This is a genomic window from Paenibacillus pasadenensis (genome assembly GCF_002864175.1).
GTDB lineage: Bacteria > Bacillota > Bacilli > Paenibacillales > Paenibacillaceae > Paenibacillus_O > Paenibacillus_O pasadenensis.
The window spans coordinates 1-57,671 of sequence record NZ_NFEZ01000002.1 but is presented as its reverse complement, the minus strand read 5'-3'; the positions used below and the strand labels follow the sequence as shown (position 1 = coordinate 57,671).

Sequence of the window (57,671 nt, the reverse complement as noted above, 5' to 3'; positions counted from 1 at the left end):
CCTGGCGGATCGCCTCGGCCCGCGCGAGGCGGGCGGTGCAGCCGCGCAGCGCCTCATGCACGGCCGAGCGCGCCTCCGGCTCGCGGCCGAGGGCGGGACTGGCCGAGAGCAGCTGCAGCAGCTGCTGAACGAGCACGCCGCTTTGCGCGGCGGCCGCCTCCAGCAGCTCGGCCGGATCGCCAGCCGCTCCTGCGGCTGGCGGCTCGGAGCGGGGCTCCAGCAGCCGGTCCGCTTCCGCGGCGTCCGCTCCAGCAGCGGCTGCCATTGCTGCAGCACGCCGGCATAAGCCGGCTCCAGCTCGGCGGCCAGCACAATCTGCTCCAGCCGATCCGCCTCTTCTTGCTTCCATTGCTTGATCTCTTCCAGCAGCCTCGCCTGCGCGAGGTCGGACGGCGCTTCGGTCATGGCGAACCCTCCTTTTCGTGGTCGGACCGGCGAGGCGAAGGTCGATTCGCGGCTGCCGGCGGACGCATGGCTCTCGCTTAGGTGTATTCGATCGACCGGCGGGGATATGAGCGGCAGGCGAAAAAAACCGCTCCGCTGCGCCGAGGCGGCGGCATCCGGCGCCCGTGTCCGGCCGGATCGAGCTTGCGAGGAAGAGGTTGGAGCCCTTCCCGTTCATGAAAAGCACGAAGCCGCCCCTGCGAGAGGAGCGGCTTCGTGCTTTTGGATATTTTCAAGTGTCGCGCCAATCAGGAATTCCGCTCAAGCGTCCAGACGGCCTTCCTGCTCCAGCGACTGGTTGACCTGGCTGAGGAACAGCGCGGCGCGCTGGATGTACTCCTTGGGATGCTGGCGGAACAGCAGCTCATGCTGGCCGCCGTTCACGATCCATTCGCGCGACAGCGGATTCGTCTGCCGGGATGCGATCGTCTCCGCATACTGGTAGGAGGCCTTGGCGTCCATCGTGCCGTGGATCATGTAGATCGGAATGGAGTAGTTCGTGCTCATGACCTGCTCGGCGGGAATCTTGTTGAAGTCGACGCCGGTCCAGAGCGGCAGCAGCTTCTCGATGAGCGGCAGCGACAGGCGCGGCAGGTCGATGATGTTGCGCACATTGTCGAACAGCGTGTCGGGGCTGGCCACGAAGGTGCTGTCGAGGATCATCGCATCGATCGCATCCGTCTGCAGGGCGGCCTGCAGCGCCGTGCCGGCGCCCATGCTGAAGCCCCAGACGACGACTTCCTTGGAGCCGTTCGCGCGGACGTAGTCGACGGCGGCGAGCAGCTGCTGAGACTCCTCCCAGCCGCCGGTCGCCGGAGCGCGGTACTGCTGGGAGGCATAGCCGTAATCGAACATCAGGACGTTATAGTTCAGCCGGTGGAGCAGGCTGGCGAGGTCGTACATCGGCACCCACGTCTCCTCGCGGTTCGCGCCGTAGCCGTGGCTCAGCACGATCGTCCGCTCGGACTCGCTCTGGATCGAGCGGCCGGGGGAGGAGGGGATGTACCAGCCGCTTACGGTCGTGCGTCCGCTGAGGCTCGGGAAGGTCACGTCTTCATAAGCGAGGCCTTTGGCCTCCATCGGATTGGAATGGACCGGGGCGACATAGGGATACGCGACCATCCATGCGATATAGCCGTGGAAGGCGACAATCAGCAGCAGCAGCAGGGCGGCGCCGGCCGACACGGCGGCTACGAGCGCATTGCGGCGCGTGTCGCGGCGAGGAAGCACGGAAGAGAGGGACGGGTCCAGCTGCAGCGGCGAGTTCAGCGGCGTATGCAGGGCAGAGCTGCTCATTTCGTCTTCCCCTCCCTTGTTTTGTAAGCGTTCTAGATCCTATGTACTACTACTGTATGCGTCTATTGTCCGGGCTGTCAATTCATGTCGAGCAATTGTTAAGCACTTGTAATGTTGCCGTAAAATGAAGCCGTTTCTTTACGAGATAAAGGAAACGAGTTATACTAGGAGAATCTTAGTTTCACTGAATGAAACCGAATCGGGGTAGACGGACTCCGCTTTCTCCCCTATAATGATAATGATTCTCAATGAGAACGGAGGAGCGTCATGGCCTTCTCCGCCCCGGAAAGAAAGCAGGTGAGCGCATGGAACCGTCCCGCAGCGGCAAGGCCGAGGATGGAAAATCGAATGTAAGGGCCGTCGAGAGGGCGCTGGATATCCTGCTCTGCTTTACGACGGAGAGCGACCTGCCGATGACCGAGATCGCGGAGCGGGTCGGGCTGCACAAGAGCACCGTGCACCGGATGCTGGCGACGCTGGAGGACAAGGGCTTCCTCGAGCGCGACCGCAGCTCCGAGCGCTACCGGCTCGGCATGCGCATCTGGGAGCTGTCGGCGCATCGGTCGCGGTCGGGCGACCCGGCGGTCATCTGCCTGCCGGAGATGGAGAGGCTGCGCGACACGCTCGGGGAGACGGTGAGCCTGTACGTGCGGGACGGCAGCGAGCGGATCCGCATCCAGGCCGTGCAGAGCAACCAGGCGATCCGGCGCGTGGCGCCGGTCGGCGTGCGGCTGCCGCTGTACGTCGGAGCCTCGAGCAAGGTGCTCATCGCTTTTGCCGAGCCGGCGCTGGCGGCGCAGATGATGTCCTTGGAGGCGCTGCCGCAAGGAATCGACCCGCAGTCGTTCCGCGAGCAGCTGGAGGAGATCCGTCGGCTCGGCTACGCGACGAGCATGGAGGAGCGCGAGCCGGGAGCGGCGGCGCTGTCGGCTCCGGTGTTCGACCGCAGCGGTCGGCTGGCGGCGGCGCTGTCCGTATCGGGACCGGCCGCGCGCTTCACGCCGGCCATCATACGCGAGCAGTCGGCGCTCGTCGTCCAGTCGGCGACCCGCATGGGCGCGATGCTGCCGGGCTGAGCGCCCTCGATTATGGCGTCTGCACAGGGATGCGGCGCCGATTCGTTTCCTATTACCCGCAGAGGCGGCCTGTGAAGGCGCCGGGCTCTGCGGGTTTTTTGGCGCGGGAGCTTGGAGTGCCTTGGTTCGGCGAGTTGGAGGCGTCGAAGCTTCATGCCAATTATTATTCATGGACTAAAATAAACGTTGACATAAGAAGTCAACCTCGCTAGTATACTATAGCATAGTAAATCACTAGGATATGAAGGGGATGGACTCATTGCCTGAAAACAACAACCTCGTGCATGCGTTCCAGACGAACTGGATCAGCCTGCTTGTCTCCCTCATCGTCATCGGACTGCTCGTCTGGCTGGCGCGGCGCCGCGTCGGTTTCGGCTATCGGGTGCTGCTCGCGCTCGGCATCGGCCTCGTCGTCGGCGTGACGCTGAACTCCTTGGAGATCGACGCCACGAGCATCAGCACGCTCGGCTCCATTTACGTCAACCTCATCAAAATGCTCGTCATCCCGCTCGTCGCCGTGCTGGTCGTCTCCAGCATCTCGTCGATCTCGAGCCTCGGGCAGCTGCGCAAGATCGGCACCAAGACGATCCTGCTCTTCATCGGCACGACCGGCGTGGCAGCGCTGATCGGCCTGCTCGTGGCGCTGGCGTTCAACCCGGGCTCGGGCATCGCCCAGGAGACGCCGGAAGGATTCGAGGCGCGGACGATTCCGACGTTCTCCGAGGTCATCCTGAACCTCGTGCCGTCCAACCCGATCGGCGACATGGCCGACGCCAAGGTTGTGCCGGTGCTGATCTTCGCGATCTTCATCGCCGTCGCCATCGTGCAGCTCAGCTCGCGCAAGCCGGAGGCGGCCGAGCCGGTGCGCCAAGTCATCGAATCGCTCAAGCAGGTCATGAACCAGGTGACCAAGTACATCATCCGCCTGACGCCATACGGCGTGTATGCGCTGATCGGCTCGATGGCCGCGCGCTACGGCTTCGATACGCTCAAGCCGCTCATCAGCCTCATTCTCGCGACGTATGTCGCGCTGCTGCTGCACTTCATCCTGACGTTCGGCTCGCTCGTCACGTTCTGGGCGAAGCTCAATCCGTTCAAGTTCCTGCGCAAGATCTACCCGACGATCGCCGTCGCCTTCACGACGCGCAGCAGCTACGCGACGCTGCCGGTCAACCTGGAGGTCATCACCAAGCGGCTGCGCGTGTCGCCGCGCATCGCCAGCTTCGTCGCGCCGCTCGGCGCGACGATGAACATGAACGGCTGCGGCGGCGTCTGGCCGGCGGTCGTGGCGATCTTCGTCGCCGAGGTGTACGGAGTGCCGCTCGGCATCTCCGACTACATCCTGATCGTTCTCGTCAGCACGATCTCCTCGATCGGCGTCGCCGGCGTGCCGGGACCGGCGTCGATCTCGACGACGGTCGTCCTGACCGCGCTCGGCCTGCCGCTGGAAGGGCTCGGCCTCGTGCTCGCGATCGACGCCGTCGTCGACATGGGCCGCACGGCGGTCAACGCGACCGGCACGACCGTGTCGTCGCTGCTCGTCGCCGTGTCGGAGGACGAGTTCGACCGCGAGAGCTACAACCGCGACGAGGAAGAGGAGCTGGAGCTGAGCCACGCGTAAAGCAGGGCGCAGCGGAATGAACGGGACGAAGCGGAGCCGGCTCCGCTTCGTCCCTGTTTTCAACTCGATGAACGCAGCGAAGCCCCCGAGGGACATGGCCCTTCGGGGGCTTCCTGCATGAGCGGATCATGCGGCAGGGATCATCGAGTTGCCTGGATTACATCGAGTGCTGGATATGGATGTCGGAAGATTCGATGAGGTAGTGCCTTCTCCAGAAGGCGGTGGCGGGAAAGGGCATCGCTTCTCTGGAGCCGGGCTCCAGAGCCTTGCGCAAAAGACGGTCCCGATGATCGCTGATCCACTCGGCGTCATAATAGAGCACCGACATGACCTCGTCGCTCGGAACGCCGACGAACGATTGGAACCAGCCGCTCCAGCTCTGCCAGTCGGCGGGAGCCTCGGAGTAGGACATCGTGACGACGGCACGGTGCAGGCTTGAGCCTGCATAAAGATGAAGCGCGACCAGATAGTCGCCGCTGCCGCCTGCAAGCATCGCCGTGGTGCGGCTGATGAACAGGTCGATGCGGCGGATGCGGCGGTCGGGAGCGAGCGGCTCCTCGACCAGAAGAGCAGCGTGGCGGGCGTCGTGCCCCGCCTCCTCGATGACCTCGGACGCATCCAGTACGACCGGAAGCGGCAGCGAGGCGGAGCAGGCGATTTCCTGCTCGGCGCAACAGGCGGCGGAGCGGTGGACGGCTCGCAGCCGTCTCGGCTCCGGACCGCCGGTGAAGCGTTCCTGCAAAGACATGGTCGAACCTCTCCTTTGGTTGCTTACGGGGTTAGCTGACGGATTCGGGCCAAGAGAGTAGCCCTACCAGGCGCAGTCCGCGGCGGCTTCGGCAGCCGCGCGTCGGGTGCGCGCCGGATTCACCCCGGCAGGCGCGACAAGGCGCCTGCGGTTGGTTCCCCCGCTTCCACTTTCGTGGAATTCAGCAGAATAGAAATGTGCTGAACTTTATCATACTTCAGGCCGGCCTGTCTTGTAAAAGGCTATATTTAGCGAAAATTCGATGAAATGCTGTCGGGAACTCGTCCATGCGGACCCATCGTCGCTCTAAAGCGCTCTCATGGAAAAGGATCATAATCCGGAGCGCATCCGTCATAGGATGGAAATTAAGATGGAGAAATAGCGCTTCGGAGAGGATGGGGAAGGATGGCGCGGATCAAGGTGGGAAAAAGGCCTCCGCAAGCCGATGCCGGCGGGGAGGAGCGACGGAGCGAGCCGCCCGCAGGCTGGCGCGGCGCCGTGCAGCAATATGTGCAGGCCTGCAACCAGGCCGAGGTGGAGCTGCGCGACAGCGCGCTCGCCGGAATCATGACGGACGCGGACCATCGGCTGCGCCTGCTGCACCGGCTCCAGCGGCAGCGCGAGCGGGCCGAGGAGCGGGATCTGCTCACCTCCCAATGCGAGACGCGGGCCGCGCTGGTCAAGGTCAACGAATCCGGCGCGGAGGTGTCGGTCGTGCTCCAGCTGCATCTGAAGCGGCATGTCCAGCACAAAGGCCGCCAGTATACGGAGGAGCGGATCGAGCGCGAGCGGATATGGCTCGCACCGGCCGGCGCGGACGGGAGCTGGCGGCTGACGCGGGTCGAGCCGCTCGTCGGCGAGCGGCGGCCGCGCTACGGCCATGCCGCGGCGGACAGCGCGCTCGCCGAGCACCGCTCCTACGGCAACGGCGGCGGCAGCGGCATCCAGCCGCCCGGCGCGCCGCGTCCTTTCCTTAACTATGGCGTCGTTCCGCGCATCAACACCCGCTCCCGCGCCTCCCGCTACCGGCGCGAGCTGGTCGCAGCCTACGCGGACCAGTGGTGGAACGAGCCGAATCCCGCTTACGAGGAATTCGAGGTCAACTGCACCAATTATGTGTCGCAGTGCGTCTTTGCAGGGGAAGCGCCGATGAACTATACTGGGAAAAGGGAATCCGGCTGGTGGTACAAGGGACGGACGGGCGGCCAGGAGCAGTGGAGCTACAGCTGGGCCGTGTCCAACGCGTTCCAGCTCTACTTGAGCTTTCCGCGCTCGTCAGGCATGCGGGCGACGCCGGTGGAGAGCGCGGCGGAGCTGGAGCTCGGCGACGTGATCACCTACGACTGGAACGGCGACGGCCGCTTCCAGCACACGACGGTCGTGACGGCGTTCGACGGGGACGGCATGCCGCTCGTCAACGCCAATACGGTGCCGAGCCGCCACCGCTACTGGGATTACAAGGATTCGTACGCGTGGACGGAGCAGACCCGCTACCGGTTCTATCATTTGAGCGACAGCATGTAGCACGGCCAGGATGCCGGCAGCCGGTCCGCATGGGCGGACCCGGCTGTTGGCATCCTAATTTCTAGAGGGTACCGGAGGGCTAACATCATGGGAGAGAAGATTCGCGTCGGACTGGTCTACGGAGGCAAGTCGGGAGAGCATGAGGTGTCGCTGCAGACGGCGCTGGCGGTCATGGGGGCGTTCGATTTCGGCAAATACGAGATTCAGCCCTTCTACATCACCAAAACGGGCGAATGGCGCTCGGCAGGCGTGCTGCTCGCGGCTCCGGACAGCGTGGAGCAGCTGAAGCTGGAAGGCGGCGACAGCAGCCTGGCGCTCGCGCCGGTATTCCGCGGCCTGGCCCCTGCGCCGGCCGGCGAGTCGGCGCTGCAGGCGGCGGCCGCCGCCGCGGCCGCGCCGGAGAAGGCGGTCGACGTCATCTTCCCGCTGCTGCACGGCACCTTCGGCGAGGACGGCACGATCCAGGGGCTGCTCGAGATGGCAAACATCCCGTACGTCGGCGCGGGCGTGCTCGCCTCGGCGGTCGGCATGGACAAAATCACGATGAAAAAAGTGTTCGCCCATGAAGGGCTGCCGCAGTGCATCTACCGCAGCTTCAACCGCACGCAGTGGGAGAAGGACCATACGTTCTTCGTCATGGAGATCGAGGTCGCGCTCGGCTATCCGTGCTTCGTCAAGCCGGCGAACCTCGGCAGCAGCGTCGGCATCTCCAAGGCGAAAAACCGCGAGGAGCTGATCGCCGCCGTCGAGCTGGCGCTGCGCTACGACCGCAAGGTCGTCGTCGAGGAGTTCGTCGACGCGCGCGAGATCGAGGTCAGCGTGCTCGGCAACGACGAGCCGCGGGCATCCGTGCCCGGCGAGGTCATCAGCGGCGCGGACTTCTACGACTACAACGCCAAGTACGTCGACGGCACGAGCATCATGCAGATTCCGGCCGACCTGCCGGCCGAGACGGCCGAGGCGGTGCGCGAGATGGCGATCCGCGCCTATCTGGCGATCGACGGCTCGGGCCTGTCGCGCGTCGACTTCTTCCTCCGGAGGAGCGACGGCCAGCTGCTCATCAACGAGGTCAACACGATGCCGGGCTTCACGCCGTACAGCATGTACCCGCTCATGTGGAAGGAATCCGGCATGCCGTACCGCGAGCTGCTCGACACGCTGATCGAGCTGGCGCTGGCGCGCCACGCCGACAAGCAGAAGATCCACTACGGCGGCTGAGCCGCCTGAAGCGTGCTTTCCCCAGGCAGAGCCCTGCTCTGGGGAGGCGCTTTTTTACATAAAGAGGAGGGACAAGCGATGGGCTTCGCCACCGAGTTCAATTCCGTCTGCAAATTCAAGTCCGAGCAGGAGCTGTACGAGCTGCTGGAATACGGCAAGGGCAAGATGGTCAAGAGCGGCTTCCGCGTCTTTCCGACCGGCCAGAAGGTGATCGCGTACACGCCGGACAACCGCGCGATCGCGATCGTGCGCATCCTCGCCTCCATCGCGGAGATCAACTTCCAGGGCCAGGAGGTCACCCAGGTCGAGATGGAGCTGGTGCGCAAGCTGACCGAGGAAGAGTCGCGCGTCCAGACGGACCTCGCGCATGAGATGTTCTTCGGAGAGCGGGGATGATCGTCCGCTTCGGCTTTGTCGCGATGAGCCTGCTGCTGGAGAACGCCTCCCCGTCGCGCACGATGACCTACACGAACTTCGCCAAGCTGGGCGACCGGGAGGCCGGCCTCGCCAGGCTGGAGCGCATCGCCGAAGACAACCTGCGCAGCACGCTGCGCATCCTGAACAACAACCGCTATTCGGACATCCACCTGTACCGGTTCTCCTCCAAGCTCATCCCGCTCGCCACGCATGAAGCGCTGAGCGACTGGGACCCGTATCCGGCGCTTGCTCCGGCGTTCGCCGACATCGGCGCGTTCGTGCGGAAGCACGGCATGCGCGTCAGCTTCCATCCCGACCACTTCTGCGTGTTCAGCACGCCGCGGCCGGAGGTGCTGCGCAGCTCGATCCGCGACATGGAGCATCATGTCCGCATGCTGGAGGCGATGGGGCTGGACGAGCGGGCCAAATGCAACATCCACGTCGGCGGCGCCTACGGCGACAAGGCCGTGTCGGGAGAGCGCTTCGTCCGCCAGTTCGGCGAGCTCGGGTCCGCCCTGCGCGGGCGCGTCACGCTCGAGAATGACGACAAGACGTTCACCGCGCGCGAGACGCTGGACATCGCCGAGCAGACGGGCAATCCGGTCGTGCTGGACATCCATCACCACTGGGTGAACGACGGCGGCGAGACGCCGGAGTCGCTGCATGGCGAGCTGTGGCCGCGCATCGCCGCGACGTGGCGCCGGGAGCAGGAGCGGCTCGGCCTGGGCGGCGGGCCGGAGGGGCTGCCGCCCAAGATCCACGCCTCCAGCCCGAAAAGCCTCCGCGATCCGCGCGGCCATGCCGACGGCGTGGAGCCGGGGCCGCTGCTCGCCTTCCTGCGGAGCGTAAACGGCTCGGTGCCGCATATCGACTGCATGCTCGAGGCCAAGGCCAAGGACCAGGCGCTCGCCTGGCTGATGGAGGAGATGCGCAAGCTGGAGGCGGCCGGACAAGGCGTCCGCGTCGTGGACGGCTCGACGATCGAGCTGTAGCGTTTTTTAGAGGATAGAAATGGGGAATCGCAACGCATGCTTGAATGGATCCTGATCTTGCTTACAGGCGTCGTCGCCTCGATCTTCGGCAGCATCGTCGGTCTCGGCGGCGGCATCATCATCGTGCCGGTGCTGCTGCTGCTCGGCCCGCAGCTGACCGGCGCGCCGATCCCGGAGGCGACCGCCGTCGGCACGTCGCTGGCGGTGCTCATCGTGACGGCGCTTGCCTCCTCGCGCACCTATGCCAAGCAGCGCAAGGTGGACTTCCGCAGCGCCTGGTTGCTGTTCATCACGAGCGGCCCGGGCGCGATGGCCGGCTCGGCGCTGACGTCGCAGTTCCACGGCCCGGCGTTCCAGCTCAGCTTCGGCATCTTCATGCTGCTGATGGCGCTGCTGCTCATCCTGCGCGACCGCATCAAGCCGTCCGCGCGCCAGTGGCCGGTGACGGTGCGCATGACCGACGGCGCGGGCATCGAGCATGTCTACGGCTACAGCCTGCCGCTGCTGCTCGGCATCGGACTGCTCGTCGGCATCGTCTCCGGCCTGTTCGGCATCGGCGGCGGCTCGCTGTTCGTGCCGGTCATGGTGCTGCTGTTCGCCTTTCCGCCGCATGTGGCGACGGCGACGTCGATGTTCGTCATCTTCCTGTCGTCGATCAGCGGCAGCGTCGTGCACGGCGCGATGGGCGAGATCGACTGGCTGCTCGTGGCGGCGCTCGCGCCGGGCGCCTGGCTCGGCGGCAAGGCCGGCGCCTGGATCGCCAGCCGCATGAGCGGCAAGGCGATCCTGTGGCTGCTGCGGGCGACGCTGCTCGTGCTGGCCGCGCGGCTCATCTGGCAGGGAGCTTCCCAGCTGTAGCGGAGAGCTTCGCGGGAAGCCGGGAAGTCGCTTGAATCCGAATACGGATGCCGTTCGTATACCGAGGAGGCATCCGTATTTTGCATTCGGACATTGGAAAGGCTTACATTTAGAGAAAAGGAAACGGGGGAGAAGCATGAACGAACCGATCGTAGGCAGCAAGAGCTTCGCGGCGGTGGCGATCAACTGCGCGTCCAAGGCGGGGGAATGGATCCAGTCCAAGCTGGGCGCCTACCAGACGCTCAAGGAGAAGCAGTCGCCCCATGATCTCGTCACCGAGGTCGACCGCGGCTCGGAGAAGCTGATCCGCAGCCTGATCATGATGAACTTTCCGGACCATTCCTTCCTTGGCGAGGAAGGGGTAGAGCCCGGTCCGGCCGCCTCCGCGCAGGCGCTGGAGGACGTGCGCGACGCCGAATATCTGTGGATCGTCGATCCGGTCGACGGCACGACCAACTTCGTGCACGGCTTCCCGTTCTTCACGGTGTCGATCGCGCTGGCGCGACGCGGGGAAGTGATCCTCGGCGTCGTGTACGATCCTTCGGCGGACGAGCTGTTCATCGCGGAAAAAGGCAAAGGGGCATACGTCCACGGCAAGCGCATGAGCGTGTCGGGCGAGGAGACGCTGCGGACGAGCCTGCTGGCGACCGGCTTTCCGGCGGAGCATCGCGAGGCGCTGCCGCGCAACCTGGCGCAGCTGCAGCGCCTCGCGCCGCAAGTCCGCAACATCCGCTCGGGCGGCTCCGCCGCCCTGCATCTGGCCTACGTGGCGGCCGGCAGGCTGAGCGGCTTCTGGGAGGTCGGCCTCAGCAGCTGGGACATCGCCGCGGGCGCGCTGCTCGTGCAGGAAGCGGGGGGCCGCATCGGCGATCAGGACGGCACGCCGTACCATCTGGGCGTGCGCGACGTGCTCGCGACGAACGGCCGCATCCACGGGGAGCTGCAGGCGGAGCTGGCTTTTCTTGCCTCGGATTGACGGAGGACCGCCGGGGAGGCGAGGAGGCGGGCAGCAAGCGGAAGCGGACCGCTATCCGGATCCGGGGATGAGGGAAGCCGCAGGGGCGGTTCGGCTATAGCCGTTTTGCGCATGGCGCTTCGGGGCAAAATAAGCTAAACTAGGCGATAGGAATCATCAATCGGACAAGCATGGAGGGATACACATGACCGAACGCAACGAAGCGGCCGAAGTCCAAGCGGACGGAGCGGCGGCGGAAGCCGAAGAGGCGCAGCCGAAGAAGATGTCGCTGGCCGAGGCGGCCAAGCTGAAGCTGCAGCAGAAGAAGCAGTCCCAAGCCGTCGGCAAGCAAGGCCAGGGCGGCGCCCAGGGCGGGGCGAAGGAGCTGCGCAGCCAGCTGAACAAGAAGCCGAACAACCAGCGGCGCCGGATGGGCGTCTAAAGCGGATGAACCAGCCTTACGAGAGCGACAAGGCGGAGCGCCTGAGGCGCAACGCGGCCGCGCTGCTCCAGAAGATCAAGCCGGACGCCAAGTACGGCGACCGCGTGCCGCCCGGCCAGACGGTGACCGATCGGTTCCCGATCCTTCACGAAGGGGCGGTTCCGGTCTACGACATGTCGACCTGGGACTTGCGCGTGACCGGAGCGGTCCGCGAGGAGCGGCGCTTCTCGTTCGCCGAGCTCGAAGCGCTGCCGCGCGTGAGCGTCATGCGCGACATCCACTGTGTCACCCGCTGGTCCAAGATGGATACGGTGTGGGAGGGCATCCTGTTCCGCGACTTTCTCCAGCAGCTCGGCATCGAGCCGATGCCGGAGGCGAAGCATGTGATGGTGTACGGCGACTACGACTACGAGACGAACGTGCCGCTCGCCGACCTGATGGGCGACGACATCCTGCTCGCCTTCCGCTTCGGCGGAGAACCGCTGACGGACAAGCATGGCGGTCCGCTGCGCCTGGTCGTGCCGCATCTGTACTTCTGGAAGAGCGCCAAGTGGCTGCGCGGCTTCGAGTTCATGGGCCCGGCTTCTGGGAGCGCAACGGCTTCCACAACGAGGCCGATCCGTTCCGCGAGCAGCGCTACTCCGAAGAAGGCTTCGAGCTGCCCGAGGACGAATGGGTCCACAAGGACTACGATTGAGCGGGACGGACCTTTCGTCCGCCCGCTGCCAGACTTCGACCTTTCCGGCCGGATCGCCTGGACATGCATGCTGACCGCCTCGCATTCGCGAGGCGGTTTTTTCATGCTTAAAAGTATTTGACACTGATATAGTTAAAGGAGTATAAATATATTATTGATTTAACAAAAGGAGGCGCGCGAGTGAAAGAGGAGGCCAAGCGATTTCACGCCGCCGTGCAAGCCTTCATCCAGACGATGGAGATGTCCATGCCGGAGCTGCTCAAGGAATGCGGCATGACGCGGACGCAGCTGTTCGCGCTGCATCTGGTCAAGGTCAAGGGACCGTGCAAGCTGGCGCTGATCGCCGACAAGCTGGAGGTCAAGCCGAGCGCCGTCACCGTCATGATGGATCGGCTGGAGTCGGGCGGATGGGTAAGGCGAAAACCGGACACCGTAGATCGGAGAGCTGTTTTTGTGGAGATCACGGACGAGGGCAGGAAGGCGCTGGAGAAGTTTCAGCAGCTGAGGGAAAAGCTGATCGAGCGGAGGCTCGTCAAGCTGACCGTGGAGGAGCAGCGCACGCTCTCCGGCCTGATGGAGAAGCTGGCCGAGGACGTGCCGGCGGAGGGCCAGAGCGCGGCGGAAGCTTGAGGCGGCGCCAAGGCGCGGCCGAATGGCGGACAAAGAAAAGAAACGAGGAGAACGAGAGACATCATGGAACATTTAACGCATAAACGAAAGCTGTCGATCATGATCGCCGTCATGGCGGCCATGTTCTTCGCGGCCATCAACCAGACGATCACGAGCACGGCGATGCCGCGCATCATCGCGATTCTGGACGGCATGGAGTACTACACCTGGACGATCAACATCTACCTGCTGACCTCGACGATCGCCACGATTCTCGTCGGCAAGCTGTCCGACATGTTCGGACGCAAGCCGTTCATCCTGGCGGGCATCCTGCTGTTCATCATCGGGGCGTTCCTGACGGGCACGTCCAGCGACGTCTATCAGTTCATCACGTACCGCGGCATCCAGGGCATCGGCGCCGGCATCATCCAGTCGACGGCGTTCATGGCGGTCGGAGACTTGTTCTCTCCGCGCGAGCGCTCCAAGTGGATGGGCCTCATGACCGCCGTCTTCGGCTTCTCGAGCGTGCTCGGCCCGACGCTCGGCGGCTATCTCGTCGACCATCTCGACTGGCACTGGCTGTTCTGGATCTTCCTGCCGCTCGGCGTCGTCGCGTTCGCGATGATCTGGGTGCTCTTCCCGAAAATCGAGCGCGTCAAAGGGGAGAAGATCGATCTTCTCGGCTCGTTGTTCCTGACGACGACGATCGTGCCGCTGCTGCTCGGATTCTCCCTGGCCGGCCCGAATCATGCGTGGGGCTCGCCTGAGATTCTGGGACTGTTCGCAGCCGCGCTGGTGTCCGGCTTCATCTTCGTGATGGTCGAGCGCTACGCCAAGAGCCCGATCCTGCCGCTGCATCTGTTCAAGAACGGCATCGTCACCGTCTCGAACCTCATCGGCTTCCTGATGAACTTCGGCATGATGGGCGCGCTTATCTACCTGACGTTCTTCGTCCAGGGCGTGCTTGGCATCTCCGCCACGTACTCCGGGTACGTCACGATGCCGATGTCGATCTTCATGGTCGTGACGAGCGCGCTCATCGGACAGCGCATCTCCAAAAGCGGCAAGTACAAGCGCTACGCTCTGATCGGCGTGCCGATCATGATTCTCGGCATGGGCATCATGGTCCTCATGAACAGCGTCGGCATGGCCGTGCTGAGCATGTGCATCTTCGGCATCGGCATCGGCATGGGCATGCCGGTATTCTCGCTGGCCACCCAGAACGCAGTGGCGCATACCGAGCTCGGCGTCGTCACGGCGTCCTCGCAGCTGTTCCGCAACCTGGGCGGCACGATCGGCATCGCCGTCATGGGCACGGTCATGTCCAATACGCTGACCAAAAACCTCAAGGATACGCTGACCTCGCCGAACATGCCGGACCTGAGCCAGCTCGATCCGACCGTCGCGCAGCAGCTGACCGGGTTCGCCAACCCGAACTTGCTCATGAACAAGCCGCTCATCGACGAGACGGCAGCCGGCCTGCCGGAGCAGGCGCGGACGCTGTTCCTGCAGCTGATCGAGCAGTTCCGCGGCGCGCTCGGCGACACGCTGGCGCTCGTCTTCCTCGTCGGCACGCTCGTGCTCTGCGTCTCGCTCGTGCTCGTGTTCTTCCTGCGGGAGATTCCGCTGCGCACGACGAACCAGACCGCTCCGGCTCCGGCCGAAGGCGAGAGCGCCGGCGCGGCGGCAGGCAAGCTGCAGAGCGAGAGCTGATCGCCTGCAAGGAGATGAAGAAGAGCCTTTTCGGTCCCCGACCGGAAAGGCTCTGTTTTTTTGGCTGAAGCCGTTGTGGTAAGCTGAAGGAAGGAAAGGCATTATGTGGACGAGGTGATCGGCGTGGCGCAAGAGGCGGCAAGCTTCGATTTCGGCATCATCAAGATGTATTACCATATCTCCCCGGAGGGGGCGGACGAGCCTCTGTTCGAGATGGACGCGGACCGCTTCTTCGACGCGGAGTCGCTCGGCGGGGCGCTGGATCTCGGAGGCGCGACCGTGCAGGCGACGAGCCGGGCGCTGCCCGCTTCGTTCGTCGGGACGACGATCGGCAAGCTGCTGCTGACGCAGGCTTATCTGTATGCGATGTACGAGTCGATCCTCGACCTGTCGCCGGAGCGGCTGGCGTTCCAGGTCGAGGCGCATGACGATCATGCGCATCTCGGCTTCCGCATCAAGGAGCTGCTGCCTCAGCCGGTTCCGGCCGAACGGGCGGAGGAGCTGCTGGCGGCGGCGTGGACGGACTATGTGCGGTCGTTCGTCAGGCCGGCGGTCGAGGCCGTGGCGGAGGCGTCGGGGTTGAAGGCCGCGGCGATCTGGCAGCAGTACGGCGCCATGAGCGAGTACATGAAGGAGTTCGCCGGCACGATGCCGCTGCCCGAGCCGGTGCGGGAGCGCATGGCGCTTGCCTTCCGCGTGCTCGCCGAGGGCATCCCGGCGGAGGCGTTCGGCACGAGGCGCAACCCGTTCGTCCATAAGGCGCGGTATTGCGACAATCCGTACCCGACCGGCGGCGACAAGCTCATGATGCAGTCGTCCTGCTGCCTGTACGACCAGCGCGAGGGCGGCCAGAAGTGCTACACCTGCCCGATGCTGACGCCCGAGCAGCGCGCGGAGCGGCGGGTGCAGGTGCAGGCGGAGCTGGCGGGTTAGACGGCGGGATACGCAGGAGCGGCATGACGTGCCGGCAAACGATTCCGGTCCCGCCCGGCTCAAGCTTCGACAGAAGCGGAATGGCCGGGAGCAGTTCCTGTAGCCAGGCCAGGCTCCTTGGAGGACTGGAACTGATTTTCGCTCTTGGCGATGACGACGGTCGCCACCGAGTTGCCGATCAGGTTCGTGATGGCGCGGGCCTCCGACATGAAGCGGTCGACGCCGATAAGCAGCGCGATGCCCTCGAGCGGAATCGGATGGCCGGGCAGAGCGGCCAGCGTAGCCGCAAGCGTGATGAAGCCGGAGCCGGTCACGCCTGCCGCTCCTTTGGAAGTGAGCATGAGCACGCCGAGGAAGGTCAGAATCTGGAGGAGCGTCAGCTCGATGCCATAAGCCTGGGCGATGAACAGCGCCGCCATCGAGAGGTAGATGCTGGTGCCGTCCAGATTGAAGGAGTAGCCGGTAGGAACGACGAGCCCGACGACGGGCTTGGAGCAGCCGTAGGTCTCCATCTTGTTCATCAGGCGAGGCAGCGCGGACTCGGAGGAGGAGGTGCCGAGCACGAGCAGGATCTCCTCCTTGATGTGGCGGATCAGGCCGAAGATGCTGAACTTGTAGTAGCGGGCGATCAGGCCGAGTATGACGATGATGAACAGGAACATGGTCATGTACGTCGCGACCATCATTTTCCCCAGCGACAGCAGGGAGCCGAGACCGAATTTGCCGATCGTATAGGCCATCGCTCCGCCTGCCGCATACGGAGAGAATCTCATGATGATGCCGACGATTTTGAAGAAGATCTCGTTCAGCTTCTCAAAAAACTCGGTCACCGGACGGCCTTTCTCGCCGATCATGGAAAGCGCGAGGCCGAACAGGACGGAAAAGAACAGCACCGGCAGCATCTGTCCGCTCGCCATGGCAGCGATCGCGTTGTCGGGAATGATGCCGAGCAGGAAGTCTTTGAAGCCATGCGAGGTTTCGGAAGCCTGCTGCGCGTAGCCGGCTACCGCATCGGACTTGCTGTCGACGCCGGAGGTGTCGATGCCGTCGCCGGGACGGATCAGGAAGGCGACAGCGATGCCGATCGCCATGGCGAAGGTGGTGACGAGCTCGAAGTAAAGCAGCGCTTTGCCGCCGATGCGGCCGATCTTTTTCATGCTGCCCATGCCGGCGAAGCCGATGACGATCGTGAAGAACACGATCGGAGTGATGACCATTTTGATCAGCTTGATGAAGACGTCGGCGAGCACCTTGAGCGAAGCCCCGAAGCTCGGGAAGAAATACCCGATGGCGATGCCGATCACGATGGCGGTCAGCACCTGGACCGTCAGGTTTCTGAAGTTGATTTTCATCGGAATCCCTCTTTCTGGTCTGGTCGATGGTCAGGCTTGATGGCGGTCCTTAGATCGGAGTCGGAGACGAAGCCCTCGGCTTGGAGGGAGTTTCCTTGCGGGCGACGCCGGAGGCGTACGCCGCTTCGATGACCGCCTCGCGCACCCTCTCCACGACCAGGTGGTTGAACACGCTCGGAATGATATACTGCTCGTTCAGCTCCTCGTCCGTCACGACGGAAGCGATCGCTTTGGCGGCAGCGAGCTTCATCTCCTCCGTGACGCGGGAGGCGCGGCAGTCGAGGATGCCGCGGAAGATGCCCGGGAAGCAGAGCACGTTGTTGATCTGGTTCGGATAGTCGGAGCGGCCTGTCGCCATGACGCGGACGTAAGGCGCGGCTTCCTCCGGCAGAATTTCAGGAGTCGGGTTCGCCATCGCGAAGACGATCGGGTCGACGGCCATTTTTTTCAAATCCTCGGCCTTCAGCACGCCGGGACCGGAGACGCCGATGAAGATGTCCGCGTCCTCGATTACGTCGGAGAGGCTGCCCTCGAGCCGGAAAGGATTGGAGTTGTCGGCATACCACTGCCAGAATTCGTTGGCGTAGCTCTTGCCGGGGACGAGGGCGCCCTCGCGATCTACGCCGATGATGTTGGTCACGCCTGCGGCCATGAGCATCTTGGAGCAGGCCGTGCCGGCGGCGCCGATGCCGCATACGACGATCTTGCACGACTCCAGCGTCTTGCCGGTAAGCTTGACGGCATTGAGCAAGCCGGCCAGCAGCACGACGGCGGTGCCGTGCTGGTCGTCGTGGAAGACGGGAATATCGAGCTCCTCCGCCAGCCGCCGTTCGATCTCGAAGCAGCGCGGAGCGGAGATGTCCTCCAGATTGATGCCGCCGAAGGTCGGGGACAGCGCTTTGACGATTGCGATAATTTCTTCGGTGTCCTGCGTGTTCAGGCAGATCGGGAACGCATCCACCCCGGCGAACTGCTTGAACAGGACGGCCTTGCCTTCCATGACCGGCATCGCGGCCTGCGGTCCGATATTGCCGAGGCCAAGCACGGCCGAGCCGTCGGAGACGACGGCGATCGTGTTGCGCTTGATGGTCAGCGTATGGGCTCGCGACGGCTTTTCATGAATGGCCATGCACACTCTTGCCACTCCGGGCGTATAGACGCGGGACAGATCGTCCCGATTTTTGATCGGCGTCTTGGGCGTCGTCTCGATCTTGCCTCCGATATGGAGGAGGAACGTCTGGTCGGATACCTGCAGCACGCGGACGCCCGGCAGCCGGCCGACGGCCGCTGCGATCCGGTCGGCATGACTCCGTTCGTACACGTTGACGGTCAGGTCGCGCACAGTGGAGGCGGCGTCCGACCGGGTGACGTCGATTGCGACGATATCGCCCCCGGTATCGCCGATGACGGTAGCGATCTGGGCGAACGAAGCGGTGGAGCGGCTGAGCTCCAGCCGGAGTATGATCGGCGTGGAAGCTCCTGCGGGGATGGACATAGGACGGCACATCCTTTTCATGGATATAAGATAAGGGTAAGGTTTAGGGGGGGCGGGTCTGTCTTCCATGATATCGCTTTCAATTGAAAGCGCTAGCATGCGGTCATAATGGTTGTTTTGGTCTTTATGGTCATGGGGGAGCAGGTCGTCCGAGGGGAGCCGATCGCTCTGCCGGAAAGCAAAAAACCGCAGCCGGGGCGGCTGCGGTTCTCGATGAGGCATGTAGCTCAGCTTTTGTCCAGAGAATAAAGGTTGACCGGCCTGCCGAGGCCGTATTGCAGCTGAAGGCGGAGCTGGCCGCTCTTGGCCAGATGCTCCAAATACCGTCTGGCGGTAACGCGGGCGATGCCGACATTCTCGGCGACGCTCTCAGCCGATACGGCTTCCTCCTGCAGCGCGAGATAACGCAGGATATGCTCCAGCGTAGCGGCCTGCAATCCCTTCGGCAGACTGCCTCCGTTGTCGGAGGCAGGCGCGGAGGCTGACGCGGAGAGGGGACCGTGCAGGAAGCGGTCCAGCTCGCCCTGATCCAGCTGGCCGCCGTCGGCGAGCTGCCTGCTGCGCTGGCGCCAGCGCAGCAGGGCTTCCCGCACGCGCTCCGCCTTGAACGGCTTCATGATGTAGTCATCCGCGCCGCCTTGCACCATCGAGCGGATCGTGTCCCGGTCGTTGGCGGCGCTGATGACGATGACGCCGGCGGCATGGCCTTCGCTGCGCAGCTGCCGGAGCGTCTGGATTCCGTCGAGGCCCGGCATGTAAATATCGAGAATGACGAGGTCCGGGTTCATCTGGCGGATCAGCTCCATGCCTTCCCGTCCGCTGGATGCGGTGCCGGTGACATGGAAGCCCTCTACCGATTCCACGAACTGCCGGTTCACCTCGCGCACCATGGGATCGTCTTCGATCAGGACGACCTTAATCCTCTTCATGCTCGCTTCTTCCTTTCTTCGGCCGACTCTCCTCTGTCATCGGAAAGCTCAGCGTGATGGACGCGCCGGCGCCAGGCGCGGATTCGACCCGGATCGTTCCGCCGCCTTTCTCCGCGATGCCGGCGATGAGGAACATGCCGATGCCCCTTCCGTCTCCGGGCTTGGTGCTGAAGCCGCGCTCGAACATGCGCTGGCGGACGAGCTCGTCCATGCCGCAGCCGTTGTCCTCCACCAGCATCGAGAGCTGCTCGTCGTCTTGCTCGAGGCTGACGAGCACCCGCCGGGGCTCCGGAGCGGACGCCAGCGAATCGAAGGCGTTTTCGATCAGGTTGCCGAGCAGGACGACGAAGTCATGATGGTCGAGATGCTTGGGAAACCGCTGCAGCCGGCTGTGCGGATCGATCCTCACGTCGATGCCGAGCTCACGGCCCCGGCTGATCTTGCCGAGCAGCAAGCCCGTCAGGCTGTCATGGAAAAAACGGGTGCCGAGAAACCGGTTCAGCTGCTCGCGTTCGTCCGACATGCGGAACAGGTAATCAAGAGCTTTTTCGCCTTGTCCAAGCTGGATCAGCCCGCCGATCGTGTGCAGGCGGTTCATATATTCATGGTTTTGGACCCTTACCGTTTCTACGAGCGCTTTGACCCCGGTCAGCTCCTCCGCCATCCGGGCGACCTCGGTCCGGTCCTGGAAGATGGCGACGGCACCGACGGTATGCCCCTGCACGCGGATCGGCACGCGGTTGCTGACGATATGCTGGCCGCCGATGAAGATTTCCTGCTGGTAGACCGGAGCATCCAGCTCTAGAATCTCGGGCAGCCGGGTATCGGGGAGAACGTCGCGGATCGGCCGTCCGACCACGTCGCCTCCGATATGGAAAATCTGTCGGGCCCGTTCGTTGAACACGGCAATCCGCTCGTCGTTATGGATGGCGATGACGCCTTCATGCATCGCGTGGAACGTCGCATCCCGCTCCATCAGCAGCCGCGCGATTTCCAGCGGCTCCATATCGAACATCTCTTTTTTGATTTGCCTCGCGAGCGCCCATGAGCCGGCCAGGCCGACGAGCAGCGACAGCAGCAGGACAGTGGAGATTTGCCCGGCGAAGGGCAGGATGACCTCCCTCGGCGAGGGGAGGACCCGGCCGACCAGAACCGTGCCGATCTGCACATGCATGCTGTCCATGACCGGGACGAAGGCGCGCAGCGCGGTGCCGAGCTCGCCCTTTGCCTTGGAGACATAGCTGTGCTCGGCGAATGCCGGTCCTTCGTCGGTTCCTCTGGAAAAGGTGCCCACCCGGTCCGGAACCGGATGCGACAGCCGCTTATGCTGCATGTCCAAGACGACCACATAGGTGGCGTCATGGATGATGCCGATTTTTTCGGCGGCCTCCCGCAGCTTGGGCTGCAGGGCCGCATCCTCCAGGCCGGCGACGATTACCGGAAGGCTGGCCGCCGTCTTGGCGGTGACGAGCAGCCGCCTGCCGAGCTCCTTCTCCTGCAGGTGGAGAATGCTGCCGACTGCGACGCCGCCGCCGGCAGCAAGCGCGAACAGCACGACGCCAAAGGAGAGCAGGGCGATTTTCCAATTGATTTTAAGCTGCTTCAGCATGGTCGGGCCTGTCTCCTTGCGTTGGAATAAGAGCGGCGCCTCTTTTTCCTCATCATACACCAGAGCTTGAAGCATGCAAACCGGAGGGGAATTCGGCCAAGGGCTTCTGCAAAAGAGGGCGGATAGGGTAAGATGATGTCCAAACAGGCTAGGACGGGGGGCTCGTGTCGGAATGGGGAAATGGCGATTCAAGCTATGGGGCGGAGGGCTGCTGCTGGCTGCTGCCGCCGTGCTGACGGTCTTCTGGCTTGGGGGATACAAGCTGCCCGGCCCGCTGCCGGTGGACGACGAACAGACGGGCTTCAGCGGCAGGCATGTCATCAAGTTCAGCTATGTCGTCGCGGAGAACACGCCGAAGGGGCTCGCCGCGCAGCGGTTCGCGGACCTGGTGGAGGAGAAGTCCGGAGGCAAGGTGCAGGTGCAGCTGTTTCCGAACGGAACGCTGTACACGGAGCCGGACGAGCAGGCCGCGCTGGCGCGCGGGGATGTGCAGATGATCGCTCCGGCCTTCTCCAACCTGTCGACCCGCATGCCGGAGTGGAGCGTCATGGACCTGCCCTTCGCCTTCCCCACGGAAAAGGCGGTGGAGGAGGCGTTCGGCGGCGAAGTCGGCTCGATGCTGTTCAAGCGGCTGGAGAGCCGAGGGATGATCGGACTCGCCTTCTGGGGCAACGGATTCAAGCAGATGACCGCGAGCGACCGGCCTCTGGAGCATCCGCAGGATTTCCGCGGCCTGAAATTCCGCATCCTTCCTAGCCCGATCATCGACGCGCAGTTCCGGTCTTTGGGAGCGGTTACGGCGGATATTCCGTTCAACAGCGTGTACAAGGCTTTCGAAAGCGGGACGGTCGACGGCGGGGAGAACACGATCACGAATATTTACAGCAAGAAGTTCTATCAGGTGCAAAACTATATGACGGTCAGCAATCATGCGTACCTCGGGTACGCCGTGGTGATGAACCTCTCGTTCTGGGAAAGCCTGCCGTCGGATGTGCAGGGCATCATCCAAGAGGCGATGCGGGAGACGACCGGGTGGGCCAACGAGAGTGCGCGGGAAATGAGCCGCAAGGAGCTGGCGGAAATGAGGAGCGGCCGCCTGATGAGCATCATCGACCTGGGAGAGGCGGAGCGACGCGAGTGGATGGACTTGTGGGAGCCGCTGTACGGACAGGCGGAGAAGCTCGCGGGGCGCGAGCTGATGGACGCGGTCCGGCGGCTGCGGAGCAAGTATGAGAGCCAAGGCGGGGAGTGACGGGGGAAGAGGCCCGTGGTTCGGCGACCGGCATCAGCGGAGTTCTGTGTTAACCGATGCCCCCAGGCGAGACCTGCGTAGTCTGCTTCTTCGCGTTGTCATATTGGTTGTTTCGGTTTACGCTCCCCGCTGGGGAGCGTATTTATTTTGGAATTTTGGAACTTTGGAATTTCAAGTGAGCTTTGTTTCAATTCACACGCTTCCCAGTGGGGAGCGACGGATGTCAGTCTTTTTCATGGGTATCCTCCTTGAGTAGTTTCAATCCCCCCTCCCCAGCGGGGAGCGACCACTACGAGGCCATGCAGTGGGAGAGCACCGCGCAGTTTCAATCCACGCTCCCCAGCGGGGAGCGACGGATGACGCCATGAGCATCCGGCTGACGTGGACGGTTTCAATCCACGCTCCCCAGCGGGGAGCGACGGCTCATGTGCACACCCAAACGTAAAGGGGGTCTGTTTCAATCCACGCTCCCCAGCGGGGAGCGACAAAAATCCTAGAGTTAAAATAAAAGTCAAATAATAGTTTCAATCCACGCTCCCCCCAGCGGGGAGCGACCGGCGCCACGCCCGTCGACGGATCAAGCCAAATGGTTCAATCCACGCTCCCCAGCGGGGAGCGACGATCGTTACCGGGCTGCTTGCGCTGTACGAGGTCTGGTTTCAATCCACGCTCCCCAGCGGGGAGCGACAGCTTCTGGCTCTCATGGACAAAACGACATGGATGTTTCAATCCACGCTCCCCAGCGGGGAGCGACAACAGCACGAGCGGCAAATGCAGCTGCAAAGTCAGTTTCAATCCACGCTCCCCAGCGGGGAGCGACAGGGACAGGTCGAGAGGGCGATCAACCTGATCGAGTTTCAATCCACGCTCCCCAGCGGGGAGCGACGCGTCGGCGTGCTACTCTGAAATCACTTTCGGCAAGTTTCAATCCACGCTCCCCAGCGGGGAGCGACAGCGTCAGGACGCTGTCCAGGCCGTTCGCTTCGCGGTTTCAATCCACGCTCCCCAGCGGGGAGCGACGGGGCGGACTTCTCGGACGACTTCCTCGATACGCTGTTTCAATCCACGCTCCCCAGCGGGGAGCGACGGCCATGATCTATAATGTCTATGGTTTTGATGGCGTTTCAATCCACGCTCCCCAGCGGGGAGCGACGCATATAACTCTATTTTCAGGAGGTAATTATCCAAGTTTCAATCCACGCTCCCCAGCGGGGAGCGACCTTGGCCTCCATGGTTTTATCGGGCGCACGCCTGGTTTCAATCCACGCTCCCCAGCGGGGAGCGACCGTTCCGGTACACATAGTACCCGCTCACCCCGTCCGTTTCAATCCACGCTCCCCAGCGGGGAGCGACAGCAAAAAATAACGCTTCCATACCCCTTGGGGTATAAACTAGCCAGTTCCTATACTGATTAGACATAGGAAAGATCTTGACAATCATTAATTAAGGTGAAATGGCATTCATTTCGACAATTTTCGAGGTGCGAATCCCCCAGGGATTCCATGGGAGCTTGGCATTCGCACTCCCGCTCTTGTCCTCATCATAAGCAATGATTCCGATCGAGCCAAGCTTTTTCTGCAAGATCATATTTCAATAAATGCCCTATAGGGGAGGGATAAAGAAAAATTGGGAAAATAAAAGATAAAAGGAGGATTGTGTGTGATTATGTTGAAGTATACGACTAGAATAGGTTATTAGTATTGGGTCTAAAGTCCTTTAAGGAGGTGCGGTAATGAGAGATCAAGAAAATAGTCCTATTCCCGAGTACATCGCCCATATTCGGAAGTCGGACGGCCGCCGCGAGAGCGTGCACGACCATCTCATGGCCGTCAGGCTTTACGCCGAAAAGCTAGGCGAAAAAATTGGAATGAAGCATCTCGCCGGTTTATCAGGACTGCTGCATGACATGGGGAAATACACGACCGAATTCAGAACCTATCTGGAAGAGGCAGTGGCAAATCCTGATTCGCCGCCTCGAAGGGGCTCGGTCGTCCATTCGACAGCAGGCGGGAAGTGGCTTTACGAGCAATTCCACCGTGAATCTTCTGAACCATTGGATCAGTTTGTCGCGGAATGGATCGCCAATTGCATCGTATCTCACCATGGCGGGTTGAAGGATTACTTGAGTCCCGATGGAAAATCTCCTTTTCTGGAGCGGATGTCGACTCCGCTAGAGAAATTACCGGAGTATGAACGAACCGTCGAGGAATTTTTAGCTCATACGATAAGCGAGCAGGAACTCCATTCCTATTTCGCTAAGGCGAGAGAAGAATTGAATGATCTTATGCTGCGATTAAGCAAGCTCAAGCTCAAGTCCAGTGAAAAGCGCGTGACTCATTCCCTCGCGATAAAATATTTGTTCAGTTGCCTGATTGACGCCGATCGGACCAAAACCCGTCAATTCGACGAGAACGAGTCGGAAAGAGAGCCTTTTGATCATCAGGCTTTTTTCCGTGAAACCTATGAGAAGCTGTCGGCCAAGCTCAATGAGCTGGGCAAATCGGAACAATCGCAATCGCCATTGAATCGGTTGCGACGAGAAATGTCGAACCAATGCGACGCTTTTGCGGTCGAGCGGCCATCCGGAGTCTATACGCTGTCTATCCCGACAGGCGGCGGCAAGACGCTGGCAAGCTTTCGTTACGCGCTCCGTCATGCTCTCGAGACCGGAAAAGAACGCATCATTTATATCGTGCCTTTCACAACGATCATTGAACAAAACGTGAAGGTCGTGCGCGAGCTTGTGTCTGATCCTGATCTTGTTCTGGAGCATCATTCCAACGTCGCGGATGATCGGGATTTGAAAAAGGCTTTGCGGTCTTTACAATCCGATAAAATCGATGACAAGGAATGCGACGAAAGCTTTGTCCTGCAGAAGGAAAAGCTTAGCCTCGCTCAAGACACCTGGGATCGCCCTGTCATCTTTACCACGATGGTGCAATTCCTCAATACCTTCTACGCCAAGGGCTCCCGCCATGTAAGGCGGCTGCATCAGCTCGCCAACTCGGTCGTTATTTTTGACGAAGTCCAAGCCGTTCCTTCCCGCTGCATCTCCTTGTTCAATGCTTCCGTTAATTTTTTGCACGAAATCTGCGGGTCGACGCTGGTCCTCTGTACGGCAACGCAGCCGGCACTGCAGTATGTGAAGCGGAATATCCACCTGTCTCTCGATCCGGAGATGATTCGGGATCTTCCGGATGTCATGACCGCTTTCAAGCGTGTCGAGCTAAGAGACGAAACGGGCAGAGGGGCTTTGAATACGGAGCAGCTGGCTGATTTTGTCCAGGGCCGGATGAAGGAGATCAATCAGTTGCTCGTCGTCCTGAACACGAAGGCTGCGGTACGCAAGCTTTTTCAGCAATTGAAAAATGAGTCGTGGACGCAATTGGAGGGAGTTCGACTCTACCATCTCAGTACGATTATGTGCCCCGAGCATCGCAAAGCGAAGCTGGAGGAAATCAAGGAGCAGTTGGAGAACCCGGCCAATCGCGTCATTTGCATCAGCACCCAGCTTATCGAGGCAGGGGTGGACATCAGCTTCCAGGGCGTCATTCGGTCGCTGGCCGGCTTGGATTCCATTGCTCAGGCGGCGGGACGATGCAATCGGCACGGAGAGGACGAGGTAAGATATGTCGATATTATTCGTGCGGCAGATGAGCATTTAAGCAACCTGCCGGAAATTAAGATGGCAGCAGAACAGACGGAGCGATTGCTGAGCGAATTCAAAAAGGATCCACAGCGCTTCGAGAACGACCGTCTATCCCTCCCCGCGATACAGATGTATTTCCACTATTACTATAAGCGAATCGAAAGCATTCAGGGACAAATGGATTACCGAGTGGGTCAGGAAATCAGCTTGTTTGAATTGTTGAATAAGAACCAAGTCGCCATCAAGCAGTTTGAGATTAAAAACCAGATCGGCCCTCCCTTGCGCACTCGGAATGCCATTGCCTCGGTAGAGCATTATTTCGAGGTCATCTCCAACGCAGGCAAGTCGGTCATCGTGCCTTACGACAGCGAGGCCGTTAATATCATTCTTGATTTGAATGGCTCCTTGCAGCCAAGTGAAATCGGAGATCTGCTGCGCAGAGCCCAGAAGTATACGGTCACGTTATATGACCAGGAGCTTAGGCAGCTCGACCGGGGAAGCCATCTGGAGTTCTTGCAGCAGGGCAGGGTGCTGGCGCTTAGCCCGACGGCTTTTTCCGAGGAGTACGGCATTGATCCGGAAGGGAATGGGCTGTGGGATGCTTTAATATCATGATTGCCTAGAAAAAAGAATAGCCCGCTCGTTTAGGAGCGGGTTTCTTCTTCTGATCATGCTCTTATGGTTTCAATCCGCGCCTCCAAGGGAAGGCGACGACACAATCTTAACACATCGTTAGATGGAGTCCAAAAGGGGACATCCATATGTTGACAAAAATTGAACTAGGTCTTATGATGATGCTATCATTAAGAGAATCTTCCATAATATAATTATTAGAAGATAATACAAGGGGTTGGTTAAGGAAGCGACTCATTATGAGTCTGATTGGTTCAACCTGAGATTTCATGCATGTTCCTTTGGGAGATTCATTATAAGAAAGGAGGCCCTCCTTTTGCGGAATCAAATTGAATATGAAGTAACGGGCGCGTATGCCTTATTTACCGATCCCTTGACCAAAATCGGCGGAGAGAAGTTCAGCTATCAAATTCCGACCTATCAGGCTTTGAAGGGGATTACCGAATCGATCTACTGGAAGCCCACCCTCATTTGGTACATCGACGAAGTGCGGGTCATGAATCCGATCCAGACCGAATCTAAAGGCATCAAGCCGATCGAGTACAGCGGCGGCAATACCTTGGCCTACTACACCTATCTGCGCAACGTGCGCTATCAGGTGAGAGCTCATTTCGAGTTCAACCCTCATCGCTCCGATCTGGAGCAGGACCGCAATGAGCATAAGCATCACAACATCGCCAAACGAGCTGTTGCAGCAGGCGGCAGGCGAGACATCTTCCTCGGAACGAGGGAATGCCAAGGCTATGTCGAGGCATGCGAGTTCGGCTCGGGGGAAGGGCATTACGATCAGGTCGCCGAGCTCGCCTTCGGCACGATGGTTCATGGCATCAGCTATCCGGACGAGACCGGCAGCTCCGACATGCTGACCCGCTTATGGCGGGCCAAGATGGAATACGGGGTCATCAAATTTGATCGTCCGGAGGACTGCACGATGGTGCGCAAAACGGGAAGCGGCAGCATCAAGCGGTTTGAACCGGGGAACATGGAGTCGGCCGACGATCTCTACGCGGAATTATTCGGAGAGGAAGGAGGCTGACCAATGACCTGGCTGACGAAACTGAGCGAAACGTATGACAATCATTCAAAATCGGTCGGAATATTTGAAAAAAATCATTTTGATCGGGAATATACGCTGCTGCCTGTCTCGCATACGACCCAAACCGCGCATATTGAGATCTATCTAAACCTGGATGGATCCTTTAGTCGAGCAAGACCACTTGAAAAGGGAGAGGGCAGCACGATTATCCCATGCACCGAAGCCTCTGCAAGTCGGACGAGCGCCCCGGTTCCCTACCCGCTGCATGACAAACTGATGTATGTGGCAGGAGATTACGGGCAGTTTTGTCCCCCGACCAATGAAAAGTTCACTCCATATGAGGATTACTTGAAGCATCTGCAGGAATGGTGCTCGTCTCCTTTTGCGGTACCGGTCATTCAAAGTGTCTACAACTATGTCCGGCAAGGAACGATGATTGCGGACCTGGTGCGAGAGAAGGTGCTCTGGCTGGATGCAGAGGGGCAGCTGGCGGAAAAGTGGACGCCTGAATTGGCCGAGCTTCACGGAGTCGACAGGCCGGACATTTTCAAGGCGCTCGCTTCCGGCCAGAATGCCGCATTTGTGCGGTTCGCGGTGGAAGTGCCTGGAGTGGCAGAGCAGCGGCTGTGGCGGATGCCGGAAGTCCAGCAATCGTTCATCCGGTTTTATGACACCAAGCTGCAGGATACAGAGCTTTGTTATGTAACAGGGAAACTTCTGCCCTATGCGGACAAGCATGCTTCCCGCATCCGGAATTCGGGGGACAAAACCAAGCTGATCTCGGCCAATGACAGCTCCGGATTCACCTATCGGGGGCGCTTCCTCAGCAGCCGGGATGCGGCCGCGGTCAGTTATGAGGTGTCTCAAAAAGCCCATAACGCCTTGAAATGGCTGATCGACCGCCAAGCCTTTGCCATTGACGGCAAAACGTTTGTCGTCTGGGGGACAAAAAGCTTGGATGTGCCGGACCCGTATGCGGACTCATCGGACTTTTACGATGACGATGACGATGAAGAGGAAGACGAGCCAGAGCTTGCCTACACCCATGCTGCATTCGCCGAGCGGGTGCGCCTCGGTCTCAGCGGTTACCGGCATGACACAGATGCCGATCATTCCGATGTCGTCATCATGGTGCTGGATGCCGCGACACCGGGAAGGATGTCCATCAACTACTATCGGGATATGGAGAAGGAGCATTTTCTGCAACGGATTGAAGCCTGGCACCTATCCTGCTGCTGGCTGCAGTATTACCGCAAAGACGGAAAGACGGCAGTCTTCATGAGCGCGCCGGCAACTCGCGATATTGCCTTCGCGGCGTACGGTCCGCGAGCCAGTGAGAAAGTGGTGAAAGGCTTGATCGAGCGGATGCTGCCCTGCATCTTGGACGGAGCCCGAATTCCGAGCGATATCGTGAGGAGCCTCATTGCCCGAGCCTCCAATCCGGTCGGCATGGAGCCGTGGGAGTGGGAGAAGACGCTCGGCATCGCATGCGCAATAGTGAACAGAAGCTATTCCAATTCCAAGGAGGGATTCGAAGTGGCCGTGAATAAGGATTTGAAGGACCGCAGTTATTTGTTCGGAAGGATGCTGGCCGTGGCGGATGTCCTGGAACGCAGAGCGCTGAGCAAGGAGGAGAGAAGAGCCACGAATGCCATCCGCTACATGAACGCATTCGCCCAAAAGCCAGGCCGGACATGGATGGTGATCCAATCCGCGCTTCAGCCTTATCAGGCCAAGCTCGGCGTGAAGGCCAGTTATCTCAATGGGCTTCTTGACGAGATCGGAGCCCAGCTTGACCCGGAAAAGGACTACTCCGATCAGTCCCTGAGCGGGCTTTATCTCCTCGGCTTTTACAGTCAGCGCCACGAGCTCTACCAGAAGCGGAAACAACTGGATGGTGAAGGGAAAGAAGAGGACGATGCGGATCTGGATGACTGATGCGTCTGGCGATCATTAATTTCGACCTTTAATCATCTTACCCCCATTAAAAGGAGACGATCTAAATGCAACCGTTGAATAAGAAAATCGACTTTGCCGTTGTCCTGTCCGTTCGCAATGCAAATCCGAACGGGGACCCGCTCAACGGAAACCGCCCTCGCCAAAACTATGAAGGCAAAGGCGAGATTTCGGATGTATGCTTGAAGCGGAAGATCCGCAACCGGCTGCAGGACATGGGAGAATCCATTCTCGTTCAATCGGATGACCGTCGGACCGATTCCTTCCGCAGCATCAAGGACCGTGTCGAGGCCAACGCCGATGCGCAGGAGTTCATGAAAGGCAAAAAGAAAAATGCGGAGCTGTTTGCCAAAGCGGCCTGCGAGTCTTGGATCGATGTGCGCAGCTTCGGCCAAGTTTTTGCTTTCCCGGGCAGCAATGATGCCGTATCCATCGGGGTTCGGGGACCGGTGTCGCTGCATACGGCCGTCAGCCTCGACCCGATCGACATTTCGAGTCTTCAAATCACAAAAAGCGTCAATCTGACGACTTCCAACGACCCGGACAAGCGCGGTTCGGACACGATGGGCATGAAGCATCGCGTGGACTTTGGCGTCTATGTGACAAAGGGAAGCATCAACGTGCAGCTGGCAGAGCGCACCGGCTTCACCTACGAGGACGCGCTGAAAATTCGGGAAGCGCTGATCTCCTTGTTCGAAAACGATACGTCTTCCGCTCGCCCGGACGGCAGCATGGAGGTGCACCGCGTCTACTGGTGGGAGCACGGCTCCAAGCTGGGACAATATTCATCGGCCAAGGTGCATCGGTCTTTGGAGATTTCGTGGAGAGAAGGTGTTGTAGCACCGAATAAGTTCGATGACTACGTTATTAAAGTTGAGCCGCTGGAAGGGCTGGACGTGCAAGAATATGCCGGACTTTAAGGAGGAGGATTTCCTCCTTCTTTCCGGTATTCAGCATTTTAATTTCTGCCGCAGGCAATGGGCATTAATTCATATCGAACAGCAGTGGGCAGACAATGTCCGGACGATCGAAGGAGAGCACGTGCATCGGGTAGCGGATCAGCCGCAGCTTCGCGAGAAGCGCGGCGAGCGTCTCGTCGTGCGGGCGATGCCGGTCCATTCCCGAGAGCTGGGACTGAGCGGCATCTGCGACGTGGTTGAGTTTGTACGCGATTCCGAAGGGATTCCGTTGGCGGGTGAGGATGGCTTGTACAAGCCATATCCAATCGAGTATAAGCGCGGCAAGCCGAAAAAGAACGATTCGGACTTTTCTCAGCTTGTCGCTCAAGTAATTTGTTTGGAGGAAATGCTCGCTTGCGAGATTTCGACAGGGTACTTTTACTACGACGAGATCAAGAGGCGGGTCGAAATTGACATAAGCGATGCGGACAGAGAAAGAGTAAAAGCCTCCATTGCCGAGATGCATCGCTACTACGAGCGGCGGCACACGCCCAAAGTGAAAACAGGCCCGCATTGTGAAAGCTGCTCGCTCAAGCAGATCTGCATGCCCGAGCTCATGACGAAACGAGCCGTATCGGATTATATAGATCGGCATCTGCTGGAGGAAGGAGCAGCGGGGCGATGAGGAAGATGCTCAACACGCTGTATGTGACGACGCCGGACACCTATCTGTCCAAGGACGGGGAGAACGTCGTCGTACGTTTGGAGGAAAAGACGCTGGCGCGTTATCCGCTGCATAATCTGGAAGGGATATGCACGTTCGGTTATGCAGGCGTCAGTCCGGCGCTCATGGGATCATGTGCCGAAAAAGGCGTTGACCTTACGTTTATGACGAAAAGCGGACGGTTTCTAGCCCGAATCGTGGGCGAGGCGAGGGGCAATGTCGTGCTCCGCAAGGAGCAATACCGCATTTCCGACGATGAGCGGCGCAGCGCCCTCATGGCTCGCAATATGATTGTCGGCAAGCTGTACAACACGAAATGGGTGCTGGAAAGGGCGATTCGAGATTATTCGCTGCGACTGGACAGTACGGCTTTGAAGCGGGTGAGCGCTTCGCTGACGGAGCTGATCGGCCTTGTGCCGCATGTCGAGGATCTCGATGTGCTGCGTGGGCTGGAGGGCTCAGGGGCTGCGCAGTATAGCGGCGTTTTTGATGAATTGATTCTCCAGCAAAAGGAAGCGTTTTTCTTCCATGGCCGCAGTAAGCGGCCTCCGCTCGATAATGTCAATGCGCTGCTTTCTTTCGCGTATTCCTTGCTTGCCAGCGAAATGAGGGCGGCGCTGGAAGCGGCAGGTCTTGACCCGTATGTCGGCTTCATGCACCGAGATCGGCCAGGGAGAGCTTCACTGGCTCTCGATCTGATGGAGGAGCTGCGATCGGTTTATGCGGATCGGTTCGTCTTGACGCTCATTAACAAAAAAATCGTCACCGCGGGCGGTTTCACCCGCAAGGAAAATGGAGCCGTCCTGATGGATGACGACACCAGACGGACCGTATTGAAGCAATGGCAGGAGCGGAAGCAAGAGAAGATCGTTCATCCTTATTTGAATGAATCCATCCCATGGGGGCTCGTGCCGCATGCTCAAGCGATGCTGCTGGCGCGGACCATTCGCGGCGATCTGGAAGAGTACCCGCCTTTTTTCTGGAAGTAGGAAGGAGAAGAGCGCTCGATGCTTGTTCTGATAACCTATGATGTGAGCACTACGACGAGCGATGGACGGAGGCGGCTGTCCAAGGTGGCGAAGACATGCCAGGATTACGGACAGCGGGTTCAGAACTCCGTATTTGAATGCGTTGTGGATGCTTCGCAATTCCGACGGCTGCGGTATGCTCTGGAGGAGCTGATTGATCCCGCTACGGACAGCTTGCGGTTTTATAACCTGGGTGATAGGTATAAGAGCAAGGTGGAGCATGTTGGAGCCAAGGCTTCCTATGACATGGATGGACCGCTGATTTTATGAGACGGAGCTGGTGCGAATGGCAAGCTCCCATGAAATCCCCGGGGGATTCGCGGAGGTTCGCCGCGGTCGCTCCCCACTGGGGAGCGTGGATTGAAACAACTGCTCTCCCTCATCAACAAGACGGCGCGAATGTCGCTCCCCACTGGGGAGCGTGGATTGAAACTGCTGCAGGGGGAGGTCGGTATCGTAAAAGTCGAGTCGCTCCCCACTGGGGAGCGTGGATTGAAACGATCCGGCGACAAACACTTACAAGGAAACGCCGCTGGTCGCTCCCCTCAGGGAAGCGTGGATTGAAACTGCAGCCGCTCGGCTCTTTTTTTCAACGTGAAGTAAGTCGCTCCCCGCAGGGGAGCGTGGATTGAAACGGATCCTGCAGCGTCATGATCTGCGGCAGCGCGCTTTGTCACTCCCCGCTGGGGAGCATGGATTGAAACAGGTGACGGTAGAAGTCAATGGCATGCGCCGCTGCCGTCGCTCCCCGCTGGGGAGCGTAGATTGAAACGGTAGCCCGATCACATTCAAATGGTAGTCCCGCGCGCGTCTCCCCCAGGGAAGCGACGATTGAAACCGCTGTCCGACCGTTGTCGCTTTTTTACAATATCCTGCACGTTCCTTTCTCTATAATCGAGACTATCAGACGTCCAGCCGAGATCGCGATGGGCCGCGCTGCGGTGCCGCAACGGGGTTCCGGCCATCCGGCGTCGATCATAACGAGAGGTGGAATTAGGATGGACCATAATGTGAGCACCAGCGGCGCTACAGGCGAGCATACGACGAACGGGAGACCGCACGGCTACTCCGCCCTGACGCCGTTCATCGTCGTCAGCGATCCGGCCGAAGCCATTCGCTTCTACGAAGCTGTCTTCGGAGCCAAGACGAAAAGCGTGACGGATGTCGGCACCGACGGCAATTCGTTCATCGTGCACGCGGACATCGACTTCGGCAACGGGTACCTGCAGCTGGGAGCGGCCAATCCGGACTATCATCTCGTTCCGCCGCCCGGCGGAGGCGACGCCTGCTACTCGCTCGGCGTCTACGTCCCCGACGTCGACCGAGCTCTCGAGCTGGCTGTCCGGCACGGAGCGACTGTCCGAGAGCCGGCGGCGGACTTCGTATCCGGCGACCGCTACTGCAGCATCCTCGATCCGTTCGGGATCCGATGGTCGATCATGACTCGCGTCGAGGACCTGTCCGAGGAGGAAAGCGCGCGGCGAGTGGCGGAGTGGAGCAAAAGCCTGTAGGCTGCCGCCGATGGCCGAGCTCCTGGCCGCTCCCGGCTGAGGGCAGGAACGGCAACGATTTATTAGGCTGGCGCAATCGGATCCAATCGCCGTTGGACACGGAATCGACAGATGAAAATCCCTCCCCGATGTGCTACACTACGGGAATTGCAACAAATTCGGGGAGGTAGCGCAGCTACATGCTTATCATTGGTATCGCAGGCGGCACGGGGTCGGGCAAGACGACGGTGGCCCGGTCGGTCATCGAGCGGATGGGGACCGGCAACGTGACGTTCATCTCGCAGGACAATTATTATCGGGATCGGCCGGAGCTGACGTTCGCCGAGAAGGAGAAGATCAACTACGATCATCCCTTCGCGTTCGAAAACGAGCTGCTCGTCCAGCATCTCCAGCAGCTGAAGCGGGGAGTGGCGGCCGAAGCGCCGGTCTACGACTTTACGATGCACGCACGCAAGTCGGACGAGACGGTGACGCTCCTGCCGAGCAGCATCGTCATGATCGAAGGGCTGCATGTCCTGTCGGACGAAGGGCTGCGCGGTCTGCTCGACATCAAGGTGTTCGTCGACACCGATCCGGACGTGCGCATCCTGCGCCGCGTGCTGCGCGACATCGAGGAGCGCGGCCGCTCGATCCACTCGATCCACGACCAGTACATGCAGACGGTCAAGCCGATGCATGAGGCGTTCATCGAGCCGTCCAAAAAATACGCCGATCTCATCATTCCCGAGGGCGGCCACAACGAAGTGGGCATCGGCGTCCTCGCCTCGCTCACCGAGAAATACCTCAACAGCGGCCATTATTGAGCGCCGCTTGCACGAGCCGCCGGGCGTCCTGGCGGCTTTTTTCCTATTCGCCCGGGAGCGGCGGCTCTATGGAGGCCGAGCCTCGAAAGCAGGCAGAAGCAACGAAACGGAGCGACGCTATTCGGCACCCAAAGCTTGTTCTCAAAACTCTACCAAAACTCAGAAGCGTTATTTCTTCCGTTGAGGCGCTTGCAAGGCCAGCGCGGGGCCAATAAGACGGCTCAGTATCGTTAGCCAGAAAAACCGCCGAAAAAAGGGCCGATAGCGACGCTGAGTATCGTTAGGGCAAGACTGTCCCTTTACTGGACCCCTTGCTGCGTCGACGGCTTTCGGTCATGACGCTGAGGTTGTCAATGGGCGATGCGCCGCAGGCGCGGCCTCCGCGTCTTCGCCACCTGAAAAATAGTAACCCTACCTAGAATGAGGAGCCTATTTTTCGACATCTCAAGCGCTTACAATGACGATACGGAAATCAGCTAGCGGCGCTTGCGGCCGCGGCGATACATGGCAAGGCAAGGAAAGCGGAGGTGCAAGCACCATGGAACCAGGCGCACAGGCCGGCATTGAGGCGGCCAGCCCGAAGGCGGGCAGCGAACGATGGAAAAAATGGCTGAGGAGAATTTACAGTCAGCGATATCTGCAGGTGATGGCGCTGCTCGGCGTCGCATGGATGGTCGTGTTCAACTACATCCCGATGTACGGCATCATCATCGCGTTCAAGGAATATGACATCATCTTCCCGATGTCGATGGCCCCTTGGGTCGGCCTCGATAACTTCCGGGAATTCCTCAGCGACGACATGCTCCTGACCGTCATCAAGAATACGCTCGGCATCAGCCTCATCAAGCTGATCATCGGCTTCCCGCTGCCGATCCTCTTCGCGCTGCTGCTGAACGAGGTCCGCTCCGTCATGTTCAAGAGATGGACGCAGACGATCACCTACCTGCCCCACTTCCTGAGCTGGGTCATCCTCGGCGGCATCCTCGCCACCTGGCTGTCGGATGTCGGCATCATCAACAAGATCCTGCTCTCCCTGAACGTGATCGACGCTCCGATCACCTACCTGGCGGAGCCGAAGTACTTCTGGTCCATCATCATCGTATCGGACATCTGGAAGGAGCTCGGCTGGTCGGCGATCATCTATCTCGCGGCCATCAGCAGCGTCTCGCCGGAGCTGTACGAGGCGGCGACGATTGACGGCGCGGGACGCCTGCAGAAAATGCGCAACATTACGCTGCCGTCCATCATGGGCACGATCACGATCCTGTTCATCCTGGCCGTCGGCAACGTCCTGAACTCCAACTTCGACCAGATCCTCGTGCTCCGCAACCAGCTCAACGCCGAGGCGAGCACCGTCATCGACTACTACGTCTACCAGACCGGCCTGATCGACAACCGCTTCTCCTACTCGACGGCCGTCAACCTGATCAAGTCCGTCATCGCGCTGTTCCTGCTGCTGATGGCCAACTTCGTCACCAAGAAGCTCAACAACAACTCGCTGTTCTAAAGGAGGTCCGTGACCACGATGTTTTCCTTGAAAAGGCAAACCCCCGGCGAAGTGGCCTTCGGCATCCTCAACGGGCTGCTCATGCTCATCATCTGCTTCCTGACGCTGTACCCGATCTGGTACGTGCTCGTCAACGCCTTCAACGACGGCGCCGACGCGATGCGCGGCGGCATCTACTGGATCCCGCGCGAATTCAGCCTGGAGAACTTCCGGGCCGTGTTCCGCAGCGAGGGCATCATGACCGCGATGGGAGTGACGGTCGCCAAGACGCTGGTCGGCGTGCCCGTGCACGTCCTGTTCACGGCGATGGTCGCCTACGCGGTCAGCCGCAGGGAGCTGATCGGGCGCAACCTGTACATGATCATCGGCACGATCACGATGTTCTTCGGCGGCGGCCTGATCCCGTACTACCTGCTCATCCGCGATCTCGGCCTGCTGGACAACTTCCTGGTATACATCATCCCGGCCGCGTTCAGCTTCTTCGACCTCATCATCTTCCTGAGCTTCTTCCGCGAGATTCCGGCGGGGCTGGAGGAGGCGGCGAGGATCGACGGGGCCAACGACCTGACGATCTTCACCCGCGTCATCATCCCGGTGTCGATGCCGGTCGTGGCGACGATCGCGCTGTTCCACGGCGTCTATCAATGGAACGATTATTTTACGGGCATGATCTATATCAACAACACGGACCTGCAGCCGATCCAGACGTTCCTCTACCGGGTCGTGGCCCAGTCCAGCTCGAACCAGATGCTGGGGGCGATGCCGAGCGGCGTCACCCAGACCGTGACCAGCCAGTCGCTCAAGCTGGCCACGATGGTCGTCACGACGGCGCCGATCGTATGCGTCTATCCGTTCCTGCAAAAATACTTCGTCAAGGGCTTCATGGTCGGCTCCCTCAAGGGCTGACGCCGATCCGTCTCGGTTATCCTTCCCGCAATCCGCGGGATTGATCATATAAATCGCACTTCTATCTCTTTATAGAAAAGGGGCAATTGTACATGAAAACTACGCGCAAGGTGGCGACGACGCTGTTGGCGCTCGCCATGACCTTCTCCGTCGCGGCCTGTTCGTCGAACGGCAACGGCAACTCGAACAGCGGCGGCACGGCGTCTCCCGCGCCGACCGCAGGCACGGACGCTTCGGCATCGCCGGCTCCGGCGGCCAGCGACGAGCCGGCCTGGAAGCAGGATACCTCCCCGATCACGTTCGACTGGTACTTGAACTTCAGCTGGTTCAACAAGAAGTGGGGCGGCGACGCGACGGCCGACTACATCACGAAGAAGACCGGCGTCTCGCTGAACTTCATCGTGCCGGCTGGCAACGAGAACGAGAAGCTGAACACGCTGATGGCCTCTGGCTCGCTGCCGGACTTCATCACGCTCGGCTGGTACGAGGAAGGCGTGCGCAAGATGATCGAGGGCAAGCTGGTGCTGCCGCTCAACAAGCTCGCCGAAGAGTACGATCCGTACTTCTTCAAGGTCGCCGATCCGGCCAAGCTCGGCTGGTACACGAAGGAAGACGGCAACGTCTACGGCTACCCGAACGCGTCGTCCTCCCCGGCCGACTATGAGAAATACGGTGAGAACTTCACGTCCAACCAGACGTTCGCCGTCCGCAAGGACATGTACGAGGCGCTCGGCAAGCCGGACATGAGCACGCCGGAAGGCTTCCTGAACGCGTTGAAGATGGCGAAGGAGAAGTTCCCGGACGTCAACGGACAGCCGCTCATCCCGCTCGGCCTGCATGAGTTCACGGAGACGGGCAACTACTCGCTCGAGGGCTACCTGCAGAACTTCCTGGCCATCCCGCAAGTGAAGGACGGCAAGCTGTACGACCGCCGCCAGGATCCGGAATACCTCAAGTGGCTGAAGGTGTTCCGCCAGGCGAATCAGGACGGCCTGCTCGCGAAGGACATCTTCATCGACAAGCGTCCGCAGATGGAAGAGAAGATCGCCCAAGGCCGCTACTTCGCGATGCTGTACCAGCGCTCCGACTTCGCCGCCCAGAACACGCAGCTGTACCAAAAGGATCCGAACATGGTGTACATCGCCGTCGACGGACCGAAAAACGCCGCCGGCGACCAGCCGACGCTGTCCGGACCTGGCATCTCCGGCTGGACGGTGACGCTGATCTCCAAAAACGTCAAGGACAAAAAGCGCGCGATCGCGTTCCTCAGCTACCTCATGAGCGAAGAGGGCAACAAGGATATGTTCCTTGGTGAAAAAGGCGTGACGTATGATACAATCGACGGCAAAGACCAGTTCCTGCCGGAAGTGCTCGACCTGCTCAACAAGGACCGCACGGCGTTCGACCAGAAATACGGCGCATCCTATACGTACTGGATGCTCATGGATACGAACATGAACCTGCAATGGGCGCCGCCTAGCGTCGAGCCTGCCAAGCAGATGGAAGACTGGACGAAGGGCAAGTCGATCAGCATGGCCGAGTTCGACAACCTCGATCCGGCCGCGACGAGCAAGGAAGGCGTAGCCGGCAGCAAAAACGCCCGCGCTTGGGGCAAGGCGCTGCCGAAGATGATCCTCGCCAAGTCGGATGCCGAATTCGACGAGATCTTCAACAAGTACCTGAAGGACCGCAGCGAGCAGGAAGCGATCGACGCCTACCGTCAAGCCGCGTACGAATCGAACCTGAAAAAGCTGGAATCCTTGAACAAATAAGCTTGCAGCCGGGAATTGGCCCGCGCAGCAGCCATTCAAGCCTGGCCGTCCGCTTCCCGATCGGGGCGGACGGCCAGGCTTGTACCATCCTGGAGCGGGAAGTGAAGACGACGTGGCGAGAACGGGAAGCTGGATCGGTACCTTAAGGGAATTCGTCGGAAGCCTGCCGCTGCAGGCGAAGCTGATTTCCTCCTTCGTGCTCGTCATCATCGTCCCGATGCTGCTGTTCTCCTGGTACACGCTGCACGGCGTCTCCGACTACTCGATGCGCGAGCTGGTCAAAAAAAACGAGAGCATCCTCGACATCGAGCGGACGAACATCCAGAACAACATCGAGCTGATGGAATGGACCGGCCAGCTGGCTTTGTCCAATCGGGAGATGAACGACTACCTCCAGACCAAGGAGGATCTTGATACGGAGTGGCTGCTCGACTTCAAGACGCGCACGTTCCAGATGTTTCAGAGCTTCCTGTTCAACAATCCGCGCATCTCGGGCATCCGTCTGTTCGCGAGCAACCCCGGGGTGCATGAATTCTGGCCGATCGTGCTGAGCGAGGCGCGCATCCGCGACAAGCCCTGGTACGATACGGTGCTGGATCGGAAAGGCCTGGTGTGGTGGGAGATCCAGAACAACCGCGAGCTGCTGAACAACACGAGCACGACGTCCGGCAGCGAGGTGATGTCGGTGTCGCTGCTGCGGGAGTTCAAGTATCCGGACGACATGACGCATAACGGCTTGCTGGAAATCAGCATGGAGCTGCGCAATTTCTTCACCAAGACGTTCAGCAGCGTGCAGGATCCTTCCTCGCGCATGGTCGTCGTGGACCGCCGCGGCCAGGTCCATGCCGACATGGCCGCTCCGATCTTCCAGCAGACGCCGGCCAAGGAGCTGCTGCGGCATATCGCCCTGACGGAAACCCCGGGCAACCATACGTCTTATTTTACGGCCGGCGGGCAGTCGTTCCTGGCGATCCAGGCCTTCATCCCCGGACTGGACGCGCATCTGGTCAATCTCGTCAGCCGCACCGACACGCTCGCGGACATCGAGCGTACTCGCGGCAATCTCGTCATCCTGATCGTCGTGCTCATCGCCGTGCTCATCCTGCTCTCGTACTTCATGCAGTCGATCATCCTCAAGCGGCTGCGGGTGCTGCGCGACTCGATGAAAAAGGTGCGCGGAGGCGACTTCCACGTCGACGTGCCCGTAGCGGGCAGCGACGAGGTCGGCGAGCTGGCCCATCACTACCGCCAGCTGCTGCGCAAGATCAACGAGCTGATCGTCGATCAGGTGAACCGGCAGGCGGCGGGCAAGGAGGCGGAGCTGCGCTCGCTCAAAAACCAGATCGACTCTCATTTCCTGTACAACACGCTCGAAAACCTCAAGATGCTCGCCGAGATCGAGGGCCAGTATACGATCTCCGACGCGCTCACCTCGCTCGGCGGCATGATGCGCTACAGCCTGCAGTGGACGCGCGCGCATGTGCGGCTGAAGGACGAGGTCCAGCATATCCAGAACTACATCGCGATCATGAACATCCGCTACGACGGCAAGCTGGAGCTGCGGCTCGACATCGCGCCGGAATGCCTCGAGCAGGAGGTGCTCAAAATGTCGCTGCAGCCAATTGTCGAGAACGCCGTCAAGCACGGGATGGACGACCTGGACTCGGACTCGGGCAAGCTGACGATCACGGTGTCGGCGTTCATCCGGCTCGACGACTGCGTCATCGAGGTGACCGACAACGGCTGCGGCATACCGGGCGAGCAGCTGCGGCTCCTGAACGGCATGCTGCGCATAGAGGAGGCCGACTACCAGGAGCGGCGCGCGCGCACGTCGGCGGCCCGGCGCGGCGAAGGCAGCGGCATCGGGCTGCGCAACGTCGACCACCGGCTCGTCATGAGCTACGGCCAGGAGTACGGCTTGCGCGTCGAGAGCGTGGAGGGAAGCTTTACGAAGGTCGTCATGACGCTGCCCCATCTCATCCTGACCGGAGGTGAACCGCGCTGATGCGCAACCTGCTGATCGTAGACGACGAAAAGAATATCCGGCTCGGCCTGAAGGCGATGATCGAGCGTCAGTTCCCCGAGCGGTACGCGTTCCGCTTCGCGGAGAACGGCCGCGAGGCGCTGGAGCAGCTCGCCGCGAGTCCGGCCGATCTGATGATCACCGACATCCGCATGCCGGTGCTGGACGGCCTCGGGCTGCTGGAGCGGCTGCATGCGCTTGGCCGCGGAACCGGCGGCGGGGCGGACAGAGCCGCAGCCGGCGCACAGGGCGAAAGCGGAGGGGCGGACAGAGCCGCAGCCGGCGCACAGGGCGAAAGCGGACGAGGAGACAGAGCCGTAGCCGATGCCTCTGAGCGAGAGGCGGCCGGCGGCTCCGAGCGAGGCGCGGCAGGCTCGCCGGACCCGGCGGCGCAGGGCAAGCTGCCGGCAAGTCCGGCCGCCCGTCCGCTCGCCGGACCGGCGCCGCTCGTCATCATCCTGAGCGGACATGACGATTTCCCGTATGCCCGCGCGGCGATCCGCTACCAGGCCAAGGAATACCTGCTCAAGCCGATCAAGCGCGAGGAGCTGTTCGAGGTGCTGGAGCGGCTGGAGGGCGAGCTGGACCGCAGGCATGGCGCTGCGGCCGGCGCGGCTGCGCCGGCGGATCGCGAGTCGCGGGCGGGCGAGCTGCTGCAAGGCATGCTGACCGGCGAGGCGGCGCCTGAGGCCGCCGCGCTGGCGGCGGCCGGCCTCGGCTGGCTCGCCGGCGACTACTCCGTCGGCGTCCTGCGGGCGGCCGGCGGCGGCGAGGGCTCGCAGCTGCAAGGGCTCGTGCAGCCGCTGCTGGAGGAGACGGGCAGCGAGGCCTGGGCGATGCGGCAGCTGCGCGGCGGCGACCTGGTGCTGGCGGCGGAAGACGAGGAGCTGCTGAGGCGCCTCGGAGCGAGGCTGGACGGCCATGCGCTGCTGCGCTGCCGGCTGGCGCTCAGCTCCCGGGCTACCGGCCCGGGGCAGCTGCGTCGCGCGTACAGCCAGGCGCAGCAGGCGCAGAAGTATTTCCTGCTGCATCCTGGCGTCGCGCTGCTCTCCTACGACAGCGTGCGCAGCCTGAGCGCGGGCTGTCCGCTGCCGGAGGAGCCGATCCGGCGGCTGTCCAACCTGCTCGGCACGGGGCGGCTGCCGGAGATGAAAAAGCTGCTGCAAGGCATCCTCGACATCCGGGTCATCGGCCGCTGCGAGATCGGCTACCTCGAGGGCATCAGCCGGCGGCTGAACGAGGAGGTGTTCGACGGCGTGTTCCGCAGCTACGGGGAGGAGTCGGTCGACATCCTGCGGCTGTACAAGAGCGCCGGGCATATCGAGAACTTCGAGCGTTTCGAGGATTACTACCGCCATGTCGAGCAGCTGCTGGAGCGGCTCGACGAGTTCGTCGGGCGGGTGCGCGGAGCCCATGCGGACCGCAAGGACATGCAGAAGGCGGTCGAGTACTTGCAGGAGCATTATGCCGAGGACGTCAACATGGCGGTCGTGAGCAACCACATCTCGCTCAACTATACGTACTTCAGCCAGGCGTTCAAGGAGCATACCGGCGAGAGCTTCTCGTCGTACCTGCGCAAGCTGCGGCTGAACCGGGCCAAGGATCTGCTGTCCAGCTCCGACCTTAAGGTATACGAGATCAGCGCGCAGTCCGGCTTCGACAACGTCAAGCACTTCACGCGCGTGTTCAAGGAGGCTGAGGGCATCACGCCGCTGGAGTTCCGCAGCATGCGCCAGGGCATCGGCCCGGGGCGGTAGCGGCACGGGGCGTAGCGGTACGGCTGCCTCGGCACGGCTGCCCCAGCGCGGCTGCCTCGGCAGCGCGCAAGGCCATCAGCTCCGCGGACGGCATCCCGTCCGCGGAGCGGCGGCGGCGGAGACGGCGAAAGCTCGCAACGGACCGTAAACGATTACAATCAGAGAGGCGGAGGCGGAAACGAATGGCGACCGAGAATAGATGCCGGCAATCGGAGGTCGACGGCTGGGTCAAGGCCGACGGCAAGCGGCTCGTGAACGGACGAGGCGAGGAGCTCATCCTGCGCGGAGTCGGCCTCGGCAGCTGGCTGCTGCCGGAGGGCTACATGTGGAAGATGCCGCAGCAGGGCGACCGGCCGCGCCGCATCGAGGCGATGGTGTCCGGCCTGCTCGGCGAGAGCGGGGCGGAGGCGTTTTGGCGCACCTATTTTGAACGCTACACGGCCGAGGAGGACATCCGCCAGCTGGCGCTCGAGAGCTTCAACTCGGTGCGCGTGCCGTTCAACTCGCGCAAGCTGCTCGAGGGCCCGCTGAACGAGGACGGCTACAACGCCTTCCAGGTGGGGCTGCTCGATGACGTCGTCGGCTGGTGCCGCAAGTGGGGCGTCTACGTCATCCTCGACATGCACGGCGCGCCGGGCGGGCAGACCGGAGCCAACATCGACGACTGCGAAAACGACCAGCCGGAGCTGTTCACCTCGGCGGAGCACCGCCAGGCGTCGATCGACCTGTGGCGCTATTTGGCGAAGCGCTACCGCGACGAGTGGATCGTCGCCGGCTACGACTTGCTCAACGAGCCGCTGCCGGAATTCCACGGGCAGTACAATGACCGCGTCGAGCCGCTGTACCGCGACATGATCGCGGCGATCCGCGAGGTCGACGACCGCCATCTCATCGTCGTCGAGGGCGTGCATTGGTCGACGGACTTCAGCGTCTTCACGGAGAAGCTCGACGGCAACGTGCTTTATCAGTTCCATAAGTATTGGAACAACCCCGACACCGAGAGCATCCAGAAGTACCTCGACTTCCGCGACGAGTGGAACGTGCCGATCTTCATGGGCGAGGGCGGGGAGAACGACCTGGACTGGTACGCAGGCGGATTCCGGCTGTTCGAGGACCACCGCATCGGCTGGAACTTCTGGACGTGGAAAAAGATGGACACGCTCAACTCCCCCTGCTCGGTCCGCAAGCCGGACGGCTGGGAGAAGCTCGGCGCGTGGCTGGAGGGCGGCGCCAAGCCGGAGCCGGAGGAGGCGGGCCGCATCCTCGGCGACTATCTGGACGGCCTCCCGCTGGCGGCGGTCGACTACCGTCCCGAGGTCGTGAACGCGCTGCTGCGCCGGCTGCCGGTGCGCATTCCGGCGATCCATTACGGCTACAAGGGCGAGGGCGAGAGCTTCGGCCTCGGCGGAGCGGAGCGCATCGACTGGGAAAGCGGCTATCGCCGCGGCGACGGCCTCGCGATCCGCAAGCTGGACGGAGCGCCGCATCTGCCGCCGTCGGAGCCTGGCTGGCATCCGTGGAATGCCGGCGACGGACTGTGCGTCGAGCTGCCGGCAGGAGCCTGGACGGCGTACGAGTTCCTCGTGCCGCCTGCGGCAGCGGATGTTGCGCGTGCCGAGGCGGCTGCTGCGGGCGCGGCCCGGGCGAATGCCGCGGCGGCCGGTTCGGCGGCGACTCCTGACGGCGGCGCCCAAGCGAGCGATGAGGCGGCAGCAGCGGCCGATTCCGCAGGCGGTGTCGGCCGCGCGGCGGCGGCGATGGACCTGGACGGCAGCATCCAAGCGAGCGGCGAGGCGGCTGGCTTCGGCGTCAAGCTGCGCCTCAAGGCTGCTGCGGCCGGAGCGGCGGCGGAGCTCGAGCTGGACGGCCGTCCGATCGGACGGCTGGACGCCAGCGGCGAGTGGAGCGAGGCCGAGCTCGGCGCGCTGCCGCAGCCGGAGCCGGGCCTGCGCCGGCTCGTCGTGAAGGCGAGCGGCGGCGCGCTGCTGCTGGAAGGCATCTGGCTAGGCTGAGCGCCGCGGCCTGGGGGTTAGAACATTGGATAAAGCGTCCCGACCTGCATCTGCGCAGGGCGGGACGCTTTTTTATAACGGTTTGCCGGTGCAGCCGCCTTCCGTGGAAGCAAGCCAAGGCACTCTCGACTCCCTGGCCGAGCCGAAGCCCCGGATTCCCGCGATTGAAGGCACTCTCGGCTCCCTGGCCGAGCCGAAGCCCCGGATTCCTGCGATTCAAGGAACTCTCGGCTCCCTGGTCGAGCCGCACCCCTGGATCCCCGCGCTTCAAGGCACTCTCGACTCCCTGGCCGAGCCGCACCCCCACATTCCCGCGCTTCAAGGCACTCTCGACTCCCTGTCCGAGCCGAAGCCCTGGATTCCCGCGATTGAAGGAACTCTCGGCTCCCTGGCCGAGCCGCATCCCCGGATTCCCGCGATTAAAGGCACTCCCGGCTCCCTGGCCGAGCCGAAGCGCCGGATTCCCGCGATTGAAGGCACTCCCGGCTCCCTGGTCGGGCGGAAGCCCCGGATTCCCGCGATTGAAGGCACTCTCGGCTCCCTGGTCGGGCGGAAGCCCCGGATTCCCGCATTTCAAGGCACTCTCGACTCCCTGGCCGAGCCGAAGCCCTGGATTCCCGCGATTGAAGGCACTCCCGGCTCCCTGGCCGAGCCGAAGCCCCGTATTCCCGCGATTGAAGGAACTCTCGGCTCCCTGGCCGAGCCGCCCCCCTGTATTCCCACGATTGAAGGCACTCTCGACTCCCTGGTCGGGCCGCCCCCCCCTGGATTCCCGCGATTGAAGGCACTCCCGGCTCCCTGTCCGAGCCGAAGCCCCGTATTCTTGCGATTCAAGGAACTCTCGGCTCCCTGGCCGAGCCGAAGCGCCGGATTCCCGCGATTGAAGGAACTCTCTACTCCCTGGCCGAGCCGAGGCTCTGCAACCTTTCCGCCGCGCGCTCCGTCTGGATCTATGCATCGTTAATTATTTATATCTAAAATATTTACCCCGAAGCGGGCCAAACATCCTGCGGATGGGTAATAGAACCAAAAGGAGGCGTTCACCATGAAAGCAAACGTTAAAAAAGCCGCCCTCTCGGTGCTGGCGGCGGCCGTCGTCGCCGGATTCGGAGCCTCGCTGCCGCAGGAGGCGGCCCATGCGGCAGCCAAGCCGGCCGCAGCGGCGTCGGCCTCGGATCAGAAAATGGCGATGGAGAAGCTGATGGCGATGTACAAGCCGGCGCTCGAGGGCCAGTTCCCGAACTTCAACGGCTTCACGGTCGGCGTGACGACCCGCCAGCAGGTCATCGACCAGCTCGGCGAGGCGCCGGAGCCGCGCAAGACGGCCGGCGGGTTCGACTTCTATCACGCCGAGATGGGCCATCCCGGCTACGCGCTCCGCTACGACCGCGACAACGTCGTCGCCGAGATGCGCTACTTCGGCACGAACGTCGAGCGCCAGACGAACATCGGCGGCATGACGCGCGACCTGCTCGTCCAGCAGTGGTTCATGCCGCAGGCTTCCACCGTGTTCACGTCGGGCGGCAAGAAGCAGAAGAAGCTCAGCTACGTGCGCGGCGACTATCAGCTCGACTTCATCTTCAACGACGTCAAAGGCACGGACCTCGACCACATCAATCTGATCCCGAAGGCGCTCTGAGCGGCCGCCGGGACGTGAAGCGCGACATCTGTTCCGGGACTCCCCGGGGCAGATGTCTTTTCTTTTGCAGGCGGGGACGCCATCCCTGCTTTTCAACCGGCAGCCGGAAGGCTACACTGGAATCGGAACAGCCGACAGCGGCAGGCGAGGGCAAGAGCATGGCGGGGAATGCGGATGCCGTGGCTGTCTTGCCTGCGTGCGCTTCGGCAGGGAGGGAGAGATCGACGATGGAAAAGGCCCATGAAAGGAAACGGCTGCGCGAACACGGAGTTCGGATCGGAGGACTGCCGCCCGGTCCCGTCAACGCCATCACGGATGTGGCTGGCGTGCGGACGGCGCATGTGACGCTGATCCGGGACGAGCCGGGGCATGCGGTGCGCACCGGCGTGACGGCGATCCTGCCGCATGGCGGCAATCCGTTTCGCGAAAAGGTGCCCGCTGCCGCCTACGTCGTGAACGGCTTCGGCAAGACGGCGGGGCTCGTGCAGATCGAGGAGCTCGGCACGCTGGAGGCGCCGATCCTGCTGACGAATACGTTCGGCGTCGGCGCCGCGCTCGAGGGCGGGCTGCGCGCCATGATGGAGCAGGACGAGGGCGTCGGCGGCGAAGCCGGCTCGATCAACATCGTGGCGGCGGAGTGCAACGACCGCTACCTGAACGACATGCGCGGCCTGCATGTGCGGCCGGAGCATGCCGAGCGCGCGGTCCGGCTCGCCCGCGGCTCGGCGGAGGGCGTGCCTCCCGAGGAAGGCGCGGTCGGAGCCGGCACCGGCATGGTCTGCTTCGGCTATAAAGGCGGCATCGGCAGCTCGTCCCGGCTCGTGCGGACGGAGCAGGGCAGCGGCACGGTCGGGGCGCTCGTGCTGAGCAACTTCGGCCGGCGCGCCGAGCTGACGCTGCTCGGCCGCCCGGTCGGGCGCTGGCTGGAGGAGCAGGCAGCCGCGGCGCGTAAGGACGCGAGCCGGCCGCTTGCCGGCATGGAGCAGGGGGGCGAAGGAGCGGGAGAAGGCGGCAGCGGCTCCTTCACGCTGTCCCAGCCCCAGCCCGAGCGCTCCGAGGACGGCTCGATCATCATCGTGCTGGCGACGGATCTGCCGCTCGACGCCCGTCAGCTGAAGCGGCTCGCCAAGCGGGCCGCGTTCGGGCTCGCCCGCACGGGCTCGGCGGCCGATCACGGCAGCGGCGACATCGTCGTCGCCTTCAGCACAGCGGAGCGCGTCGCCCATGAGCCGGACGAGCTCGCGCCGGCGCGCCGCTCGCTGCGGGAGGACGGCCCGACGCTCGCGGACGCCTTCCGCGCGGCGGCGGAGGCGACCGAGGAGGCGATCTGGAATTCCTTGTGCGCGGGCATCGGCATGACCGGGCAGGAGGGCCGCCGCGTCGAGGCGCTGCCGATCGAGCGCATCGTCCGCTGGCTGGAGGGGTAGCGGGCGCGATGCTGTCCTTCGAGCGCCAAGCCGAACAGCCCGAGCTCCGCGCGCAAGGCGGGGGCTCGGGCTGGCTTCGCAGGCGGGAGCGGCGGCTTGATTTTCACGATCAGGAGAGCCTCGGTCAGGACCGTGCAGGCCAGAGCCTCGGTCAAGGCTGTGCAGGCCGTTGGCGCTTCAAGGCAGACCGCGCCTGGCGGGGCGCCCGGCTCCTCGTCGGGCCGGACGCGCCTCTCTCGACCGTCAGGCGGCGTACATGTCCTCGATCGTCTGGCGGATCTCCTCCGGCGACTTGCCTTCGGCCATCATCGAGATCGACTCGGCGGCGATCTGCAGGCAGACGCCGCAGCGCGTGCCGTGGTCGTCCCAGATGACGGAGCCGTCCTCGCGCATCTCATGGATGAAGCAGTTCAGGTTGCTCTTGTGCCCGACGCTCTCCATGCAGCCGCAGTAGCACGGCATCGTCGAGAGCAGCTCGGCGGCTTTGGCGGAGGCGGCGTAGACGATGCGGATCTGCTCCGGCTGGGCGTCGAGGAATTTCGGCAGCGTGTCGGCCGAAGCGGTCTCCTCGCGCAGGTCGCCGGAGGCGTGGTCGGCATGATCGGCGTGGCCGGCCGAGGAGCCGGATTCGGGGTCCCCGCCCGAAGCGGGGGCGGAGCCTCCTCCGCAGGCGGCAAGCAGCAGCAGCAGGGCGAGGCCGGCGAGCGGCAGCAGCCGGCGCAGACGCGGCCGTAAGGAAATGCGATGAGGAATCATGGCGGGAACGGATGGCCTCCTTTGGCGGACGAGCTTTTTTCCACTATATCACACCTAGGCGCTCCATCCCGAAAAAAACGGTTGACCCTCACGCTGCGTGAGGCCTTATGCTGAAGCGGAAGGGAGGCGGAAAACGGATGCTGAAGGTGAAGGAAGCGGCGGAGCTGGCCGGGGTGAGCGTCCGGACGCTGCACCATTATGACGAGATCGGGCTGCTTCATCCGGAGGAAGCGACCGAATCGGGCTACCGGCTGTACTCGCCGCGCGACCTGAAGACGCTGCAGCAGATTCTGTTTTTCCGCGAGCTCGGCTTCCCTTTGAAGCAGATCAAGGCGATCCTGCACGATCCCGGCTACCGCGAGGAGGAAGCGCTGCGGCTGCACCGCGACCTGCTGCTGGAGAAGCGGAGGCGTCTGGACGTCTTGATCGCCAACGTCGAGCGGACGATCCGACATGAACAAGGAGAGATGGATATGAGCGACAAGCAGCGGTTCGAGGGCTTCGACTTCGGGGCGAATCCGTACGAGCAGGAGGCGCGGGAGCGCTGGGGAGACCAGGCCGTGGACGAAGCGGGCGAGAAAGCGAAAGCGATGGGCGAGCAGGGGCAGGAGTAGATGAACGCGCTGTACCGCCGGCTGGCGTCGCTGCGCGAGCAGCCGCCCGCATCGGCGGAGGCGCAGGCGGCGATCGGGGAGTGGTACGCTTTCCTGCAGCGGTTCACGGCCTACTCGCCGGAGATGTTCCGCCAGCTCGGCGAGATGTATGTCGCCGACGAGCGCTTTACGGCGAACATCGACCGCTTCGGCGAGGGGCTTGCGGCCTTCATGAAGGAAGCGATGGCGGTTTACGCGGACCGCGCCTGAGAGGCGGCCTTGACGGGCCGCTTGATGAAGGGCTGGGCCGAGTCGGCTCAGCCTTTCTCCATCCAGAGCCATGCTTCATGCAGAGCCATGCTTCAGCTGGCACCGCCTTCCTTCCTTCGGGGGAAGGTTTTTCCTCGTTTCCGCCGATAGGTAGGATAGAGTCGTAGTGTGAGCTTGGAATGGGGAGGAACAAAGGATGAAAGCAGCAGCATGGCGCTGGCGCCGGCTCATGGCGGCCGCGCTCAGCGTATCTTTGGTCGGCTCGGGGCTGGCGGTCGGGCCGGGACGCGCGGAAGCGGCGGGACTGAGCCACGTCCAGTCCAAGATCGACGACGGAACTTCCGTCGCGATCCGGACAGGGGATTTCAACGGGGACGGAAACGAGGACGTCCTCGTGCTCGAATTGCTAGCCGATCGCGTCTTCGTGATGCTTGGACGCGGCGACGGGACTTTCGACAAGCAGGCTTCCGTCGGGGTCGGATTCAGACCGCGCATGGCCGAGCTCGCCGACTTCGACGGCGACGGGCGTCTCGATGCCGCGGTCGCCTGTTCAGAGGCCAATTCGGTCCATGTGCTTTACGGGGACGGAGCAGGCGGCTTCCGGACCGCCGAGGCGCTCGGCGGCGTGAATTATCCGTTCGGCATGGCGGCTGCCGATCTGGATGGCGACGGAGACATCGACCTTGCGGTCGGCAACCGCATGTCAGACTCGGTCACGATGTACGAAAACGATGCGGGCACGCTCAAGCAGCATGAAACGATCCCGGCAGGAACGAGAAATCGGGGCATGCTCGCCGGCGATTTCAACGGGGACGGGCTTGTGGATCTCGTGCTGGTCAACGATGCCGAATCCGTCGATTATTTGACGATCCTGCCCGGTACGGGAGCGCTCCGGTTCGGGGCGTCGTACAACGTGCCGCTTGGCCTCTCCCCGCAAGGCCTGGCCCAGGCCGATCTGAACGGAGACAGACATCTGGATCTCGTGGCGGCGCTCAACGGAACGAACGGCATCGGCGTGCTGCTCGGCCGCGGAGACGGGACGTTCGAGCCGCGCGCCCTTTATGCAGGAGGCGACAAGCCGCTTGGCGCTGCGCTTGCGGATTTCGACGGCGACGGCGTGCTCGACGTCGTTTCGGGCCGGCAGAGCGGCAGCATCGAATCGTATTTCCATCGCGGCCGCGGAGACGGGACGTTCGAGCCGGCGGCCGCCTTTTCGACGGCGCCCGTCCAGCTGGCCTACTATGCGGCGGGAGACTTCAACGGCGACGGCATCTCCGATCTGGCGGCGGCGAGCGGTACGGGCATCTACTCGCTGCTGAGCCAGGCGGAGGGCGAGCTTGCTTTTGCCGAGGCGGAAGCGACGGTCGGCGAAGCGGACGGACATGCCGAGCTGACGGTCACCCGGAGCGGCAGCGGGCTGGGCAGGCTCAAGGTCCGGCTGCGCAGCGAGGACGGCACGGCGCTGGCAGGCCGGGACTACCAGCCGGTCGACGAGCTGCTGCTGATCGAGGCGGGGGAGACGAGCGTTTCGTACAACGTCTTTGTAAAGGATGATGCGTCGTACCAAGGAGACCGCTCGTTCCGGCTGCGGCTGGAGTCGCCGACGGGCAAAGCGACGCTCGGAGCCGTCTCGGCCGTGACGGTCACGATCGTGGAGGATGAGCCGGCGCCGGATACGACGCCGCCTGCGGTCGACGCGTCGCGCTTCTCCGCGGTCGATGAATACGCCGGCACGCCGGATCGCCTGCAGGGGGCGGCCGGCGCGGCGAGCGAGCCGGGAGCGGCGATGCGCGCCTATCTCTGGAGCGACGCCGACGCCGACGGGGTCGTCGATGCCGGCGAGCTTGGCGCTGCGGTGCCGCTGGGCGCGAGCCTTGCAGACGGCTCCGTCGCGGCGGCGGCTATCGGTGATCTCGCTCCGGGCGCGTACCGCTACGTCGTGACGGCGACTGATGCGGCAGGCAACGAAAGCGCGAGAGCCGCCGCTGCCGCCGTCGCCTTCACGCTCGTCAAAGGCGAGCGGCCGACGCCGACGCCGACACCGACGGGGACGCCGACGCCGACGGGGACGCCGACACCGACGGGGACGCCGACACCGACGGGGACGCCGACACCGACGGGGACGCCGACACCGACGGAGACATCAACACCAACATCAACACCAACATCAACGCCAACACCAACACCAACATCAACACCAACACCAACACCAACATCAACGCCAACACCAACATCAACACCAACACCAACACCAACACCAACACCAACATCAACACCAACACCAACACCAACACCAACACCAACACCCACGCCATTCGCGGATGTCGTCGGCCACTGGGCGGAGGCGGACATCATTCGCGCGCAGGCGCTGGGACTGGTGCGCGGCGATGAAGCCGGCCGCTTCCGTCCGGATGCGGCCGTCACCCGCGCCGAGTGGATCGTCATGCTGGAGCGGCAACGGGGCGGAGCGGCTCCGCTGGCGTCGGGTACATTCGCCGATCAGGCATCGATCCCGGCTTGGGCCTCAGATGCGATCGGCGCCGCTCTTGCAGGCGGGATCCTATCCGGCTACGAGGATCGCAGCTTCCGGCCGCATCGTCCGGTCACGAGGGAGGAGCTGGCCGCGATGCTCGTCCGCACGACGGGGGCGTCCTTGGGCGACGACGGGTCCGTGCCGCGTTTTGCGGACGAGGAGGCCATTCCGGCATGGGCGAAGCCGTTCGTCTATGGCGCTGCCGGCGAAGGCTTGCTTCAAGGCCGAGGCGGCGGACGCTTCGGAGCCGAACAGCCGGCAACGAGAGCCGAGGCGGCCGTGCTGCTGACGCGGCTGTCGGAGCGGGGCTGATCAAGCGTACGCTTCGCGATGAGCCAGTCTTCCTGCCAGTCTTTTCTCCAGAACCAGCGGCTTCGCCTCGGCGGAGCCGTTGGTTCGTTTTTTTGGCGGAAGGACTTCTTGGCCTGCGTTAAGGTCAGCTTCGGAGCCATCTTCTGCTCCAGTTGCCGTCCAATCAAAACGAGAGTTTCGATTCCGCTTTTAGCGATCGATCTTGGATCTTCTACCGCGGAATCATAGGGCACTAGAAGGAAAGCATGTCTGTAGGTTGCCGGACGTTACCCTGATCGAGAGCCTGCTCCTTTCGATTGCACGGCGGTAGTCGGGGCACTTCGATTGCTTGAAGTTACCACTAAGGAGCGAGCTAGCGTGACTGCGGAGCTCCCTAACGACGTTTTTGTCGTTAAGGAGCGAGCTAGCGCGACTGCGGAGCTCCCTAACGACGTTTTTGCCGTTAAGGAGCGAGCTAGCGCGACTGCGGAGCTCCCTAACGACGTTTTTGCCGTTAAGAAGCGAGCTAGCGTGACTGCTGCGCCGTCAGGGGCAACATCCGTCCGTGACGGTCCATGTGCGGAAGTCGAGGCACATCGCCGGTTGACAGACTAGCGGCCAGCTCAGCATAATGAGAAGGTATGAGAAAACGTTTGCGCAACCGCGCCGTGGCAGCACCAGCCGGCCGACGAATCGCCGCTAGCCGCTTACGGCTGCAGTCACGGCCGCTGGCGCTCCGGCTCGCCCGCCGTGCCGCTGGCGCTCCGGCTCGCCCGCCGTGCCGTTGGCGCTCCGGCTCGCCCGCCGTGCCGCTGGCGCTCCGGCTCGCCCGCCGTGCCGCTGGCGCTCCGGCTCGCCCGCCGTGCCGCTGCCGCTCCGGCGCGGCTCCCCGCGAGCCTGCCGCAACCGCGCCGCTAGCCGCCTGCCGGCAGCGGCGGAAGTGTTGCCGCGGGGCGGCGGCCGCCTTGCCATCGGGAGGCGCAATTGGATATGCTGTCAGGTGAGAGTTCAGACAGGGGTCAGAAGGGACGATTCGAACCGCAATGAACGAAAACCAAGAACAAGAGAAGAGAGTTCCCCGCTGGGCCTACGCGCTAGTCGGCGGCATCCTGCTGCTGGTCCTGCTGAGCGTCACCTACGCCGGCTTCATGAGCGGGAGGGTCGGCGACGACGCGGATGCGAGCGGAGGGCTGCCGGAAAAGACGGAGGACGGCGTCATGTTCCACGCCTGGAACTGGTCGTTCGACGCGATCCGGGAGAAGCTGCCGGAGCTTGCCGAGGCAGGCTTCAAATCGGTGCAGACATCGCCGGTGCAGCCGAACAAGGAGCCTTTGACGAACGGCAGCCAGTGGTGGATCCTGTACCAGCCGACCGGCTTCGGCATCGGCAACTCGCAGCTCGGGACGCGGGAGCAGTTCCAGCAGCTGTGCGAGGAGGCCGAGAAGCACGGCATCAGCATCATCGTCGACGTCGTCGCCAACCATATGGGCAACGCCGGCGGCGGCGAGCTGGCGCATCGGCCGGCCAAGAACGTCGACCCGGAGCTGCTCGCGAACCCGGACTTCTGGCATGAGGCCAAGGGGGTGCTCGATTGGAACGCTCGCGGCCAGGTGACGCAGTGGGGCATCGGCTTGCCGGATCTCAACACCGCCAACGAGGCGCTGCAGGACAAGGTGATCGCGTTCCTGAACGATGCGGTCGCCCTTGGCGCGGACGGATTCCGCTTCGATGCGGCGAAGCATATCGAGCTGCCGGACGACCGGACGCCGTCGAATTTCTGGCCGCGGGTGCTCGGCGCGCTGGACGATAAGGAAAGGCTGTTCCTCTACGGCGAGGTGCTGCAGGGCGGCGCGGACCGCTACCCGTCTTATGCGGAATTCCTGCATCTGACCGCTTCGCGCTACGGGGAGTCGGTGCGCCATGCGGTCGGCTTCGGCGGGACGCCGGACGTATCGCTGGCGGAGGACTTCAAGGCGAGCCAGGTCGATCCGGCGAAGCTCGTGACCTGGGTCGAATCCCATGACACCTACGCCAACGACAGCGAGGAATCGACCGCGATGACCGACGAGCAACTGAAGCTCGGCTGGGCGATCGTCGCTTCGCGCGCCGGCTCGAATCCGCTGTTCTTCAACCGCCCGGCGGGCGGAGGCAAGTTCGCGGCACGCATCGGCGAGCCGGGCGGCGAGCTGTGGCGGGATCCCGACATCGCGGCGCTGAACCGGTTCCACAACGCGATGGCGGGCGAGGGCGAGCGGCTGCAGGCGCTCGGACCGGACGTGCTGCTGATCGAGCGCGGGGAAAAGGGAGCCGTGCTGCTCAACGCCGGCGCATCGGCCGCCCAGGTGGAGGCGGACACCGCGCTGCCGTCCGGCAGCTACGACAGCCATGCTTCCGCCGGCGGCACGTTCCTCGTCACGAACGGCAAGCTGGCCGGCAGCCTCGCGCCCGGCGCGATCGCGGTGCTGCAGCGCTAGCGCCGCCGGCGTCGACGGCAGGCGCGCAGCGGGAGCCCCGCTCCCGATACGAATCCCGGCAAGCGTTCGACCGGCTCTGCGGAGCCGGTCGAACGCTTTTTTTTCAGGACGACGATCCTCCTGCGGGCCGCGTTCGGCAAGCGGAGAAGGAGGGACTTTAGTCCGGCTTGACAGATTATGCAAAGGTTTGCATAATGAGGGGGACATCTAAGTGCAAGCGCTTGCATAAAGGGGGCGTCGAGCCTCGAAGCGCGACAATCCGGATGGAAGGAGGGGCTCGGGAAGGGGGAAGGCGCATGGCTTTCCTTTTATGAAAGCGTTTTCCAATAAAGGCGGCGCATGCCGCTGCCTCATTTCAGAATGCAAAGGAGAATGGTTGATGTTCAACAAGCTTAGATCCCGCTGGGGAATCGCCCTGGCCGGAGCGCTGCTGCTCCAGACGATCGCCGGAGCGGGGCTCGCGCCGGGAAGTCCCTCTGGACTCGCCGCCGGGACGGCTGCTGCGGCGGCACAGGAGTACGGCTTGCCGGCGGACGCCAAGGACGGCGTCATTTTCCATGCCTGGAACTGGTCGTTCGACAACATCAAGGCGCAGCTCCCGGCGATCGCGGCCGCGGGCTTCAAGTCGATCCAGACGTCGCCGATCCAGGGAAACAAGGAGCCGCTCAAGGAAGGCAGCCAGTGGTGGGTGCTGTACCAGCCGACGAACTTCGCGATCGGCAACGCCCAGCTCGGCAATCGCGAGCAGTTCCGCCAGCTGTGCGCGGAGGCGGAGAAGTACGGCATCGACATCATCGTCGACGTCGTCGCCAACCATACGGGCAATGCCGGCGGCGGCAGCCTGACGTACACGCCGGCGACGAACGTCGATCCGGATATCCGGAACAACACCTCGTATTGGCATGAGGCGCGCGGCGTCGACAACTGGAACGACCGCTGGCAGGTGACGCAATGGGGCATCGGCCTGCCGGACCTGAATACCGGCAGCCAAGGGCTGCAGGACAAGGTGATCGCGTTCCTGAACGATGCCGTGGCGCTCGGCGCGGACGGATTCCGCTTCGATGCCGCCAAGCATATCGAGCTGCCCGGCGATCCGGGAGGCTCGAACTTCTGGCCGCGAGTGCTCGGCTCGCTGAGCAGCCGGCAGGAGCTGTTCGTCTACGGCGAGGTGCTGCAGGGCGGGGCGGACAATTTTGCCGGCTATGCGGACTACATGAGCCTGACGGCTTCGAGCTATGGACATGAGGTGCGGCGGGCAGTCGGCTTCGGCGGCAGTCCGAACGTGGCGCTCGCCCAGCCGTTCCAGGCCGGCAGCGTGAACCCGTCCAAGCTGGTGACGTGGGTCGAGTCGCATGACACCTATGCCAACGACAGCGGCGAATCGACCGGCATGACCGACTATCAGCTGAAGATGGGCTGGGCGCTGATCGCGGCGCGGGCGCAGACAACGTCGCTGTTCTTCGACCGCCCGGCCGGCAGCGGCAAGTTCGGCAGCCCGCTCGGCCAGCCGGGACGCGGCCTCTGGCGCGACGGCGACGTGGCGGCGGTGAACAAGTTCCACAACGCGATGGCCGGCCAGGGCGAGTACCTGCGCACGCAGGGCAGCCAGACGATGCTGGTGGAGCGGGGCGCGAAGGGCGTCGTCATCGTCAATCTCGGCGGAGAGATCCGGATCGACTCGCCGACGAATCTGGCGAGCGGCACCTATGCGAACCGCGCTTCCGGCGGCGGCAGCTTCACGGTGTCCAGCGGCCGCATCACCGGCACCCTCGGCGGCGGCAAGATCGCCGTCCTGTATCAGGACGCGGCGCCAAGCCCGAGTCCGACGGCCGCGCCATCCGCGACGCCGAGTCCGAGCGCGACGCCGAATCCGACTGCGGCGCCGAGCCCGACGCCGAGCGCCACGCCGGTGCCGACGCCGACGCCGGCCGCGGGCATCGTCGTGCACTTCTACAAGCCATCCGGATGGGGAACGCCGAGCGTTTATTATTATGACGACAGCGTCAGCCCGGTCCGCACCGGTCCGGCCTGGCCGGGAACGGCGATGACGGACGAGGGAGACGGCTGGTACCGCTACGCGCTCCCTTCCTGGAGCCAGGCCAAGGTCATCTTCAGCTCCAACGGCGCTCAGCAGCCGGCGGCGCAGCAGCCGGGCTATGCCGTCTCCGGGAGAGAAGCGTGGATCAAGGACGGCGCGGTCAGCGCGGCGAAGCCGGAGCAGGGGCTGGTGCAGGTGACATTTACGATTCAGAACGCCGCGACGGTCATGGGCCAGAACGTGTTCATCGCCGGCAGCATCGCCGAGCTGGGCGGCTGGGACCCCGCGAAGGCGGTCGGACCCGGCTCGGCGGCGGCCTATCCGACCTGGACCGTCACGGCGAAGCTGCCGGCCGGGGCGAACATCGAGTTCAAGGAGATCAAAAAGGACGGATCGGGCGCTGTCGTCTGGGAAAGCGGATCGAACCGGATCTATACGGTGAGCGCGTCCAATCCGAACGTCACGTTTTCCTTTCGGCCGTGAACCATGAATGCCGCTGAAGGTTAAGCATGTGCAAAAAAAACGTCTGGCAGGGCTGGGGCGTGCGGCATCCTTTCATTATCTTTTTGGCCGCGATCTGCTACAATGGAGGCTGATTAGAGTCGCGAGCGGCTCCGGCAGCGCCGGGGCCGAGCGATCAGCCGACGGGCGCTTGCCGGAGCCGATCCACCTTCCGGAAGCTTAATAGGGAAGCCGATGCGAGTTCGGCGCGGTCCCGCCACTGTAGCGCCGAGCGGCCGCCCGCTCCACTGCGATCCGAGAGAGGAGAGCGGGAAGGAGGGCGGTCCCGCGATGAAGCGAAGCCAGGAGACCTGCCCGCCGGCGCAAGACCGGTCTTGCCCACGAGGATGGGAGGATGCCGGCCGCCGCGCGTCCGCTTCCATCCGCGAAGCCGGCCATGAGGCAGCTTTTTCGGCATCTTTCCGCCAGCGGCGGGAGGATGCTTTTTATTTTCCGGACGTCCGCGTCCGGCGGCAGGGAGATGCATGGGATGCACAGCTTCAGCGAGTGGTTGAAACGAAAGCGCAAAGCCCTCGGCGCGCTCGCCGCCGTGCTCGTCGTGGCCGGCACGGCCTGGCTGTATGCCGGCGCGGCCGGCAGCGGAGACGGCGGAGGCCGGCTGGCCGAGCGGCAGCAGGCGGAGCCGGACGGCGGGGTCGCGGCGGAGCGCCAGCCGCCGGATGCGGGAGCCGGCGGCGAGGCCGGCACGGCGGCGAGCCCGGACGGCGGCAGCGCGCAGCCGGCGGCGAGCGC

The 57,671-nt window shown here is 62.6% G+C and carries 43 protein-coding genes, 2 pseudogenes, 2 CRISPR repeat arrays and 2 riboswitches (1 of these 49 running past the window's edge); of the genes and pseudogenes, 36 read left to right on the top strand and 9 right to left on the bottom strand.

The genetic code is table 11. The features are described 5' to 3' along the window. On the bottom strand, positions 1–265 hold the 5' portion of the coding sequence (locus tag B8V81_RS03415) for a superoxide dismutase (RefSeq protein ID WP_219623303.1). It extends 770 nt beyond the left edge of the window; only the first 265 of its 1,035 coding nucleotides appear in the window; its start codon is at positions 263–265; its stop codon lies off the left edge, out of view. Between the two features lie 440 nt (positions 266–705). After that, complete coding sequence (locus B8V81_RS03410; RefSeq protein ID WP_101807716.1) at positions 706–1,740, bottom strand: alpha/beta hydrolase; 1,035 nt, start codon at positions 1,738–1,740, stop codon at positions 706–708. Positions 1,741–2,045: 305 nt separating this feature from the next. On the opposite strand from B8V81_RS03410, the gene B8V81_RS03405 reads away from it, so the two are divergent. Then, positions 2,046–2,816 (top strand): IclR family transcriptional regulator, encoded by a 771-nt coding sequence (locus B8V81_RS03405; RefSeq protein WP_028598620.1) that lies wholly within the window; start codon positions 2,046–2,048, stop codon positions 2,814–2,816. A 250-nt stretch (positions 2,817–3,066) separates the two neighbouring features. Beyond that, positions 3,067–4,437 carry a dicarboxylate/amino acid:cation symporter gene (locus B8V81_RS03400; protein ID WP_028598621.1) on the top strand — a complete coding sequence of 457 codons (1,371 nt, stop codon included), beginning with the start codon at positions 3,067–3,069 and terminating at the stop codon, positions 4,435–4,437. Between the two features lie 157 nt (positions 4,438–4,594). Here B8V81_RS03400 and B8V81_RS03395 read toward each other — a convergent pair whose 3' ends face one another. Continuing rightward, entirely contained in the window at positions 4,595–5,185 is a 591-nt protein-coding gene (locus B8V81_RS03395) for a hypothetical protein (protein ID WP_028598622.1), read from the bottom strand. Between the two features lie 5 nt (positions 5,186–5,190). Continuing rightward, positions 5,191–5,382, bottom strand: a riboswitch (cyclic di-AMP (ydaO/yuaA leader). Positions 5,383–5,605: 223 nt separating this feature from the next. Here B8V81_RS03395 and B8V81_RS03390 point away from each other — a divergent pair. From B8V81_RS03390 to B8V81_RS03340, 11 genes and pseudogenes are all read left to right on the top strand, one after another. After that, a complete protein-coding gene (locus B8V81_RS03390; RefSeq protein ID WP_244912710.1) occupies positions 5,606–6,709 on the top strand; it encodes an amidase domain-containing protein in 1,104 nt (367 codons plus the stop codon). An 87-nt stretch (positions 6,710–6,796) separates the two neighbouring features. Next, complete coding sequence (locus B8V81_RS03385; RefSeq protein WP_028598624.1) at positions 6,797–7,927, top strand: D-alanine--D-alanine ligase; 1,131 nt, start codon at positions 6,797–6,799, stop codon at positions 7,925–7,927. Between the two features lie 78 nt (positions 7,928–8,005). Further along, positions 8,006–8,323 carry a hypothetical protein gene (locus B8V81_RS03380; protein ID WP_028598625.1) on the top strand — a complete coding sequence of 106 codons (318 nt, stop codon included), beginning with the start codon at positions 8,006–8,008 and terminating at the stop codon, positions 8,321–8,323. Beyond that, positions 8,320–9,336 carry a UV DNA damage repair endonuclease UvsE gene (gene uvsE, locus B8V81_RS03375; RefSeq protein ID WP_028598626.1) on the top strand — a complete coding sequence of 339 codons (1,017 nt, stop codon included), beginning with the start codon at positions 8,320–8,322 and terminating at the stop codon, positions 9,334–9,336. The genes B8V81_RS03380 and uvsE overlap by 4 nt, the downstream gene beginning before the upstream one ends. Positions 9,337–9,372: 36 nt before the next feature. Then, positions 9,373–10,194 (top strand): sulfite exporter TauE/SafE family protein, encoded by an 822-nt coding sequence (locus B8V81_RS03370; RefSeq protein ID WP_028598627.1) that lies wholly within the window; start codon positions 9,373–9,375, stop codon positions 10,192–10,194. Between the two features lie 136 nt (positions 10,195–10,330). Next, on the top strand, positions 10,331–11,170 hold the full coding sequence (locus tag B8V81_RS03365) for an inositol monophosphatase family protein (RefSeq protein ID WP_101807715.1): 840 nt from the start codon (positions 10,331–10,333) through the stop codon (positions 11,168–11,170). A 184-nt stretch (positions 11,171–11,354) separates the two neighbouring features. Continuing rightward, positions 11,355–11,591: a hypothetical protein gene (locus B8V81_RS03360; protein WP_101807714.1), complete on the top strand. Its 237-nt coding sequence runs from the start codon at positions 11,355–11,357 to the stop codon at positions 11,589–11,591. A 5-nt stretch (positions 11,592–11,596) separates the two neighbouring features. After that, a pseudogene (locus tag B8V81_RS03355) lies at positions 11,597–12,288 on the top strand (sulfite oxidase-like oxidoreductase). Between the two features lie 180 nt (positions 12,289–12,468). Continuing rightward, entirely contained in the window at positions 12,469–12,918 is a 450-nt protein-coding gene (locus B8V81_RS03350) for a MarR family winged helix-turn-helix transcriptional regulator (RefSeq protein WP_052333153.1), read from the top strand. A 63-nt stretch (positions 12,919–12,981) separates the two neighbouring features. Next, complete coding sequence (locus B8V81_RS03345) at positions 12,982–14,610, top strand: MFS transporter (protein WP_028598631.1); 1,629 nt, start codon at positions 12,982–12,984, stop codon at positions 14,608–14,610. Between the two features lie 105 nt (positions 14,611–14,715). Next, positions 14,716–15,543: a (2Fe-2S)-binding protein gene (locus B8V81_RS03340; RefSeq protein WP_101807713.1), complete on the top strand. Its 828-nt coding sequence runs from the start codon at positions 14,716–14,718 to the stop codon at positions 15,541–15,543. Positions 15,544–15,602: 59 nt separating this feature from the next. On the opposite strand, the gene B8V81_RS03335 is transcribed toward B8V81_RS03340, so the two are convergent. The 4 genes from B8V81_RS03335 to B8V81_RS03320 all read right to left on the bottom strand — a co-directional run bounded on the left by B8V81_RS03335 (position 15,603) and on the right by B8V81_RS03320 (position 20,928). Beyond that, on the bottom strand, positions 15,603–16,895 hold the full coding sequence (locus tag B8V81_RS03335) for a dicarboxylate/amino acid:cation symporter (RefSeq protein ID WP_101807712.1): 1,293 nt from the start codon (positions 16,893–16,895) through the stop codon (positions 15,603–15,605). Positions 16,896–16,944: 49 nt separating this feature from the next. Continuing rightward, entirely contained in the window at positions 16,945–18,390 is a 1,446-nt protein-coding gene (locus B8V81_RS03330; RefSeq protein ID WP_028598634.1) for an NAD-dependent malic enzyme, read from the bottom strand. A gap of 227 nt (positions 18,391–18,617) precedes the next feature. Continuing rightward, a complete protein-coding gene (locus B8V81_RS03325; RefSeq protein ID WP_028598635.1) occupies positions 18,618–19,319 on the bottom strand; it encodes a response regulator in 702 nt (233 codons plus the stop codon). Next, positions 19,306–20,928 carry an ATP-binding protein gene (locus B8V81_RS03320; RefSeq protein WP_043111209.1) on the bottom strand — a complete coding sequence of 541 codons (1,623 nt, stop codon included), beginning with the start codon at positions 20,926–20,928 and terminating at the stop codon, positions 19,306–19,308. The genes B8V81_RS03325 and B8V81_RS03320 overlap by 14 nt, the downstream gene beginning before the upstream one ends. A 172-nt stretch (positions 20,929–21,100) precedes the next feature. On the opposite strand from B8V81_RS03320, the gene B8V81_RS03315 reads away from it, so the two are divergent. From B8V81_RS03315 to B8V81_RS03230, 18 genes are all read left to right on the top strand, one after another. Further along, a complete protein-coding gene (locus B8V81_RS03315; RefSeq protein WP_101807711.1) occupies positions 21,101–22,180 on the top strand; it encodes a DctP family TRAP transporter solute-binding subunit in 1,080 nt (359 codons plus the stop codon). A gap of 587 nt (positions 22,181–22,767) precedes the next feature. After that, positions 22,768–23,533: direct repeats of the CRISPR family, unit length 32 nt; unit sequence GTTTCAATCCACGCTCCCCAGCGGGGAGCGAC. Between the two features lie 379 nt (positions 23,534–23,912). Beyond that, positions 23,913–26,444, top strand: coding sequence for a CRISPR-associated helicase/endonuclease Cas3 (locus B8V81_RS03310; protein ID WP_028598638.1), 2,532 nt, complete (start codon positions 23,913–23,915; stop codon positions 26,442–26,444). Between the two features lie 334 nt (positions 26,445–26,778). After that, the gene (gene cas5c / locus B8V81_RS03305; RefSeq protein ID WP_028598639.1) at positions 26,779–27,498 is read left to right on the top strand and encodes a type I-C CRISPR-associated protein Cas5c; all 720 of its coding nucleotides are present in this window, start codon (positions 26,779–26,781) and stop codon (positions 27,496–27,498) included. A 3-nt stretch (positions 27,499–27,501) separates the two neighbouring features. Then, the gene (gene cas8c / locus B8V81_RS03300; protein ID WP_028598640.1) at positions 27,502–29,436 is read left to right on the top strand and encodes a type I-C CRISPR-associated protein Cas8c/Csd1; all 1,935 of its coding nucleotides are present in this window, start codon (positions 27,502–27,504) and stop codon (positions 29,434–29,436) included. A gap of 65 nt (positions 29,437–29,501) precedes the next feature. Next, a complete protein-coding gene (cas7c, locus tag B8V81_RS03295) occupies positions 29,502–30,374 on the top strand; it encodes a type I-C CRISPR-associated protein Cas7/Csd2 (protein ID WP_028598641.1) in 873 nt (290 codons plus the stop codon). Continuing rightward, the gene (gene cas4 / locus B8V81_RS03290) at positions 30,361–31,038 is read left to right on the top strand and encodes a CRISPR-associated protein Cas4 (RefSeq protein ID WP_028598642.1); all 678 of its coding nucleotides are present in this window, start codon (positions 30,361–30,363) and stop codon (positions 31,036–31,038) included. The genes cas7c and cas4 overlap by 14 nt, the downstream gene beginning before the upstream one ends. After that, a complete protein-coding gene (cas1c, locus tag B8V81_RS03285; RefSeq protein WP_028598643.1) occupies positions 31,035–32,066 on the top strand; it encodes a type I-C CRISPR-associated endonuclease Cas1c in 1,032 nt (343 codons plus the stop codon). The genes cas4 and cas1c overlap by 4 nt, the downstream gene beginning before the upstream one ends. An 18-nt stretch (positions 32,067–32,084) precedes the next feature. Continuing rightward, complete coding sequence (gene cas2 / locus B8V81_RS03280) at positions 32,085–32,375, top strand: CRISPR-associated endonuclease Cas2 (protein WP_028598644.1); 291 nt, start codon at positions 32,085–32,087, stop codon at positions 32,373–32,375. A gap of 65 nt (positions 32,376–32,440) precedes the next feature. Then, positions 32,441–32,877: a CRISPR direct-repeat array (repeat unit 32 nt; unit sequence GTCGCTCCCCACTGGGGAGCGTGGATTGAAAC). A gap of 226 nt (positions 32,878–33,103) precedes the next feature. Continuing rightward, positions 33,104–33,616: a VOC family protein gene (locus B8V81_RS03275; RefSeq protein ID WP_028598645.1), complete on the top strand. Its 513-nt coding sequence runs from the start codon at positions 33,104–33,106 to the stop codon at positions 33,614–33,616. Positions 33,617–33,795: 179 nt separating this feature from the next. Continuing rightward, complete coding sequence (udk, locus tag B8V81_RS03270) at positions 33,796–34,419, top strand: uridine kinase (RefSeq protein ID WP_028598646.1); 624 nt, start codon at positions 33,796–33,798, stop codon at positions 34,417–34,419. A gap of 538 nt (positions 34,420–34,957) precedes the next feature. Then, positions 34,958–35,926 (top strand): ABC transporter permease, encoded by a 969-nt coding sequence (locus B8V81_RS03265; RefSeq protein ID WP_028598647.1) that lies wholly within the window; start codon positions 34,958–34,960, stop codon positions 35,924–35,926. 18 nt (positions 35,927–35,944) lie between these two features. Further along, the gene (locus tag B8V81_RS03260; protein WP_028598648.1) at positions 35,945–36,832 is read left to right on the top strand and encodes a carbohydrate ABC transporter permease; all 888 of its coding nucleotides are present in this window, start codon (positions 35,945–35,947) and stop codon (positions 36,830–36,832) included. Positions 36,833–36,924: 92 nt separating this feature from the next. Continuing rightward, entirely contained in the window at positions 36,925–38,604 is a 1,680-nt protein-coding gene (locus B8V81_RS03255; RefSeq protein ID WP_028598649.1) for a type 2 periplasmic-binding domain-containing protein, read from the top strand. A 112-nt stretch (positions 38,605–38,716) separates the two neighbouring features. After that, positions 38,717–40,609: a sensor histidine kinase gene (locus tag B8V81_RS03250; protein ID WP_052333154.1), complete on the top strand. Its 1,893-nt coding sequence runs from the start codon at positions 38,717–38,719 to the stop codon at positions 40,607–40,609. Next, positions 40,609–42,384 (top strand): helix-turn-helix domain-containing protein, encoded by a 1,776-nt coding sequence (locus tag B8V81_RS03245; protein ID WP_052333155.1) that lies wholly within the window; start codon positions 40,609–40,611, stop codon positions 42,382–42,384. Before B8V81_RS03250 ends, B8V81_RS03245 begins: the two co-directional genes overlap by 1 nt. A gap of 182 nt (positions 42,385–42,566) precedes the next feature. Continuing rightward, a complete protein-coding gene (locus tag B8V81_RS03240; protein WP_101807710.1) occupies positions 42,567–44,396 on the top strand; it encodes a glycoside hydrolase family 5 protein in 1,830 nt (609 codons plus the stop codon). A gap of 1,045 nt (positions 44,397–45,441) precedes the next feature. Then, positions 45,442–46,035 (top strand): YjgB family protein, encoded by a 594-nt coding sequence (locus B8V81_RS03235; RefSeq protein WP_101807709.1) that lies wholly within the window; start codon positions 45,442–45,444, stop codon positions 46,033–46,035. A gap of 227 nt (positions 46,036–46,262) precedes the next feature. Beyond that, on the top strand, positions 46,263–47,462 hold the full coding sequence (locus B8V81_RS03230; protein ID WP_101807708.1) for a DmpA family aminopeptidase: 1,200 nt from the start codon (positions 46,263–46,265) through the stop codon (positions 47,460–47,462). Positions 47,463–47,705: 243 nt separating this feature from the next. On the opposite strand, the gene B8V81_RS03225 is transcribed toward B8V81_RS03230, so the two are convergent. Beyond that, complete coding sequence (locus B8V81_RS03225) at positions 47,706–48,218, bottom strand: PCYCGC motif-containing (lipo)protein (protein ID WP_101807707.1); 513 nt, start codon at positions 48,216–48,218, stop codon at positions 47,706–47,708. A 137-nt stretch (positions 48,219–48,355) separates the two neighbouring features. Here B8V81_RS03225 and B8V81_RS03220 point away from each other — a divergent pair. Together B8V81_RS03220 and B8V81_RS03215 are read left to right on the top strand one after the other, a co-directional pair. Beyond that, positions 48,356–49,081: pseudogene (locus tag B8V81_RS03220) on the top strand (MerR family transcriptional regulator). A 196-nt stretch (positions 49,082–49,277) separates the two neighbouring features. Next, positions 49,278–51,926 carry an FG-GAP-like repeat-containing protein gene (locus B8V81_RS03215; RefSeq protein ID WP_101807706.1) on the top strand — a complete coding sequence of 883 codons (2,649 nt, stop codon included), beginning with the start codon at positions 49,278–49,280 and terminating at the stop codon, positions 51,924–51,926. A 678-nt stretch (positions 51,927–52,604) separates the two neighbouring features. On the opposite strand, the gene B8V81_RS24690 is transcribed toward B8V81_RS03215, so the two are convergent. Further along, positions 52,605–52,811, bottom strand: a complete 207-nt coding sequence (locus tag B8V81_RS24690) for a hypothetical protein (RefSeq protein ID WP_146000451.1) — start codon at positions 52,809–52,811, stop codon at positions 52,605–52,607. A gap of 137 nt (positions 52,812–52,948) precedes the next feature. Here B8V81_RS24690 and B8V81_RS03205 point away from each other — a divergent pair, with 137 nt between their 5' ends. The 3 genes from B8V81_RS03205 to B8V81_RS03195 form a co-directional block, all read left to right on the top strand. After that, positions 52,949–54,379 carry an alpha-amylase family glycosyl hydrolase gene (locus B8V81_RS03205; RefSeq protein ID WP_244912709.1) on the top strand — a complete coding sequence of 477 codons (1,431 nt, stop codon included), beginning with the start codon at positions 52,949–52,951 and terminating at the stop codon, positions 54,377–54,379. A 379-nt stretch (positions 54,380–54,758) separates the two neighbouring features. After that, positions 54,759–56,900, top strand: a complete 2,142-nt coding sequence (locus B8V81_RS03200; RefSeq protein WP_052333159.1) for a carbohydrate-binding module family 20 domain-containing protein — start codon at positions 54,759–54,761, stop codon at positions 56,898–56,900. Between the two features lie 146 nt (positions 56,901–57,046). Beyond that, positions 57,047–57,251: riboswitch (cobalamin riboswitch) on the top strand. Positions 57,252–57,408: 157 nt separating this feature from the next. Next, a partial coding sequence (locus B8V81_RS03195) for a hypothetical protein (RefSeq protein WP_219623302.1) occupies positions 57,409–57,671 on the top strand: 263 nt, incomplete at its 3' end.

Bases quoted from the DNA above. Each gene is read 5' to 3' on its own strand.
- B8V81_RS03230 (WP_101807708.1), top strand. From the start codon at position 46,263: ATGGAAAAGGCCCATGAAAGGAAACGGCTGCGCGAACACGGAGTTCGG.
- uvsE (WP_028598626.1), top strand. From the start codon at position 8,320: ATGATCGTCCGCTTCGGCTTTGTCGCGATGAGCCTGCTGCTGGAGAAC.
- B8V81_RS03330 (WP_028598634.1), bottom strand. From the start codon at position 18,390: ATGTCCATCCCCGCAGGAGCTTCCACGCCGATCATACTCCGGCTGGAG.
- B8V81_RS03265 (WP_028598647.1), top strand. From the start codon at position 34,958: ATGGAACCAGGCGCACAGGCCGGCATTGAGGCGGCCAGCCCGAAGGCG.
- B8V81_RS03395 (WP_028598622.1), bottom strand. From the start codon at position 5,185: ATGTCTTTGCAGGAACGCTTCACCGGCGGTCCGGAGCCGAGACGGCTG.
- B8V81_RS03205 (WP_244912709.1), top strand. From the start codon at position 52,949: ATGAACGAAAACCAAGAACAAGAGAAGAGAGTTCCCCGCTGGGCCTAC.
- cas4 (WP_028598642.1), top strand. From the start codon at position 30,361: ATGCCGGACTTTAAGGAGGAGGATTTCCTCCTTCTTTCCGGTATTCAG.
- B8V81_RS03400 (WP_028598621.1), top strand. From the start codon at position 3,067: ATGGACTCATTGCCTGAAAACAACAACCTCGTGCATGCGTTCCAGACG.
- B8V81_RS03245 (WP_052333155.1), top strand. From the start codon at position 40,609: ATGCGCAACCTGCTGATCGTAGACGACGAAAAGAATATCCGGCTCGGC.
- B8V81_RS03320 (WP_043111209.1), bottom strand. From the start codon at position 20,928: ATGCTGAAGCAGCTTAAAATCAATTGGAAAATCGCCCTGCTCTCCTTT.
- B8V81_RS03275 (WP_028598645.1), top strand. From the start codon at position 33,104: ATGGACCATAATGTGAGCACCAGCGGCGCTACAGGCGAGCATACGACG.
- B8V81_RS03235 (WP_101807709.1), top strand. From the start codon at position 45,442: ATGAAAGCAAACGTTAAAAAAGCCGCCCTCTCGGTGCTGGCGGCGGCC.
- udk (WP_028598646.1), top strand. From the start codon at position 33,796: ATGCTTATCATTGGTATCGCAGGCGGCACGGGGTCGGGCAAGACGACG.
- B8V81_RS03335 (WP_101807712.1), bottom strand. From the start codon at position 16,895: ATGAAAATCAACTTCAGAAACCTGACGGTCCAGGTGCTGACCGCCATC.
- B8V81_RS03260 (WP_028598648.1), top strand. From the start codon at position 35,945: ATGTTTTCCTTGAAAAGGCAAACCCCCGGCGAAGTGGCCTTCGGCATC.
- B8V81_RS03215 (WP_101807706.1), top strand. From the start codon at position 49,278: ATGAAAGCAGCAGCATGGCGCTGGCGCCGGCTCATGGCGGCCGCGCTC.
- B8V81_RS03225 (WP_101807707.1), bottom strand. From the start codon at position 48,218: ATGATTCCTCATCGCATTTCCTTACGGCCGCGTCTGCGCCGGCTGCTG.
- B8V81_RS03360 (WP_101807714.1), top strand. From the start codon at position 11,355: ATGACCGAACGCAACGAAGCGGCCGAAGTCCAAGCGGACGGAGCGGCG.
- B8V81_RS03255 (WP_028598649.1), top strand. From the start codon at position 36,925: ATGAAAACTACGCGCAAGGTGGCGACGACGCTGTTGGCGCTCGCCATG.
- B8V81_RS03380 (WP_028598625.1), top strand. From the start codon at position 8,006: ATGGGCTTCGCCACCGAGTTCAATTCCGTCTGCAAATTCAAGTCCGAG.
- B8V81_RS03365 (WP_101807715.1), top strand. From the start codon at position 10,331: ATGAACGAACCGATCGTAGGCAGCAAGAGCTTCGCGGCGGTGGCGATC.
- cas2 (WP_028598644.1), top strand. From the start codon at position 32,085: ATGCTTGTTCTGATAACCTATGATGTGAGCACTACGACGAGCGATGGA.
- B8V81_RS03200 (WP_052333159.1), top strand. From the start codon at position 54,759: ATGTTCAACAAGCTTAGATCCCGCTGGGGAATCGCCCTGGCCGGAGCG.
- B8V81_RS03315 (WP_101807711.1), top strand. From the start codon at position 21,101: ATGGGGAAATGGCGATTCAAGCTATGGGGCGGAGGGCTGCTGCTGGCT.
- B8V81_RS03345 (WP_028598631.1), top strand. From the start codon at position 12,982: ATGGAACATTTAACGCATAAACGAAAGCTGTCGATCATGATCGCCGTC.
- cas1c (WP_028598643.1), top strand. From the start codon at position 31,035: ATGAGGAAGATGCTCAACACGCTGTATGTGACGACGCCGGACACCTAT.
- cas7c (WP_028598641.1), top strand. From the start codon at position 29,502: ATGCAACCGTTGAATAAGAAAATCGACTTTGCCGTTGTCCTGTCCGTT.
- B8V81_RS03410 (WP_101807716.1), bottom strand. From the start codon at position 1,740: ATGAGCAGCTCTGCCCTGCATACGCCGCTGAACTCGCCGCTGCAGCTG.
- B8V81_RS03370 (WP_028598627.1), top strand. From the start codon at position 9,373: ATGCTTGAATGGATCCTGATCTTGCTTACAGGCGTCGTCGCCTCGATC.
- B8V81_RS03405 (WP_028598620.1), top strand. From the start codon at position 2,046: ATGGAACCGTCCCGCAGCGGCAAGGCCGAGGATGGAAAATCGAATGTA.
- B8V81_RS03325 (WP_028598635.1), bottom strand. From the start codon at position 19,319: ATGAAGAGGATTAAGGTCGTCCTGATCGAAGACGATCCCATGGTGCGC.
- B8V81_RS03240 (WP_101807710.1), top strand. From the start codon at position 42,567: ATGGCGACCGAGAATAGATGCCGGCAATCGGAGGTCGACGGCTGGGTC.
- B8V81_RS03310 (WP_028598638.1), top strand. From the start codon at position 23,913: ATGAGAGATCAAGAAAATAGTCCTATTCCCGAGTACATCGCCCATATT.
- cas8c (WP_028598640.1), top strand. From the start codon at position 27,502: ATGACCTGGCTGACGAAACTGAGCGAAACGTATGACAATCATTCAAAA.
- B8V81_RS03385 (WP_028598624.1), top strand. From the start codon at position 6,797: ATGGGAGAGAAGATTCGCGTCGGACTGGTCTACGGAGGCAAGTCGGGA.